The sequence below is a fragment of the Mesorhizobium sp. NPDC059025 genome, from assembly GCF_042739655.1.
Classification (GTDB): Bacteria; Pseudomonadota; Alphaproteobacteria; order Rhizobiales; family Rhizobiaceae; genus Mesorhizobium.
The window spans coordinates 1-57,126 of sequence record NZ_JBHYIM010000023.1; the positions used below are offsets into that span (position 1 = coordinate 1).

The 57,126-nt window shown below is 63.1% G+C and carries 51 protein-coding genes and 3 pseudogenes (1 of these 54 only partly in view); 33 read left to right on the forward strand and 21 right to left on the reverse strand.

Annotated elements, in window-relative coordinates; all coding sequences use genetic code 11:
• A pseudogene (locus tag ACFWYE_RS30190) lies at positions 1-183 on the forward strand (ABC transporter ATP-binding protein); the annotation flags it as partial.
• A 24-nt stretch (positions 184-207) separates the two neighbouring features.
• On the opposite strand, the gene ACFWYE_RS30195 reads toward ACFWYE_RS30190, so the two are convergent.
• Together ACFWYE_RS30195 and ACFWYE_RS30200 are read right to left on the reverse strand one after the other, a co-directional pair.
• Positions 208-1,893, reverse strand: a complete 1,686-nt coding sequence (locus tag ACFWYE_RS30195) for a hydantoinase B/oxoprolinase family protein (protein ID WP_379115704.1) — start codon at positions 1,891-1,893, stop codon at positions 208-210.
• Complete coding sequence (locus ACFWYE_RS30200) at positions 1,890-3,962, reverse strand: hydantoinase/oxoprolinase family protein (protein ID WP_379115705.1); 2,073 nt, start codon at positions 3,960-3,962, stop codon at positions 1,890-1,892. Before ACFWYE_RS30200 ends, ACFWYE_RS30195 begins: the two co-directional genes overlap by 4 nt.
• 199 nt (positions 3,963-4,161) lie before the next feature.
• Between ACFWYE_RS30200 and ACFWYE_RS30205 the strand changes: the two genes are divergently transcribed.
• On the forward strand, positions 4,162-4,989 hold the full coding sequence (locus tag ACFWYE_RS30205) for a ferredoxin--NADP reductase (protein ID WP_379115706.1): 828 nt from the start codon (positions 4,162-4,164) through the stop codon (positions 4,987-4,989).
• 65 nt (positions 4,990-5,054) lie between these two features.
• On the opposite strand, the gene ACFWYE_RS30210 is transcribed toward ACFWYE_RS30205, so the two are convergent.
• The 6 genes from ACFWYE_RS30210 to ACFWYE_RS30235 all read right to left on the reverse strand — a co-directional run bounded on the left by ACFWYE_RS30210 (position 5,055) and on the right by ACFWYE_RS30235 (position 11,608).
• Positions 5,055-6,053, reverse strand: a complete 999-nt coding sequence (locus tag ACFWYE_RS30210; RefSeq protein ID WP_379115707.1) for an ABC transporter ATP-binding protein — start codon at positions 6,051-6,053, stop codon at positions 5,055-5,057.
• Between the two features lie 20 nt (positions 6,054-6,073).
• Complete coding sequence (locus ACFWYE_RS30215) at positions 6,074-7,087, reverse strand: Gfo/Idh/MocA family protein (protein ID WP_379115744.1); 1,014 nt, start codon at positions 7,085-7,087, stop codon at positions 6,074-6,076.
• 97 nt (positions 7,088-7,184) lie between these two features.
• Positions 7,185-8,024: a carbohydrate ABC transporter permease gene (locus tag ACFWYE_RS30220; protein ID WP_379064837.1), complete on the reverse strand. Its 840-nt coding sequence runs from the start codon at positions 8,022-8,024 to the stop codon at positions 7,185-7,187.
• A 9-nt stretch (positions 8,025-8,033) separates the two neighbouring features.
• On the reverse strand, positions 8,034-8,957 hold the full coding sequence (locus tag ACFWYE_RS30225; protein WP_379064839.1) for a carbohydrate ABC transporter permease: 924 nt from the start codon (positions 8,955-8,957) through the stop codon (positions 8,034-8,036).
• Between the two features lie 429 nt (positions 8,958-9,386).
• The gene (locus ACFWYE_RS30230) at positions 9,387-10,646 is read right to left on the reverse strand and encodes an ABC transporter substrate-binding protein (protein WP_379064841.1); all 1,260 of its coding nucleotides are present in this window, start codon (positions 10,644-10,646) and stop codon (positions 9,387-9,389) included.
• Between the two features lie 53 nt (positions 10,647-10,699).
• The gene (locus ACFWYE_RS30235) at positions 10,700-11,608 is read right to left on the reverse strand and encodes an N-acetylmuramic acid 6-phosphate etherase (RefSeq protein ID WP_379115708.1); all 909 of its coding nucleotides are present in this window, start codon (positions 11,606-11,608) and stop codon (positions 10,700-10,702) included.
• 199 nt (positions 11,609-11,807) lie between these two features.
• On the opposite strand from ACFWYE_RS30235, the gene ACFWYE_RS30240 reads away from it, so the two are divergent.
• The 4 genes from ACFWYE_RS30240 to nagA are packed head-to-tail and all read left to right on the forward strand — an operon-like array spanning position 11,808 to position 15,656.
• Positions 11,808-12,689, forward strand: a complete 882-nt coding sequence (locus ACFWYE_RS30240; RefSeq protein ID WP_379115709.1) for a BadF/BadG/BcrA/BcrD ATPase family protein — start codon at positions 11,808-11,810, stop codon at positions 12,687-12,689.
• A complete protein-coding gene (locus ACFWYE_RS30245; RefSeq protein WP_379115710.1) occupies positions 12,686-13,474 on the forward strand; it encodes a GntR family transcriptional regulator in 789 nt (262 codons plus the stop codon). The genes ACFWYE_RS30240 and ACFWYE_RS30245 overlap by 4 nt, the downstream gene beginning before the upstream one ends.
• A complete protein-coding gene (locus ACFWYE_RS30250) occupies positions 13,471-14,502 on the forward strand; it encodes an SIS domain-containing protein (RefSeq protein WP_379064847.1) in 1,032 nt (343 codons plus the stop codon). Before ACFWYE_RS30245 ends, ACFWYE_RS30250 begins: the two co-directional genes overlap by 4 nt.
• Positions 14,499-15,656 carry an N-acetylglucosamine-6-phosphate deacetylase gene (gene nagA / locus ACFWYE_RS30255; protein WP_379115711.1) on the forward strand — a complete coding sequence of 386 codons (1,158 nt, stop codon included), beginning with the start codon at positions 14,499-14,501 and terminating at the stop codon, positions 15,654-15,656. The genes ACFWYE_RS30250 and nagA overlap by 4 nt, the downstream gene beginning before the upstream one ends.
• Before the next feature lie 286 nt (positions 15,657-15,942).
• On the opposite strand, the gene rpe is transcribed toward nagA, so the two are convergent.
• Positions 15,943-16,620: a ribulose-phosphate 3-epimerase gene (rpe, locus tag ACFWYE_RS30260; protein ID WP_379115712.1), complete on the reverse strand. Its 678-nt coding sequence runs from the start codon at positions 16,618-16,620 to the stop codon at positions 15,943-15,945.
• A gap of 170 nt (positions 16,621-16,790) precedes the next feature.
• Here rpe and ACFWYE_RS30265 point away from each other — a divergent pair, with 170 nt between their 5' ends.
• A complete protein-coding gene (locus ACFWYE_RS30265; RefSeq protein ID WP_379064853.1) occupies positions 16,791-18,146 on the forward strand; it encodes a glutamine synthetase family protein in 1,356 nt (451 codons plus the stop codon).
• A gap of 24 nt (positions 18,147-18,170) precedes the next feature.
• Here the strand turns inward: ACFWYE_RS30265 and ACFWYE_RS30270 are convergent, their stop codons facing one another.
• Complete coding sequence (locus ACFWYE_RS30270) at positions 18,171-19,148, reverse strand: LysR family transcriptional regulator (RefSeq protein WP_379115713.1); 978 nt, start codon at positions 19,146-19,148, stop codon at positions 18,171-18,173.
• A 97-nt stretch (positions 19,149-19,245) separates the two neighbouring features.
• Between ACFWYE_RS30270 and gstA the strand changes: the two genes are divergently transcribed.
• Positions 19,246-19,872: a glutathione transferase GstA gene (gstA, locus tag ACFWYE_RS30275; RefSeq protein WP_379115714.1), complete on the forward strand. Its 627-nt coding sequence runs from the start codon at positions 19,246-19,248 to the stop codon at positions 19,870-19,872.
• A 10-nt stretch (positions 19,873-19,882) separates the two neighbouring features.
• Positions 19,883-20,532: pseudogene (locus tag ACFWYE_RS30280) on the forward strand (glutathione S-transferase family protein).
• Positions 20,533-20,606: 74 nt separating this feature from the next.
• Here the strand turns inward: ACFWYE_RS30280 and ACFWYE_RS30285 are convergent.
• Entirely contained in the window at positions 20,607-22,991 is a 2,385-nt protein-coding gene (locus ACFWYE_RS30285; protein ID WP_379115715.1) for a heavy metal translocating P-type ATPase, read from the reverse strand.
• Between the two features lie 67 nt (positions 22,992-23,058).
• On the opposite strand from ACFWYE_RS30285, the gene ACFWYE_RS30290 reads away from it, so the two are divergent.
• Positions 23,059-23,484 carry a helix-turn-helix domain-containing protein gene (locus ACFWYE_RS30290; protein WP_379064858.1) on the forward strand — a complete coding sequence of 142 codons (426 nt, stop codon included), beginning with the start codon at positions 23,059-23,061 and terminating at the stop codon, positions 23,482-23,484.
• A gap of 35 nt (positions 23,485-23,519) precedes the next feature.
• Here the strand turns inward: ACFWYE_RS30290 and ACFWYE_RS30295 are convergent, their stop codons facing one another.
• The gene (locus ACFWYE_RS30295; protein ID WP_379115716.1) at positions 23,520-24,278 is read right to left on the reverse strand and encodes an SDR family NAD(P)-dependent oxidoreductase; all 759 of its coding nucleotides are present in this window, start codon (positions 24,276-24,278) and stop codon (positions 23,520-23,522) included.
• Between the two features lie 151 nt (positions 24,279-24,429).
• On the opposite strand from ACFWYE_RS30295, the gene ACFWYE_RS30300 reads away from it, so the two are divergent.
• The 10 genes from ACFWYE_RS30300 (at position 24,430) to ACFWYE_RS30345 (ending at position 35,447) form a co-directional block, all read left to right on the forward strand.
• A complete protein-coding gene (locus ACFWYE_RS30300) occupies positions 24,430-25,839 on the forward strand; it encodes an aldehyde dehydrogenase family protein (protein WP_379115717.1) in 1,410 nt (469 codons plus the stop codon).
• Positions 25,817-26,626, forward strand: a complete 810-nt coding sequence (locus ACFWYE_RS30305) for an N-formylglutamate amidohydrolase (protein WP_379115718.1) — start codon at positions 25,817-25,819, stop codon at positions 26,624-26,626. Before ACFWYE_RS30300 ends, ACFWYE_RS30305 begins: the two co-directional genes overlap by 23 nt.
• Positions 26,627-26,866: 240 nt before the next feature.
• Positions 26,867-27,439, forward strand: a complete 573-nt coding sequence (locus tag ACFWYE_RS30310) for a helix-turn-helix domain-containing protein (protein WP_379115719.1) — start codon at positions 26,867-26,869, stop codon at positions 27,437-27,439.
• Between the two features lie 144 nt (positions 27,440-27,583).
• The gene (locus ACFWYE_RS30315) at positions 27,584-28,309 is read left to right on the forward strand and encodes an ABC transporter ATP-binding protein (protein WP_379115720.1); all 726 of its coding nucleotides are present in this window, start codon (positions 27,584-27,586) and stop codon (positions 28,307-28,309) included.
• Positions 28,310-28,350: 41 nt separating this feature from the next.
• The gene (locus tag ACFWYE_RS30320; RefSeq protein ID WP_379115721.1) at positions 28,351-29,505 is read left to right on the forward strand and encodes an ABC transporter substrate-binding protein; all 1,155 of its coding nucleotides are present in this window, start codon (positions 28,351-28,353) and stop codon (positions 29,503-29,505) included.
• Positions 29,506-29,551: 46 nt separating this feature from the next.
• A complete protein-coding gene (locus ACFWYE_RS30325; protein ID WP_379115722.1) occupies positions 29,552-30,256 on the forward strand; it encodes an ABC transporter ATP-binding protein in 705 nt (234 codons plus the stop codon).
• Positions 30,257-30,259: 3 nt separating this feature from the next.
• On the forward strand, positions 30,260-31,159 hold the full coding sequence (locus ACFWYE_RS30330; protein ID WP_379115723.1) for a branched-chain amino acid ABC transporter permease: 900 nt from the start codon (positions 30,260-30,262) through the stop codon (positions 31,157-31,159).
• Between the two features lies 1 nt (position 31,160).
• The gene (locus ACFWYE_RS30335) at positions 31,161-32,252 is read left to right on the forward strand and encodes a branched-chain amino acid ABC transporter permease (RefSeq protein WP_379115724.1); all 1,092 of its coding nucleotides are present in this window, start codon (positions 31,161-31,163) and stop codon (positions 32,250-32,252) included.
• 34 nt (positions 32,253-32,286) lie between these two features.
• Positions 32,287-33,681 (forward strand): glutamine synthetase family protein, encoded by a 1,395-nt coding sequence (locus ACFWYE_RS30340; RefSeq protein ID WP_379115725.1) that lies wholly within the window; start codon positions 32,287-32,289, stop codon positions 33,679-33,681.
• A 476-nt stretch (positions 33,682-34,157) separates the two neighbouring features.
• Positions 34,158-35,447: an NCS2 family permease gene (locus ACFWYE_RS30345; protein WP_379115726.1), complete on the forward strand. Its 1,290-nt coding sequence runs from the start codon at positions 34,158-34,160 to the stop codon at positions 35,445-35,447.
• 86 nt (positions 35,448-35,533) lie between these two features.
• Here the strand turns inward: ACFWYE_RS30345 and ACFWYE_RS30350 are convergent, their stop codons facing one another.
• The 3 genes from ACFWYE_RS30350 to ACFWYE_RS30360 form a co-directional block, all read right to left on the reverse strand.
• Complete coding sequence (locus tag ACFWYE_RS30350; protein WP_379115727.1) at positions 35,534-36,025, reverse strand: GNAT family N-acetyltransferase; 492 nt, start codon at positions 36,023-36,025, stop codon at positions 35,534-35,536.
• A 131-nt stretch (positions 36,026-36,156) separates the two neighbouring features.
• Entirely contained in the window at positions 36,157-36,906 is a 750-nt protein-coding gene (locus ACFWYE_RS30355) for a F0F1 ATP synthase subunit A (protein WP_379064881.1), read from the reverse strand.
• Positions 36,907-37,201: 295 nt separating this feature from the next.
• Positions 37,202-39,016, reverse strand: a complete 1,815-nt coding sequence (locus ACFWYE_RS30360) for an ATP-binding protein (protein WP_379115728.1) — start codon at positions 39,014-39,016, stop codon at positions 37,202-37,204.
• A gap of 218 nt (positions 39,017-39,234) precedes the next feature.
• On the opposite strand from ACFWYE_RS30360, the gene ACFWYE_RS30365 reads away from it, so the two are divergent.
• From ACFWYE_RS30365 to mgrA, 8 genes are all read left to right on the forward strand, one after another.
• Positions 39,235-39,894 carry a response regulator gene (locus ACFWYE_RS30365; RefSeq protein ID WP_379064885.1) on the forward strand — a complete coding sequence of 220 codons (660 nt, stop codon included), beginning with the start codon at positions 39,235-39,237 and terminating at the stop codon, positions 39,892-39,894.
• Between the two features lie 197 nt (positions 39,895-40,091).
• Positions 40,092-40,706 carry a LysE family translocator gene (locus ACFWYE_RS30370; protein ID WP_379115729.1) on the forward strand — a complete coding sequence of 205 codons (615 nt, stop codon included), beginning with the start codon at positions 40,092-40,094 and terminating at the stop codon, positions 40,704-40,706.
• Positions 40,707-40,895: 189 nt separating this feature from the next.
• A complete protein-coding gene (locus ACFWYE_RS30375) occupies positions 40,896-42,098 on the forward strand; it encodes an ABC transporter substrate-binding protein (protein ID WP_379073224.1) in 1,203 nt (400 codons plus the stop codon).
• A 31-nt stretch (positions 42,099-42,129) separates the two neighbouring features.
• Positions 42,130-42,900 carry an ABC transporter ATP-binding protein gene (locus ACFWYE_RS30380; RefSeq protein ID WP_379115730.1) on the forward strand — a complete coding sequence of 257 codons (771 nt, stop codon included), beginning with the start codon at positions 42,130-42,132 and terminating at the stop codon, positions 42,898-42,900.
• Complete coding sequence (locus ACFWYE_RS30385; RefSeq protein ID WP_379115731.1) at positions 42,893-43,603, forward strand: ABC transporter ATP-binding protein; 711 nt, start codon at positions 42,893-42,895, stop codon at positions 43,601-43,603. Before ACFWYE_RS30380 ends, ACFWYE_RS30385 begins: the two co-directional genes overlap by 8 nt.
• 3 nt (positions 43,604-43,606) lie before the next feature.
• Positions 43,607-44,488 carry a branched-chain amino acid ABC transporter permease gene (locus tag ACFWYE_RS30390; protein ID WP_379064892.1) on the forward strand — a complete coding sequence of 294 codons (882 nt, stop codon included), beginning with the start codon at positions 43,607-43,609 and terminating at the stop codon, positions 44,486-44,488.
• A 55-nt stretch (positions 44,489-44,543) separates the two neighbouring features.
• Positions 44,544-45,467, forward strand: a complete 924-nt coding sequence (locus ACFWYE_RS30395) for a branched-chain amino acid ABC transporter permease (protein ID WP_379115745.1) — start codon at positions 44,544-44,546, stop codon at positions 45,465-45,467.
• Positions 45,468-45,588: 121 nt separating this feature from the next.
• Entirely contained in the window at positions 45,589-46,599 is a 1,011-nt protein-coding gene (mgrA, locus tag ACFWYE_RS30400) for an L-glyceraldehyde 3-phosphate reductase (RefSeq protein WP_379115732.1), read from the forward strand.
• 30 nt (positions 46,600-46,629) lie between these two features.
• Here mgrA and ACFWYE_RS30405 read toward each other — a convergent pair whose 3' ends face one another.
• From ACFWYE_RS30405 to ACFWYE_RS30415, 3 genes are read right to left on the reverse strand one after another with little or no spacing between them, the layout of a single operon-like run.
• Complete coding sequence (locus ACFWYE_RS30405; protein ID WP_379064898.1) at positions 46,630-47,838, reverse strand: cyanate transporter; 1,209 nt, start codon at positions 47,836-47,838, stop codon at positions 46,630-46,632.
• A 3-nt stretch (positions 47,839-47,841) separates the two neighbouring features.
• A complete protein-coding gene (locus tag ACFWYE_RS30410) occupies positions 47,842-48,309 on the reverse strand; it encodes a nucleoside deaminase (protein ID WP_379115733.1) in 468 nt (155 codons plus the stop codon).
• Positions 48,310-48,321: 12 nt separating this feature from the next.
• The gene (locus tag ACFWYE_RS30415) at positions 48,322-48,915 is read right to left on the reverse strand and encodes an ankyrin repeat domain-containing protein (RefSeq protein ID WP_379115734.1); all 594 of its coding nucleotides are present in this window, start codon (positions 48,913-48,915) and stop codon (positions 48,322-48,324) included.
• Positions 48,916-49,152: 237 nt separating this feature from the next.
• On the opposite strand from ACFWYE_RS30415, the gene ACFWYE_RS30420 reads away from it, so the two are divergent.
• Positions 49,153-50,010, forward strand: a complete 858-nt coding sequence (locus ACFWYE_RS30420) for a LysR family transcriptional regulator (protein ID WP_379115735.1) — start codon at positions 49,153-49,155, stop codon at positions 50,008-50,010.
• A gap of 96 nt (positions 50,011-50,106) precedes the next feature.
• On the opposite strand, the gene ACFWYE_RS30425 is transcribed toward ACFWYE_RS30420, so the two are convergent.
• Positions 50,107-50,835, reverse strand: a complete 729-nt coding sequence (locus ACFWYE_RS30425) for a TetR/AcrR family transcriptional regulator C-terminal domain-containing protein (RefSeq protein WP_379115736.1) — start codon at positions 50,833-50,835, stop codon at positions 50,107-50,109.
• A 148-nt stretch (positions 50,836-50,983) separates the two neighbouring features.
• Between ACFWYE_RS30425 and ACFWYE_RS30430 the strand changes: the two genes are divergently transcribed.
• The gene (locus ACFWYE_RS30430) at positions 50,984-52,321 is read left to right on the forward strand and encodes an aspartate aminotransferase family protein (protein WP_379115737.1); all 1,338 of its coding nucleotides are present in this window, start codon (positions 50,984-50,986) and stop codon (positions 52,319-52,321) included.
• Positions 52,322-52,393: 72 nt separating this feature from the next.
• Here ACFWYE_RS30430 and ACFWYE_RS30435 read toward each other — a convergent pair whose 3' ends face one another.
• A complete protein-coding gene (locus ACFWYE_RS30435; protein WP_379115738.1) occupies positions 52,394-53,548 on the reverse strand; it encodes a glycoside hydrolase family 5 protein in 1,155 nt (384 codons plus the stop codon).
• Positions 53,549-54,360: 812 nt separating this feature from the next.
• Positions 54,361-55,077: a hypothetical protein gene (locus ACFWYE_RS30440; protein WP_379115739.1), complete on the reverse strand. Its 717-nt coding sequence runs from the start codon at positions 55,075-55,077 to the stop codon at positions 54,361-54,363.
• 184 nt (positions 55,078-55,261) lie between these two features.
• On the opposite strand from ACFWYE_RS30440, the gene ACFWYE_RS30445 reads away from it, so the two are divergent.
• From ACFWYE_RS30445 to ACFWYE_RS30455, 3 genes and pseudogenes are all read left to right on the forward strand, one after another.
• Positions 55,262-55,693, forward strand: a complete 432-nt coding sequence (locus tag ACFWYE_RS30445; protein WP_379115740.1) for a hypothetical protein — start codon at positions 55,262-55,264, stop codon at positions 55,691-55,693.
• Between the two features lie 192 nt (positions 55,694-55,885).
• A complete protein-coding gene (locus ACFWYE_RS30450; RefSeq protein WP_379115741.1) occupies positions 55,886-56,104 on the forward strand; it encodes a hypothetical protein in 219 nt (72 codons plus the stop codon).
• A 227-nt stretch (positions 56,105-56,331) separates the two neighbouring features.
• Positions 56,332-57,126, forward strand: a pseudogene (locus ACFWYE_RS30455) (IS110 family transposase) (it continues 192 nt past the right edge of the window).

Here is a 57,126-nt window from a genome sequence, read left to right on the forward strand (position 1 = left end):
ACCTATCTGATGGTCAGCCACGACCTCGCCGTCATCAATCACATGTGCGAGCGCCTCATGGTCATGCAGAACGGCGAGGCTGTCGAACAGCTCGCCGCCGCCGACCTCGTCTCCCACAATGTCGCTCAGGACTACACCAGACGCCTCCTCAAGGCATCCGAGGGATTCGTCCGGGCGGAGTGACTGCACCCGTCGCCGGCTTCGAGATCACCCGAACAGCCGGTCCGCCTCCTCGGCGGTGTAATATCCCATGGCGACATCATGCCGGACGGCCTCGCTCGATCGTTCGAGCGGGTTGCCATAGCCACCGCCGCCCGGCGTGCCGACACGCACCCGGTCGCCGGCTTTCAGCGGGATGTCCTGTTCCTTGGAAAGGTGCGGCGGCACGTGTTCCTTGCCGTCGCGGATGACGGTCACGGTGTTGACGGCGCCGTCCTTGCCGCCGAGCACACCCTGCGGGCCGAAACGGCCGTGGTCCATGACGAAGGAAGCACGCGCCTCGCCACGCAGCAGTTCGACCTCATAGGCAAGGCCCAAGCCACCGCGATGGCGGCCGGCGCCGCCGGATCCCTCGCGCAGCGCATAGTGCCGGTAGAGCACCGGAAAAGCCTGCTCCATGATCTCGACCGGCGGCGACTTCGAGATGCCTATGGTCGAGCAGCCGTTGGACAGGCCGTCATGCCAGGCATTGCCGCCGTAACCGCCTCCGGAGATCTGGTACATGACGAAGTCGCGGCCACGGGCCGGGTCATGGCCGCCAAGCGCGAAATTGCCGCTAGAGCCCGCAGGCGCAGCTGTCACCTTGCCCGGCAGCGCCAACACCATGGCCGCGAAAACGGCCTCGGCGATGCGCTGCGACACTTCCGCGGCACATCCGGACACCGGCCGCGGATATCGGGCATCGAGGAACGTGCCTTCCGGGCTTTTGACGATGAGCGGCTCGAAGGCACCGGCACTGATCGGCACATCCGGGAAGATGTGACGCATGGCGAGATAGACGGAAGACAGCGTCGTCGCCAGCACGCTGTTCATCGGCCCCGCGCAGGGCTTGGAGGAGCCCGTGAAGTCGAAGGTCAGCGTGTCGCCCTCCTTCTCCACCGCGAGCGCGATGGTCAGCGGTTCGTCGACGACGCCGTCGGAATCGACAAAAGCCTTCGAGCGATAGACCCCGTCCGGAATTGCCATGATGTTGGCGCGCATCTGTTCGGCGGCGCGCTGGCGCAGTTCCCGGATCGCTGCGGAGACGGTCTGGTCGCCATAACGATCGAGGATTTCGCCGAGCCTGTCCTGGCCGACCAGCAAGGCGGCCGCCTGCGCCTTGATGTCGCCGATACGCTGGTCGGCGACACGGATGTTGGAGCAGATGATGGCGTAGATCTCGGGATCGAGCACGCCCTGCTTGAACAGCTTCACCGGCGGCAGGCGCAGCCCTTCCTGCTCGACGGCGGTGGCTGAAGCGGAAAAGCCGCCTGGCACGGCACCGCCGATATCGGGCCAATGGCCGGTGTTGGAGAGCCAGCAGAAGATGTCGCCATCGCGATAGACCGGCATGGCGAAGCGCACATCCATCAGATGCGTGCCACCGAGATAGGGGTCGTTGACGATGTAGATGTCGCCAGGCTGCGGCGGCAGGCAACGGCCAGCCACGATCATCTCGATCACCGTTTTCGTCGAGTGCTGCATGACGCCGACAAAGACCGGCAGGCCCTGCGAACCTTGGGCAATGAGCGAACCATCGACAGCGGAATAGATGCCGTCGGAACGGTCATTGGCCTCGGCGATGACCGGGGAAAAGGCGGCGCGCGAAAAGGTCAGGTCCATCTCGTCGCAGACCTGCTGCAGAGCAGCCTGGATGACGGACAGGGTGATGGCGTCCAGCATGACGTGCGTCATCGACTTCCAACCTCCACGATCAGGTTGCCGTCCGCATCGCTTGTGGCCCTGTCGCCTGGCTCCAGTACCGTGGTGGCGTCCATCTGCTCGATGATCGCCGGGCCCTTGATGACGGCTTCGAGCGGCAGTCTGTCGCGCGCATAGACCGGGGTGTCGTGCCAGGTGCCGTCATACCAGACCGGGCGGATTTCCAACCGCGCCTTCCGCAGCGTGGGAGCCCGGCCGGCCGGATCGATCAGCGCCGAAAGATCGATCTGCGGACGCACGCCGATGACGGATGTATTCAGATTGACGAGATTGGCGCGGATTTCCGGCAGCTCGACCTTGAAGCGGGTAAAATAGGCCTTCTCGAACAGATCCTGCAGCGTGGCCCGATCAACATTGGACGACGGCAGCGGCACATTGATCAGATGGGTCTGGCCGACGAACTGCATGTCCGCGGAATGGCTGATGCGGACCGTCTGCGGTTTCACCGCCTCCTTGGCGATCAGCGCCTCGCCTTCGGCGCGATGACCGTCGAGGACGCGATGGACCTGTTCTTCATCCAGGGTCGCGACCGGACGATTCAGCGTGTTGACGAAATCGTGCCTGAGGTCCGCGACCACGCAGCCGAGCGCATTGGTGATCCCGGGCCGCGCCGGCACCAGGACACGCGGCAGGCCCAGTTCGCGCGCCAGCGCACTGGCGTGCAGCGGACCGGCGCCGCCAAAGGCGAACAGGGTGAAGTCGCGCGGATCATGACCACGGCCGACCGAGACCATGCGGATCGCGCCGGCCATCTTCATGTTGGCAAGCCTCAGCACTGCGCCTGCCGCCTCGACGCCGGAGAGGTTGGTGAACAGCCCGATCCTGTCTTCGAAGACGCGGGTGACGCTTTCAACGGTAACAGGATTGGCGACGGCCAGCAGCTTGTTCGGGGAAAGCCGACCGAGCACCAGATTGGCATCGGTGATCGTCGGTTCAGTGCCGCCCCGGCCGTAACAGATCGGGCCCGGGCTGGCCCCGGCACTTTCCGGTCCGACGCGGACAAGGCCCGCGGCATCGACGCGGGCGATCGAGCCTCCGCCGGCGCCGACGGTATGCACAGCCACCATCGGCACATGGATCGGCATGGCATATTCGAGTTCGATTTCGTTGGAGACCGCAGGCTCGGCATCACGGATCAGCGCCACGTCAGTGGATGTGCCGCCCATGTCGTAGGTGACGAGATTGCGATGGCCAGAGCGTCGGCCGGTGTAGGCCGCGGCTATGACGCCCGAGGCCGGACCGGACATGACCGTCTTGGCGGCCTCTCGCGCCACGAACCGGGCCGAGATCATGCCGCCATTGCCATTCATGATCAGGAAATCGCGTTCATAGCCCTGAGCGGCGAGTTCACTGCGCAGGCGGGCGACATAGCGCTCCAGGATCGGCTGCACGGCAGCGTTGACGGAGGCCGTCACGCCCCGCTCGAACTCACGCGCTTCCGACAGCAGCGTGTGGCCGGTGGTGATATGGTCGTTCGGCCACAGCTCTTTCGCGATCGCGGCGGCGCGGCGCTCATGCGCGGGATTGGCGTAGGCGTGCAGGAAATGGATGACCAGGGATTCGCAGCCCGCCGCCAGCAGGTTCTGCACCGCGTGCCGTACAGCCGCCTCATCCAAAGGCACGCGCACCGAGCCGGATGCTTCCATGCGTTCCGCAACCTCCAGTCGCAGGTTGCGAGGTATGACCGGCACGAAGGTCCCGGTCATGCCATAGGCCTGCGGGCGGGTGCGGCGACCGAGTTCGATCACATCGCGAAAACCCGCCGTGGTGATCATGCCGGTCCTGGCCAGCCGGCGCTCCAGCACCGCATTGGTGGTGGTGGTGGTGCCGTGCACGATGAGGTCGATGGCGGAAGCGGAGAAACCGGTCGCTCCGAGGGCAGAAACGACGCCGAAGGCCTGGTTGTCGAGCGTCGTCGGTGTCTTGGCGATGCGCACCTTGCCGCCATCGCGGCCGTCGATGAGGATCAGGTCGGTGAAGGTGCCGCCGACATCGATGCCAGCCACGACATTATCCGATTGCGCCGGAACTTTCTCATCCATTGCCAAAATCCGAAATGTCCCACCTGCCAACAAGGGCCAGTTTGGAAAGGCGTTCCGCGGCTCGATCTTGACGCTAAGTTCATTTGTATACTAATAGATTTCCGATACAAGAGCCTGCCTCCTGAACAATGCCGTGGCATATCGGGGCCCGCCGAGCGGGCACGCAGGACGGCCAAAGCATCAGGAAAAGGTTGGTTCGATGAGCACCGCTTCCGCCCCCAGCACGGACGCCGCCAAGCCGCTGGAATTTCCGATTCCGGCGAATGTCTATGCCGAGAAGGTCGTTTCGGTGAAACATTACACCGACCGCCTTTTCGCCTTTCGCATCACCCGGCCGCAGTCGCTGCGGTTCCGTTCCGGCGAATTCGTGATGATCGGCCTGCCGAATGCCGAGAAGCCGGTGTTCCGGGCCTATTCCGTGGCGAGCCCGGCCTGGGACGAGGAACTCGAGTTCTTCTCTATCAAGGTGCCGGATGGCCCACTGACCCAGCACCTGCAGAAGATCCAGCCAGGTGACACCGTCCTGATGCGCCAGAAGGCGACCGGCACGCTGGTGCTGGACGCTTTGACGCCGGGCAAGCGCCTGTTCATGATCTCGACCGGCACCGGCATCGCGCCGTTCGCCAGCCTGCTGCGTGATCCCGACACCTATGAGAAGTTCGAGCACGTCTATCTCACCCACACCTGCCGCGACGTCGCCGAACTGACCTATGGGCAGGAGCTGGTGGCATCGCTGGCCGAGGATCCGCTGATCGGTGAGTTCACCAATGGCCGCGTGACGCTGTACAATTCGACGACACGCGAAACCTCCGATCGCATGGGCCGCATCACTGCGCTGGTCGGGTCTGGCAAGTTCTACACCGATCTCGGTATCAAGGCGCTGAATCCGGAAACCGACCGCATCATGATCTGCGGTTCGATGCACATGCTGAAGGACGTCAAGGAAATGGCGGAGAACCTCGGCTTCGTCGAGGGTTCGCTGAGCGCCCCGGCAAGCTTTGTGGTCGAGCGCGCCTTCGTCGGCTGATTTCCGGAGTTAACCGCATAAAAAATGGCGCCTGATGGCGCCATTCTCAATTTGGCCGTCTGGTCCTATTTCACCGTCTTGCCGTCGGCATCGAAGCGGTACGTCTTGCCCGCTTCGGGGGTTGCATAAAGCGTCGACCCCGGCTCGGCGTCATAGACGCCGAAGATGCGCGCGGTGATCAGGCCGGCCTTCTCGCAATCGAGATAGACATTGGTGTCGGCGCCGAGATGTTCGGTGTGCACCACGGTCCCCTTCCAGGTTCCCGCATTCTTGTCGACCGTCAGATGCTCGGGACGCACGCCGACCGTCTTGACGCTCTCGCCCAGTCTGGCGCCCTCGATGAAGTTCATCTTCGGCGAGCCGATGAAGCCGGCAACGAATTCATTGGCCGGCGCATGATAGAGCTCCATCGGCGCACCGATCTGTTCGATGCGGCCGGCGTTCAGCACCACGATCTTGTCGGCCAGCGTCATCGCCTCGACCTGGTCATGGGTGACATAGATCATCGTCGCCTTGAGACGGCGATGCAGCTGCGCGATCTCCAGGCGTGTGTTGACGCGAAGAGCAGCGTCGAGGTTCGACAGCGGCTCGTCGAACAGGAACAGCTTCGGCTCGCGCACCACGGCACGGCCGATGGCGACGCGCTGGCGCTGGCCGCCGGACAGTTCCGCCGGGCGGCGCTTCAGATACGGCTCCAGCGACAGCATGGTGGACGCTGCGGTGATGCGCTTGTCGATCTCTGCCGCCGGCTCACCAGCCTGCTTCAGGCCAAGCGCCATGTTGTCGCGCACGGTGAGATGCGGATAAAGCGCATAGGTCTGGAACACCATGGCGATGCCGCGCTTGGCCGGCGGCGTCGAGGTGACTTCCTGGCTGTCGATCAGCACGCGGCCGGAGGTCGCGTCCTCCAGGCCGGCGATGACGCGCAGCAGGGTCGACTTGCCGCAACCCGACGGGCCGACGAAAACGACGAATTCGCCATCCTTGACGTCAAGGTCGATGCCTTTCAGCACATCCACCGGACCGAAGGATTTCTTGACATTCTCGATCTTCAGAGAGCCCACGGCTGTTCCTCGCTCGATTGTTAGAGTTTGACGGGCTTGCCGGTGCGCACGCTTTCGTCGGCCGCGAGGCAGACTGCGAGCGAACGCACGGCATCGTCCATATGGCGGGTGAGGTCGATATCCTCGCGGATGGCCTTCAGCACGAAGGCCTGTTCGAGGTCGCACAGTTCCTGGTGGCCCGGCTCGCCTTCCATGGAAAGCAGTTCGTCCGGCTTGAGGAACTTGCCGTCTGGACCGGTCGCGGCCTGATGCAGGCGGATGGTCGAGGTCTTGGTGTGGGTGTCGATGTCGTCGGACTTCACACCTTCGGCCATGACGATCGAGACGCAGCCGTTCGGCGACATCACGTCCTTCACGAAGAAGGCGGTCTCGGAAATCATCGGACCCCAGCCGGCTTCATACCAGCCGACAGAACCATCCTCGAACAGCACTTGCAGGTGGCCGTAATTGTACATGGTCGGCGCGACCTCGTCGGACAGGCGCACACCCATCCCGCGAACTTCAACAGGCCTGGAATCGGTGATCTGCAGCATGACGTCGAGATAGTGCACGCCGCAGTCGACGATCGGCGACGTCGTCTGCATGAGCTGCTTGTGCGTCTGCCAGGTGTGGCCCGACGACTGCTGGTTGAGGTTCATGCGGAAGACGTAGGGACCGCCAAGCTTGCGACCTTCGGCGATCAGCCGCATCCATGACGGGTGGTGGCGCAGGATGTAACCGATCACCACCTTCTTGCCATTGGCCTTGGCGGCATCGACGACACGCTGTGCGTCGGCAACCGTCGTCGCCAGCGGCTTTTCGACAAAGACGTGGCAGCCGGCTTCGAAGGCCTTGACCGCATAGTCGGCATGGCTGTCCGAATAGGTAGCAATGCAGGCCAGTTCCGGCTTCTCGTCGCGCAGCGCGTCCTCGAAGGAGCGGCGGATCTCATGACCAGCGAGTCCACCCGGCAGCGGCACGTCGGAACGGTTGACGAGCGCCGCGATCTCGAAGCCCGGGTTGTTGTGATAGGCCAGAGCGTGGCTGCGGCCCATATTGCCCAGACCGGCAACGACCACGCGTATGGGTTTCGTCGAAGTCACTGAGTTGTCCCTGTCTGTTTTTCTTGGTTCTTGGTTTGAAAACGGCGTCTTACTTCACGGCACCCGAAGTGATGCCGCGGATCAGCTGACGCGAGAAGATCAGGTAGAGGACAAGCACCGGCAGGATCGCCAGCGACAGCGCCGCCAGGATGGCGTTCCAGTTGGTGACGAACTGGCCGAGGAATATCTGCGCGCCGAGCGTGACGGTCTTGGTCGCTTCCGAAGGCGCCAGGATCAGCGGGAACCACAGGTCGTTCCAGATCGGGATCATGGTGAAAACGGCGACGGTGGCCATTGCCGGACGCACCAGCGGCAACACCAGCCGGAAGAAGATCGTGTATTCGGACAGCCCGTCGATGCGGCCGGCGTTCTTGAGGTCGTCTGATACGCCCTTCATGAATTCCGACAGGATGAAGATGGCGAGCGGCAGGCCCTGCGCGGTGTAGACCAGGATGAGCGCCGTCAGTGTGTTGACCAGCCCCGAGGCCACCATCAACTGCAGGATGGCGACCGTGCCGAGGCGGATCGGGATCATGATGCCGAGCGCCAGATAGAGGCCCATCAGCGTGTTGCCGCGGAAGCGGTACTCCGACAGCGCGAACGCTGCCATGGCGCCGAACAGCAGCACGAAGAACAGCGACACGACGGTGACGATCATGCTGTTCTGGAAATAGAGGAAGAAGTCGCCCTGGCCGAACACGGTGGTGTAGCCGATCAAGTCGAAGGTCTTGGGCGTCGGCGGCGTCAGCGGCTGCTGGAAGATCGCCTGGCGCGACTTGAACGAGTTGATGACGACGACGAAGACCGGGAACAGCGCGATGATGGTGTAGGCCAAAAGGATCGCGTGTGCGCCGATGGTCCGCGGCAGGGAGGAGGTGGCCTTGCTCATCGTGACACCTCAGAACTGGTAGCGGCGCAGGCGCCGCTGCACGAGGAAAAGATAGAAGCAGACGCCGATCAGGATGATCAGGAACATCATGGTGGCGATGGTTGCACCCATGTGAGGGTCACCCACCTGCAGCTGGAAGCCGAAGAAGGCGCGATAGAGGAACGTGCCGAGAATATCGGTCGAATAGTTCGGTCCGGCCAGAGCGCCCTGCGCCGTGTAGATCAGATCGAAGGCGTTGAAGTTGCCGACAAAGGTCAGGATCGAGATGATGCCGATGGCGGGCAGGATCAGCGGCAGCTTGATCTTCCAGAACTGTGACCAGCCGGTGATGCCGTCGCATTCGGCGGCCTCGATCACCTCGTCGGGGATGGACAGCAGCGCGGCATAGATCAGCATCATCGGAATGCCGACAAACTGCCACACAGAGATCAGGCTGAGCGCGGTCAGCGCATACTGCTCCTTGCCGAGCCAGGGTGTGAACAGGCTCTTGAGGCCGACCATTCCCATGAGATCGGGGGCCACACCCCAGATCGGCGACAGGATCAGCTTCCAGGCGAAACCGACGATGACGAAAGACAGGATGGTCGGGATGAAGATCGCGGTGCGGTAGAAGGCGGTGAAACGCAGCTTCGGGCTGGACAGGAGTGCCGCCAGCATGACGCCGATCGGGTTCTGCACCACCATGTGGATGATGAAGAACCAGAGATTGTTCTTCAGCGCATTCCAGAAATTGAACGACCAGGAGGGGTCGGTGAACAAGGTGCGGAAATTGTCGAAGCCGACAAAGGTCTGTACCTGCTCGACGGAACGGAACAGCGAGAGCTGCAGTGTACCGAACAACGGCAGGATCATGATCGCCGTATAGACAAGCACCGCCGGCGCCAGGAAGACGCCGATGTGCCAACGGAACGGTTTTTTCGATGCTGCAGCCATGAGTTCGGTCCTTGCCGCCTCCAGAGCGTCGCCGTTTTCACGGAAACGCTCCAACTCTTCTCTGTTTCAACGCAATCCCGGGCGCAAAAACCGCTACGCACCTTGCTGGAATTGCTCCGGTGTCACCGTCAAATTGTCGGAATGCCGCCCCTCGGTTGCCCACCGTCTCTTCCTTCGACCTCGAGGAAGCGGTGAAACGTGAAGCCGGCGCCCCCTTCTCCAGTCTTCAACGAACAATTCCAGGAAAAGCGTTCGACGGTTTTCCGTCCGGAATCGCGTAAAAACAATCAGTTAGAGCGTCTCCGCGTTTCCGTGAAAGACGGAAACGCTCTAACGAAGAGCGTAAGGGCGAGGAACCGCGCCGACAATCGGAAATTAGTTCGGGAGAGGCCGGGCCGCGGCAAACCGCGGCCCGGTCGTTTGGCAGTCTTACTTCGCCGGCTTGTACCAGCTGTCGAGACCCTTCTGCAGCTTTTCGGCTGCAACTTGCGGAGTGTCGGTGCCGTTGATGACGTTGGCCGACTCAACCCAGGTCTCGTTTTCCAGGTTCGGTGTGCCACGCGACAGGATCTGATAGGTCGAGCGGATCGACGGCTTGCACTTCTCGCGCCAGGAAACGAATTCCTGCGCCAGCGGATCTTCCATCTTAACCGGCGACGAATTCAGGCTGAAGAAGCCCGGCAGGGCGTTGGCATAGATGGTGGCGAATTCCGGCGAGGCGACCCAGGTGAGGAAGGTCTTGGCCGCGTCGGCATTCTTGCTCTTGGCGTTCAGGCCGATGCCGATGTCGGTATGGTCTGAGATGTAGCAGGTGTCGCCGGCTTTGCCGACCGGCGGCGGGAAGGCGCCCATCTTGAACTGGGCCTGGGTATTGAACAGGCCGATTTCCCACGAGCCCGCCGGATAGATGGCAGCGCGGCCGAGCGTGAACAGGTTCTGGCTGTCCGGATAGGTCTGCGCCTCGAAGCCATCACCGAGATAAGGCTTCCACTTGGCGAGTTCGGCGTAGGGCTCGACCCAGTCCTTGTCGGTCAGCTTCTGCTCGCCCTTGATCAGCGCCAGACGACCCTCTTCGCCCTTCCAGTAGTTCGGACCGATGTTCTGGTAGCCCATGGTCGCGGCTTCCCAGAGGTCCTTGGTGCCCATGGCCATCGGGATATAGGTGCCGTCGGCCTTGATCTTGTCGAGAGCGGCGAAGAATTCGTCGCGGGTTTGCGGAACCTTGAGGCCGAGCTTCTCGAAGGCGTCCTTGTTGTAGATGAAGCCATGGATGACCGAGGCCATCGGCACGCAGAAGGTGGCCGAGCCGTCGTCGGTGGTCCAGGCAGCCTTGGCAACGCTGGAGAAGTTCTCCATGCCGGACAGCTTGGTCAGGTCGGCGAGATCGCCCTTCTTGTAGAGCTCGAGTGACTTGTCGAACGGACGGCAGGTGATCAGGTCGCCGGCCGAACCCGCGGCGAGCTTGGCACCAAGTGCCGCGTCATATTCGGTTGGAGCCGAAGGCGCGAACACCACCTTGATGCCGGGGTTCTTCGCTTCGAAGGCCGGGATCAGCTTGTCCTTCCAGATGGCGAGATCGTCACCACGCCAGCTCTCGATGTTGAGCGTGGCATCGGCGGCCGACGCCACGCCGGCAAAGCCGAGTACGCTGGAGCCTAAAAGTAGCGCCGTAAGAAGTTTCGTCTTCATGCTCAGTCTCCCTGTTGACCTTTTTCAGGTTCGGTTTTGACGAGACGGAGGCTTCACGCCCCCGGTTCTCCTCTGATGGCGGAAAGGGCCGGCCGCAGCTTCTGGCCGGTCTTCTCCAATATTCCCTCGGCCGCATCGACGCTTTCAGCACCGGCGGCGAGCAGAATGGCAGTCTTCACCGCGCCACCGCTCTGCTCGAGCGAGCGGTTGGCGACATCGCGATCGAGCCCGGTTATGGCAGTGACGATGCGCGCCGCGCGGTCGCGCAGCTTGGCGTTGTCGGCGAAGAGATTGACCATGTAGCCGTCATGGACGTGGCCAAGATGGACGGCTGCCAGGGTCGACATCATGTTGAGCGCGATCTTCTGGGCGGTGCCCGCCCCCATGCGGGTCGAGCCGGCGATGACTTCCGGCGGGGTCTTCAGCAGGATGGCGACATCGGCGGCATTGAGCAGCGGCGTGTCGCCATTGTTGGCGATCGCGATCGTCGCGGCGCCACGCTGACGCGCGTCGCGCAAGGCGCGGACCGGATAGGGGGTCGAGCCACTGGCCGAAAGAGCGATGACGCAATCGGCCGAGGTGACGCCGGCTCCGGCAATCCCGGCGGAGGCCTCTTCCTCGTCGTCCTCGGGACCGCCCGCCAGATTGTGGAAAGCCTCATTGCCCCCGGCGATGAGGATGACGATGCGATCGCGTTTGATACCGAAGGTACCGGGAAGCTCGAGCGCATCGGCGACGGCCATGAGGCCGGAACTGCCTGCGGCGGCATAGACAAGCCGCCCGCCGGCCTTGAGGTGCTCGGAGATCAATGCGGATGCGGCGGCAATGGCAGGAATGGCTTCGCGCACGGCGCTGGCGGCCTCGATCTGGGCCTCGGCCAGCGACTTCAATACAGCTTCGGGCGCCTGGATATCCAGCCCCTCGGCATCTCGATGCTGCGCTTCAGTGCGCTTCTGCGCCATTCCGGTTCCTCCACCTTCTCAGACAATACCAAAAAAATACCACTTGTCCACTGGCATTAGCGATTTCGTAACGACCCGATCTCCGCCCGCATAAAATTTCCAATAATTTCATGTAAGTAGCGATTATTGAATCGAACCATAAATTTATCCTTGGCTATTGGTATTTTATTGGTATTATCCAGCAAGAGGAGATTTCAGTGTGACTTTCGTGCTCGGCATTGACGGCGGCGGCACCAGCTGCAGGGCAGCGCTCGCAACAGCGAGCGGCAAGATCCTCGGTCGCGCGAAATCGGGCGCCGCCAACATCCGCAGTGACCTGACGGGCGCACGCACGCATATCGTGGACGCTGCCAGGCAGGCATTTCTCGCAGCTGGCGAAGACCCTGAACTGATTACGCAGACGCCGGCCATACTGGGGCTCGCCGGTGCCAATGTCGGCACCTACAAGCAGCAGCTCGAAGCCATCCTGCCGTTCAGCCGCTCCAGCGTGGAAACCGATTTCGAGATCGCGCTCGAAGGCGCGGTCGGCTCCGGTGACGGCGCCATCGCGATCCTCGGCACCGGCACGGCCTATATGGTGCGCAAGCAGGGCAAGTCGCGTTCGGTCGGCGCCTGGGGTTTCCAGGTCGGCGACCAAGGCAGTGGCGCACGCATCGGACGTGATCTTCTCGAACAGACCCTGCTTGCCTATGACGGCATCCGTGAAGCTTCGCCGCTGACCCGCGAAATGATGGGCATCTTCCGCGACAATCCGCAGGACCTGGTCGAATTCACCACCCACGCCAAGCCCGGTGATTTCGGCGGGTTTGCGCCAAAAGTGTTCGAGAATGCCGCCACGGGCGATATCGTCGCGACGTGGATCGTCGACAAGTCGGTTGGAGATGTGGAAGCTTCGCTCGGCGTGCTCGACCTGCAGGCCGGCGATCCGCTGTGCCTGCTCGGCGGGCTGGCGCCCCTCTATGCCCCGCGCCTCTCCGAGCGTTTTCGCGCATTGCTGAAAACGCCACTCGACGACGCCCTCGGCGGCTCGGTGCGGATGGCGGTGCGAAAATTCGCCGGCGCGGCGGAGACGGCACGATGAACGAGGCGGCGGACGTCATCTTTGCCTCGCTCAAACAAGCCTCGCAAAGCGGTGCGCCGCTCTATCTTCAGCTTCGCCGCAGCATCGAGGATGCGGTCAATCGCGGCCTGATCGGCCCGGGCGACGCGCTGCCTTCGGAGCGCGACATCGCCTCGATGGCCGACATCTCGCGCGTCACCGTGCGCAAGGCGGTGCAGGATCTGGTAAAGGGCGGAGTCCTGGTGCAACGCCATGGCTCGGGCACATTCGTGGCGCCACGCATGGAGCGTGTCGAACAATCGCTGTCGCGACTCACCTCCTTCACGGAAGACATGGCACGGCGCGGCAAGCAGGTGCGTTCCACCTGGCTCGACCGCGGACTTTATGCCCCATCGCCGGAAGAGATGATGGTACTGGGTCTCGCCGCCAGCGAGATGGTGGCCCGGGTGGCTCGACTGCGCATTGCCAACGATACGCCGCTGGCGATCGAACGCGCTTCGCTTTCGGTCAATGCGCTGCCCGATCCGAGCGTTGTCGGCTCTTCGCTCTATGCGGCCCTCGAAGCGACCGGCAACCGCCCGGTGCGCGCCGTCCAGCGCATCTCGGCCGTCAATCTCAACGAAGCTGATGCCCGGCTGCTCGATGCGCCCACCGGTTCGGCAAGCCTGCGCATCGAGCGTATCTCCTATCTGGCCAGCGGCAAGGTGATCGAGTTCACACGCTCGGTCTATCGCGGCGATGCCTATGATTTTGTCGCCGAGCTGAGGCTTGGCGTGACCAGCGACGACAACGGAGTGCGGCAATGACAACAACAAAATCCCATATGCTCCGCGAGGTCGAGGAGATCCCCCAGGCGACTGCCCGTCTTCTCGACGGATCGGGCAAGGTGCTGGCTGAGGCCGGACGCGGCATCCGCGAGCGCGACCCCAACTTCATCATCACCGTGGCGCGGGGCTCTTCCGACCACGCCGCCACCTTCATGAAGTATGCCGTGGAACTGACTGCCGGCCTCGCCGTCGCTTCGGTCGGCCCTTCGGTCGCCTCGATCTACGGCGCGAAACTGCGGCTGAATGGCTCGGCCTGCCTTGCCATCTCGCAATCGGGCAAGAGCCCGGACATCGTTGCCATGGCCGAAAGCGCGCGCGCGCGCGGCGCGCTGACCATCGCCCTCACCAACACGGCCGATTCGCCGCTGGCGCGCGCGGCCGACTATGCCGTCGACATCCTGGCCGGACCGGAACTCAGCGTCGCTGCCACCAAGACCTACGTCAATTCGGCTGTCGCCGGCCTGGCGTTGATGGCGCACGCCACCGGCGACGAAACGCTGATCGCCGCCCTGAAGCAGCTGCCCGAGCATTTCAGCAAGGCCGTCGCCTGCGACTGGAGCCCGCTCACCGCCGCGCTCGACGGACACAACTCGTTCTTCATCCTGGGCCGTGGACCGTCCTTCGCCATCGCCTCGGAAGCGGCGCTGAAATTCAAAGAAACCTGCGCGGTGCACGCCGAAGCCTACAGCGGTGCCGAAGTCATGCACGGCCCGATGGCGCTGGTCGGCCCGCAATTCCCGGTGCTGGCGCTTGCCGCCCGCGATGCCTCTGAGCCGTCGCTTGCCGCCGCAGCCGATACCCTTGCCGCGAAGGGTGCCGCCACCTTCATCACCTCGAAGCTGGCCAAGAGCGCAACGACACTACCACATGTCGCGACCGGGCATCCGCTGACCGATCCGCTGACGCTGATCGTATCGTTCTATGCTTTCGTGGAGTCCTTCGCCCGCCATCGCGGTCTTGATCCCGACACTCCGCCAAACCTGCGCAAGGTGACGGAGACCGTATGAGCAAGCACCTCGCACTCACCGGCGCACGCATCTTCGACGGCACCGACTGGCATGACGATGCAGCCTTGATCGTCGCCGACGGGCTCGTCGAAACGATTGCCGGGCGCAGTACCATCCCGCCGGAAGCCGAAGTCGTCGACCTCGGCGGCGGTATCCTGGCGCCGGGCTTCATCGACCTTCAGGTCAATGGCGGCGGCGGCGTGATGCTGAACGATCATCCCGACCTTGCTTCCATCGAAACGATCTGCAGGGCGCATGTGCCGTTCGGTACCACAGCGCTGCTGCCGACACTGATCACCGACACGCCGGAGATCACAGCTGCCGCTATCGCGGCAGGTGCCGAAGCTGCAAAGCGCAAGCTGCCGGGCTTCCTCGGCCTGCATCTGGAAGGGCCGCACCTGTCGCTTTCGCGCAAGGGCGCGCACGACCCCAAGCTGATCCGGCCGATGAACGCGGCCGACCAGGCGGCACTGATTGCAGCCAGGGGGAAGCTGCCGGTCCTGCAGACCACGGTCGCACCGGAATCAGTGACCGCTGCTCAGGTCGAAGCGCTGGCAAAGGCCGGCATCGTCGTCAGCCTCGGCCATTCCGACACCGATTATGCAACCGCCACGGCCTATGCCGGGGCCGGCGCCTCCATGGCCACGCATCTGTTCAACGCGATGAGCCAGATCGGCAACCGTGAACCCGGCCTGGCCGGGGCGGCCATCGACGGCGGCACCATCTTCGCCGGCCTGATCGCGGACGGCATCCATGTGCATCCGGCAACCATTGAGATCGCGCTGAAGGCCAAGCAGGGTCCGGCGCGCATCTTCCTGGTCACCGACGCAATGGCGACGATCGGCACCAACATGACCGAGTTCACGCTCAACGGCCGCACCATCTATCGCAAGGAAGGCAGCCTGCGGCTGGCCGACGGCACACTGGCCGGCGCCGATCTCGACATGATCTCGGCTGTTCGTTTCATGCACCAGGTGGTCGGCATCGATCTGGCAGAGGCACTGCGCATGGCCTCGCTCTATGCGGCTGAGGCGGTTGGCCAGTCGCACCGGCTCGGCCGCTTCGCAAAAGGCACTGCGGCCGATATCGTCGCCTTGAGCGACGACCTTGCCATGAAGGGCGTCTGGATCGGCGGCGACCGGGTCTTCGGCTGACAGCTCGGCGGCGCTGGTTACCGCGCCGCCTCGTCGCCTCTCTCCGACGGTGCGTCCTTCGAGGCTCGCCCGCCTGCCTTTTTACAATCTATCCAACGCGTTGCGGGCTCGCACCTCAGGATGAGGACCGTTTTGCCGCGCGGACGAGAATTCTGAAACGTCTCAGAACTTGGCCGTCGTTGTACAGCCGCGCTCATCCAGAGGTGCGAGCCCGCAACGCGTTGGGGTTATAGCGAAAAGCAGTGGGGGCGAGCCTCGAAGGACGCACCATCCGAAAGCATAGGGGTCAGACGGCTGCCTTGTCAGCGGCCGTCCGGATCGCCGTGATGTTGTTGCGATAGGCATCGACCGTGCCGCCCTTGAATACGGCAGCGCCGGCGACCAGCACATTGGCGCCGGCAGCGGTAACCAGCGGCGCTGTCTCCGGCGAAACGCCGCCGTCGATCTCGATGTCGATAGGCCGGGCACCGATCAGCGCCTTGACCCGCTTCACCTTCTCGACGACCGCCGGGATGAAGGCCTGCCCGCCGAAGCCGGGATTGACCGTCATCAAGAGGACGAGGTCCAGGCGGTCGAGCACATATTCGATGACGCTTTCCGGCGTGCCGGGATTGAGCGCGACACCCGCCCTCTTGCCGAGATTGCGGATGGTCTGCAGCGAACGGTCGAGATGCGGACCGGCCTCGGCATGCACGGTGATGCCGTCGCAGCCGGCCTCGGCAAAAGCCGCCAGATAAGGATCGACCGGCGCGATCATCAGATGGCAGTCGAAATAGGCCTTGGTACGATTGCGGATCGCCTTGATGATCGGCGCGCCGAAAGTGATGTTGGGTACGAAATGCCCGTCCATGACGTCGAGGTGGATCCAGTCGGCGCCGGCTTCGACGATCGCTTCGACCTCATCGCCGAGCCTGGAGAAATCCGATGACAGCACCGATGGTGCGATAAGGGTTCTTCCGGTCATGGCCGCTCCCGCAACTTGTTTGCCACCGCCTAACCGCATGAGTGCCGCTTGTCGACAGGAATCGCCACCTGCTGATCCACAACTTCGGGTCAGCTTGACCGGCGCTGGGCACAATGCCAGCTTCGCCGGGCAATGCGGCTCTCTCAACAAGAAAGGTATAGGTGCTCAAATTGAGCGAATCAGAACAGTTAAAGGCATGGATTGACAAAAACGGCCCGATCGAAAGCGTTCAGGCGGTGGTCTGCGACCTCAACGGCATCATGCGCGGCAAGCGCATCCCGGTCGAACAGGCATCCAAGGTTCTCGGCGGCGGCATTCGCATGCCGCTTTCCATCGTCGGCGTCGACGTCTGGGGCGAGGACATCATCGGCAGCACGCAGGTTTTCGCCACGGGTGACGGCGACGGCATCTGCGAGGCGACGGGACGCGGACCGCTGCCGGTCAGCTGGACCTCGCGGCCCAGTGCACTCATCCCGCTGCAATTGTCGCTGGAGGATGGCCGCCCTTTCCTGGCCGACCCGCGACAGGCCCTGGCGGCAATCGTCGCGCAATATCGCGAACTGGGCCTGCGGCCGGTCGTGGCGACGGAAATGGAATTCTACCTGATCGACCCCGAGCCTGACAGTGCCATGCCGCCGATCTCGCCTTATACAGGCAAGCGGCTCGATTCCGACGCCATCCTCTCCATCGATGAACTGGACGATTTCGGCGAGTTCTTCTCGGACGTCTACAAGGAATGCGCCAGGCAGGACGTGCCGGCCGACGCTGCGATCGCTGAAAATGGCATCGGCCAGTTCGAGATCAATTTGCTGCACACCGACGATCCGCTGAAGGCGGCGGATGACAGCGTTTTCTTCAAGCGCATCGTCAAGGGCGTGGCACGCAAGCATGGGCTGGCCGCAACCTTCATGGCCAAGCCCTACGGCACGCGTTCTGGCAACGGCATGCATGTGCATTTCAGCCTGCTCAACGAGAAAGGCGAGAACGTCTTCGACGACGGTACCGCCGAAGGCTCGCCGGTCCTGAAGAGCGCAGTCGCCGGCCTGCTGCGCGGCATGGCGGAAACGACACTGATGTTTGCGCCGCACTACAACTCCTACCGTCGCTTGCGGCCAGACACGCATGCACCGACCTCGATTTCCTGGGGTTACGAAAACCGCACGGCGGCAATCCGCATTCCGGGCGGCAATCCAAAGGCACGGCGTATCGAACACCGTGTCGCCGGGGCCGATTCCAATCCCTACCTGGTGCTGACGGCGATCCTGGGTGCGGCTCTGGTCGGCATCCGGAACAACTGGAAACCGACGGCGCCGCAGACGGGTCGAGCCTATTCGGCCAAGAAACAGCGCAAGATCCCGGCGGAATGGGGCCAGGCGGTGGACGCGTTCGAGAGCGGCCCGATCGCAGCCGAGATATTCGCGCCCGTGCTCAGGCAGATGATGGTCGCCTGCAAACGTCAGGAGATTGCCGGCTTTGCCGAGCAGGTGACGGACTACGAGTTCAGCGCCTATCTCGAAATCGTCTAGCCTCGGCTCTGCAGTGGAATGCAGTCACGGCATTCCACTGCATCCTGTTGTTCTGGGCATCCTTCCCTCGAACAGGTCGCGCTCGCGGGCCAGCCCGTCGCCTACCTGTTCGAAGAAAGCCCGCACCCGTGCCGTCCGTTTCAGATCGGCATGGGTGACGATCCAGAATTCCCCTTCCAGATCGGGCAAGGGTTCCGGCCGCACCCGTACAAGGCCGGGATCGCTGTCGCCGAGATAGCAGGGCAGCAGCGCCAGCCCGATACCTGCCTTTGCCGCCACGAACTGGTTGACCAGGCTGTTGGTGCGATAGACGAAGGCGCTGTCCGGTGCTGCCCGACCCAGCCATTCCGCTGCCTGGATACCGGCAGCCCCCTCCTCCCAGCCGATCAGATCCTGCCGGTCACCGATGTCCTCGATCGGATCATCGAGGCCCCCCGGATAGGTGGACGCCGCAAAGAAGGTCCAGGCCGCAGCACAGAGCTTGCGCCCCCACAGGTCGCCTTCCTTGGGACGCACTGGCCGCAACGCGATGTCGGCTTCGCGGCGTGACAGGCTGAGCACGCGGTTGTCGATCAGCAGTTCCACCACGATACCGGGGTTCGTCCTGCGAAACGCCGCCAGGTGGTTCGGCAGCCGGCTGTATGCCAGCGTTTCCGACGACGTCACCCGCAATCGGCCCGACAGCCGATGGTCGGACCCGGCAATGTCGCGATCGAGCGCCAGCGTTTCGTCCTCGACGCGCTCGGCGGTCGTCGCCATGCGTTCGCCGGTGGCGGTGGCCTGATAGAGACCGCCGGGCAGGCGCTCGAACAGGCGCACGCCGAGACGGGCTTCGAGGACATTCAGCCGGCGAAAGGCTGTCGAGTGATCGACGCCGAGCGCCTTGGCCGCGCCGGTCAGGCTTCCCTCGCGTTGGACCGCAAGCACCAACCGCAATTCATTCCAGTCATCCATGTCGGGTGGATAGCACAGTGTGAGCTTGCAGTCATGCAAGCACGGCAAGCAAAATCTCAATGAGCAATGCGTGGATGCCAATCCTATTCTTCAGAGCGGAAGATGTCGCCAATGACGGCGACACCAATGCCCGCAAGGATCCGCCATGAAACTCTACTACGCGACCGGCACGTGCTCGCTGTCGCCGCACATCGTCGCACTGGAAGCCGGCATCGAACTCGACCTTGAAAAGGTCAACCTCGCCAAAACTCCACATCCGACAGAAACCGGTGCCGATTTCACCACCATTAACCCGAACGGTTATGTACCCGCGCTTGAGCTCGATGATGGCTCGGTGCTGACCGAAGGCGCTGCCATCGTGCAGTATCTGGCCGATCTCAAGCCGGGATCGCAGTTGATGCAGCCGGCAGGATCGGACGAGCGCTACCGGGAGCAAAGCTGGCTCAACTTCATCGCCAGCGAACTGCACAAGATGTACAGCCCATGGCTGTTCCATCCCGAATATGGATCGCAGGCGCAGCATGCCGCGCGCAACATGCTCGCCAGGCGTCTGGCATTCGTCGAGAACCACCTGGAGAAATCAGGCCCCTATCTGGCCGGCGAGCGCTTCAGTGCCGCTGACGCCTATCTCTTCACCATCGTCGGCTGGTCGGCCTTCACCAAGGTCGATCTCACGGCGTTCCCGAAGCTGCGCGCCTTCATGGACCGTGTCGGCGCACGTCCCAAAGTGCGCGAGGCGATGCAGGCCGAAGGCATGAAGATCGCGGCCTGAGGAGGCTCCTGTGCAAAATCTGACGCTCGTCAGCCATCACCTGTGCCCCTATGTGCAGCGCGCAGCCATCGCGCTCAGCGAAAAGGGCGTGCCCTTCGAAAAGATACTCATCGACCTTGCCGACAAACCGGCATGGTTCCTCAGCCTGTCGCCGCTCGGAAAGGTACCGCTGCTGATCGTGCGGCAACCCGACCAGCCCCAGGCTGTGCTCTTCGAGAGCTCGGTGATCTGCGAATACATCGAAGAGACAAGGGCCGGCCCAAAGCTGCATCCGGCCGACCCGTTGCTGCGTATGGTTCAACCATCCTTTCCGACATCTGGGGCCTGGAGACGACGCCGGACCCCTCGATCTATGAACAGAAACGCACCGCCATCGCAAACAAGTTCGAGCGGTTGGAGGCAGTGCTCGGCAATGGACCCTATTTCGCCGGCAAGGATTTCAGCCTTGTCGACGCGGTCTTCGCGCCGGTGTTCCGCTATTTCGACCTGTTCGACACGCTTGCCGAAACGGCGGTCTTCACCAAAACGCCGCATGTCCGTGCCTGGCGGGCGGCCCTGGCGGAACGCCAGAGCGTGAGGCAAGCTGTCGGCCCGGATTATCCGGAACGCCTGCACGCCTTCCTGCGGAAACACGATGCATATCTGCTGAAGGCGGCCTGATTTCTGCGACGGGATGAAGGCGCCGCAGCCGCGGCGCCTTCCGAGCATTTTTCGTTGAACGCGGAAACGCTCGATCAGGCCGTGACCTGTTTCGCGGCGCCGAGCAGGCGCAGCGCATTCAGGGTGACCAGCACGGTCGCGCCGGTGTCCGCCAGGATCGCCGGCCACAGGCCGGTGATGCCAAGCACCGTGGTGACCAGGAACACCGCCTTCAACCCGATGGCGATGACGAGGTTCTGCTTGATGTTGGCCATCGTGCGCCTGGACAGCTCGATCATTCCGGCGATGTCGCCGACACGGCCGTGCAGCACCGCCGCATCCGCGGTCTCGAGCGCGACATCGGTACCGCCGCCCATGGCGATGCCGACATCGGCGGCGGCCAGCGCCGGCGCATCGTTGATGCCGTCACCCACCTTGGCGACGGTGAAGCCCTGCGCCTTCAGCTCGCCGACAATGCGCTGCTTGTCCTCGGGCAGCAGTTCCGAACGCACCTCTATGCCAAGCTGCTTGCCGATCGCCGTGGCGGTGCGGCTGTTGTCGCCGGTCAGCATCACCGTCTTGATACCGCGGGCGGCCAAGGCCCTCAGGCCGGCTACGGCATCGGGGCGCGGCTCATCGCGCATCGCCAGCGCCCCGGCCAGCTTGCCACCGGCGAGCAGAACCGAAACAGTCTTGCCTTCGTCATTGAGTGCCGTGATGCGGGCGGACTGTTCGGCACTGAGCGGGACGCGCTCGGCTGCGGCTTTCGGCGAAGCCAGGAAAATCTCCATCCCGTCGATGAGACCCGCAACCCCCTTGCCGCCGAGTGCCCTGGCGCCGGAAGCCTCCGGAACCGCGATACCGTCGGCCTCGGCACGGGCAAGAATGGCCTTGGCAAGCGGGTGGGAAGACCCGGTTTCCAATCCCGCAGCCAGCCGGAGCACTTCGTTCGCCGGCAGGCCAAAGCTGTCGATGTCGGTGACCTTCGGCTTGCCTTCGGTCAAGGTGCCTGTCTTGTCGAATGCGACGGCCGTCATCGTACCGAGATTCTCCAGCACGGCGCCGCCTTTCATGAGCAGGCCGCGCCGCGCCCCCGACGAGAGCGAGGCCGCGATTGCCGCCGGTGTGGAGATGACCAGTGCGCATGGGCAGCCGATCAGCAGGATGGCAAGGCCCTTGTAGATCCATTCATCCCACGCACCGCCCATGAGCAGCGGCGGGATGACCGCAACCAATGCGCCGAAGATCACGACGCCGGGCGTATAATATTTCGAGAAGCGGTCGATGAAGCGTTCGGTCGGCGCCTTCGATTCCTGCGCCTCCTCGACCAGACGGACGACGCGGGCGATGGTGTTGTCGGCGGCAGCCGCCGTCACGCGAATGCGCAGCACCGCATCACTGTTGACCGTGCCGGCAAAAACGCTTGCACCCGGTTCCTTGCGCACCGGCACGCTTTCGCCTGTGACCGGCGCCTCATCGACGGCGCTTTCACCGGAGACAACGATGCCGTCCGCCGGGATGCGGTCGCCGGGGCGCACCATGATGATGGAGCCGACGGCGAGCGTCTCCGCCTGCACTTCGCTGACCTTGCCATCACGCTCCAGCAATGCCGTCTTCGGCACCAGCGCGGTGAGCGACTGGATCGATGCGCGCGCCTTGCCGGCGGCGACGCCTTCGAGCAATTCGCCGATCAGGAACAGGAAGACGACAGCCGCGGCCTCTTCGGTGGCGCCGATGATGACCGCGCCGATGGCGGCTATGGTCATCAGCATCTCGATGGAGAAGGGCGTGCCGACAAGGGCGGCCGCAATGGCCCGACGCGCGATCGGCACGAGGCCGACCAGCATGGCGACGGTGAAAATCCAGGTCTCGTAGCCCGGAACCAGCTTGCCGATGCCGTAGGCGAGGGCCAGTGCAAGCCCCGCGGCAATTGTCAGCTTGCCCTTGCTGGATTGCCACCAGCGGCCGGTGGTCGGGCCATGATCATGGCCATGCAGGGCTGTAACAGCAGCCGGTTGCGCTGCAACGCTCGAGATCGCAGGTGCCGCGTCGCCGCGCGGGGCATGATCATGGCCGGAATGGTCGTGACCCTTGTGATCGTGCCCGGCATGGTCGTGGCCAGCGTGGTCGTGGTCTGCATGATCGTGACCCGAGTGGTCATGATCGCTGTGATCGTGCTTGTCATGAGCATAATGATCATGACCGCAGCCGCATGCGTCTTCCTTGACAACGGTCGCAGGAGCCGGCGCGGTCGACGGCACCAGCGCGAGCTTGTAGCCGAGGCCGGTGACCCGCTTCTCGATCGCCGGGGCCAACTCCGCGCTGCCATCGTGCTTGACCGTCATCGTGCCGCGCGTCACCGAGACGGAGACATCCTCGACGCCTTTCAGACGCCGGACGGCGGTGTCGATTTTCGAAGCGCAGGAAGCGCAATCCATACCGTCGACGCGGTAGCGCATCTGCTCTGATGCTCGTGCCATGATCATTCCCTTGATTATGTTCGAGCAGACGCTACATCCTCTAGCGACTAGAGGAGCAAGAGGAAAAATGAAGTCCGAATTGACGATCGGCGACGTCGCCAGGGAAAGCGGCGTGAAAGTGCCGACCATCCGCTATTATGAGCAGATCGGCCTGCTGCCCGAGCCGCCGCGCACCGACGGCAATCGGCGTTTCTATGACGAGAAGGGCTTACGCCGGCTTGCCTTCATCCGCCACGCGCGCGAACTCGGCTTCGAGGTATCCGCCATCCGCACGCTGCTCGCGTTGCAGGATGATCCGGCCCAGCCCTGCGCGACAGCCGACGCCATCGCCAAGGCCCGACTGATCGAGGTGGAGCAACGCATCGCCAGCCTGATGGCGCTGAAGGCGGAACTGGAAGTGATGGTAGAAGAATGCCGGCACGGGCGTCTCGCCGAATGCCGGGTGATCGAGGTGCTGGCCGATCACGGCAAGTGCATGCACGACCACCACTAGGAATGAAGCGCCGACCGATGCCGGCGCCGACATCATCACATGCGCATCAGCAGGCCGCCATCGACGGCAAGTTCGATGCCGGTGATGTAGCTGGCGGCATCGGACAGCAGGAACAGCGCGGCATTGGCCATGTCCTGCGGCGTGCCGATGCGGCCGAGCGGCGCGTAGTTCGCCACCGCCTGGCGCTTTTCCTCCGTGTCCCAACGCGCCTGCAGCGGCGTCAGCGCCATGCCCGGGCAGATGGCGTTGGAGCGAATCCGCTCGGCGGCCAGCTGCATTGCCAGGGACTTCGACAGTGCGCAGACACCGGCCTTCGATGCCTGATAGGCATCCTGCGGCGCGGGGTCGCCGCGATACCACTGGATTGTCGAGAAATGCACCATGGCGCCGCCACGGCCGCTCGAACGCATGAAGGGCACGACTGCACGCGCCGTATGGGCAAATGATTTCAGGTTGATGCTGAAGACCTGGTCCCAGACATCGAGGTCCATCTCCAGCACCGACTTGTCGCGGCCGAACCACAACACGCCGGCGACGTTGGCTAGATAGTCGATCCCGCCACGCGCTTTTCCGGCCGAACCAATGACCTCCAGGACAAAAGCCTCATTTGTGAGATCGCCCTGTTCATAGGTGAGCCTGTCGCCGAAAGAGGCGAGCGATGCCGGGCGCTCCTTGACGTCGATCGCCGTCACCGCCGCCCCGGATTCAAGCAATGCAAGTGCGATTGCCTCGCCCATGCCGCCGCCAGCACCCGCGACAACCGCGTGCCTGCCGCCGAAATCAAACTCGACCATCGATATCCCCTCCTCCGTTCAGCATTGCCGTTGGAGCGGACAATAGGGGCGGGCATGCAATCCATCAAGCCGGAATAGAAAAAATTTGCCAAAATGGAAAATCCGGATATCGTGCCGAAAATAACGCCAACAAGCCGTCGGACATCACACCATGAACCTGCGCACTGACATCCGGTCTTTCCCCGTCACATCTCCCATCGATGGCTCCATCTATGTGCGGCGAGACTATGCCGATGGCGCCGCGATCGATGCCGCGATGGCCAAAGCCCGCGCCGCGCTGAAACCCTGGCAGGCAACGCCGCTGGCCGAGCGGCTGGCGATCCTGCTGAGATTCGGCGAAGAGATGAAGGCACGCGCCGCCCAACTCGCCGAGATGGTCGCCTGGCAGATCGGCCGCCCGCTCTGGCAGGCCGACGAGACGCCGCGCCTGGCGCTGGTCGGCGAATTGCTGGCCGAAGCCGCCGAAGAGACGCTGGCAGACCTGCCCTATCCTTCGGACGAGAACATCCGCCGCTATGTGCGTCCGACCCCTGGCGGACTGCATCTTTCGATCTGCGCCTGGAACTATCCGACGGCGATGCTCGGCTATCTGGTTACGGCGCCGCTGGCGGCGGGCAATGTCGTCATCTTCAAGCACGCGCCGCAGACACCGCTGATCGCCGAAGTGGCGGAGGACGCCTTCCGCGCCGCCGGCGGCCCCGACGGTGTTTTCCAGAGCCTGCATCTCGACCACGCGGATGCCGAAAGGCTGATCGCCTCGGGCGCTTTCAACGCCGTCAACTTCATCGGTTCCGTCAATGGTGGCCGCCGCGTGCACGCAGCCGCGGCCGGCACCTTCACGCAGGTTCACCTCGAACTCGGCGGCAAGGATCCGACCTATGTTCGCGCCGATGCCGATCTCGATGCCACGGTAGGGCAGATCGCCGAAGGCACCTATTCCAATGCCGGCCAATCCTGCTGCTCGGTCGAACGCATCTACGTCGATCGTTCGATCCATGACCGCTTCGTCGAAGCGCTGGTGGCGGAAACGGCAAAATGGACGATCGGCCATCCTATCGAGGAAAAGCCGATGGTCGGCCCGGTGGTGCGTGCAACAGCAGCCGAGACGATCCGTGGCCTCACGGAGCAGGCCGTTCGCGCCGGCGCCAGACGATTGATGCCTGATACCGCCGCACAAAAGGCAGCTGCACTTGGTGCCGCCTATGTCGCTCCCGACGTGCTCGTGGGCGTCGATCATTCCATGCCGATCATGCGCGACGAGCTGTTCGGACCGATCGCCTGCGTGCAGGCAGTGGAGAGCGACGAACAGGCCATCACCCTGATGAACGACAGCGACTACGGCCTCAGCGCCAGCATCTGGACGCAGGACATCGACCATGGCACCGCATTGCTCGACAAGGTTGAAGCCGGCACGGTCTACCTGAACCGTTGCGATCACGCCGACCTCTATCTGCCCTGGGGCGGCATCAAGAATTCAGGCATGGGCCGCACCAACGGCCGATCAGGCCTGATCGAATCGACAGCGGCGAAGTCCTATCATGTCCGCTCCAAGATCGTCTGAGATCCGCCTCGACGCTGCCGAGGCCGCGGCACTTGCGACCGACGCCGTGGAATGCCTGCTGCCTGACGCGGCGAGCCCCTATCTGCTGATTGCCGAGCATGCCGGCAACAAGGTACCGGCACCGTGGCGCGACCTTGGCCTCGCCGCGCCTTATCTTGAGACGCATTTCGCCGTCGACCTCGGCATCGATGCCCTGACGAGAAGGCTGTCGCAGCGCCTCCAGGCACCAGCGGTGATCGCGCATTATTCGCGGCTCTTCCTCGACTATAATCGTCCCGTCGAGGAATGGGATCACATGCGCCCAGACCTCGGCGGCATTCCGGTGCCGGGAAATCTCGACGTCGGCGACAATGATCGCCAGCTGCGACGAGACATCGGCTGGGCGCCGCTGGAGCAGGCGATCGCAAACGGCGTGCCGGGACGAAAAGCCCTCGTTTCGGTCCACTCCTTCACGCCCGTCATGGCCGGCGTGCGGCGCGATGTCGAGATCGGCATCCTCTGGCGTGAACCATCGCCCTTCGTCTCGGCGATCCTGCAGACAATACAGGGCAAGGGCCATGCGGCCGGCCTGAAGGTTGGCGACAACGAGCCTTATGACTGGCGCCAGGCCGTCGGCTACACGCTGAACCGCCACGGCCTCCAGCAGGATCTGCCCTGTTTCTATCTCGAAGTCCGCAACGACCTGCTCACCGACCCCGATCGGCTGGAGAAGGTCAGCCGGATTCTCGAGGACAGTCTTTCCAAGGTGGCGAGAGCCCTTTGGCCGGAGAACGCAGTAGCCGTCTAAGGCGTTTCTTTTCGCGGAAACGCTCTGGCTCTTGCAAAAGAGCTGCGCGCTTTTGCTGGAATCCTCCAAACGCTGGACGCCGGCAGGCGGCCTCGCTACAGCTTGTCTTAGGCGATTTCGGAGAATTGTTGCATCGATTTTGAACCAAAGCGCGCGCTTGACGGACGATGGATGCAACAATTCTTCAAAATCGCCTGAATGGAAACACGACAGCCAAGGGCGCGGACGATGCAGGGCAATGTGGGATCCAAGATCCGGGATGCGCGCAAGCAGCAGAACATCACGCTGCGCGAGCTCAGCGAGCGTTCCGGCCTTTCGGTTTCACAACTGTCCAAGCTGGAGAACGGCAAGGCCCGGCTGACGGTCGACGTCGCGCTCACCATCGCCGGCGTTCTGCACGTGCCGGTGGCATCCTTCCTGTTCAGCCCTAAACCTGGGATGCAGGCCAGGCGCTCGATCACCCGGGCGGGAAGCGGCGTGCTGCACGAAGGCAACGCCATGGTCTTCGAGGTGCTCTGCAGTGATTTTCGCGACAAAACAAACATCTTCTGGCGCGTCACGCTCAATGCGAAGTCGTTCGAGGAGAATGGCGGCTGGCGCAGCCATTCGGGCGAGGAATTCATCCACGTGCAGAGCGGCAGCCTTGAGCTGCACACCATCCACTATGACCCGGTGATCCTGCAGCCGGGTGACAGCATCCTGTTCGACGGCGAGATGCAGCACGCCTATGTGTCGCTGGGCGACGAGCCGACGATCATGCTGATGTCGAATACGGTTCCGCGCGATGGCGTTCCGAATGCCATGGTAGGCTAGTGCCGCCGGCACACGCCGGATCGGAGGCAATTACTTTTTCCAAAATGGAAAAAAATGCTTGTTATGGAAAAGCAGCAGGTCTAGCATCCTGAAAACCGGCCGAAGGGAGCAAACAGCCCACGGCCGGAACGGGAGGCGAAACCGATGTTGTCGGTGGAGGCAGTCAGCAAGACATTCGGCGGAGTGCAGGCCTTGCGCCAGGCCTCGCTGTCTTGCGCCGAAGGCGAGATCCTCGGCCTGATCGGCCCCAACGGTGCCGGCAAGTCCACGCTCGTCAATGCGATTTCCGGCGTGCTCCGGCCCGATACCGGCAGCGTCAGGCTGGCGAATCGCGACCTGACGGGGCGTGGCCCCGAAGAATGTGCTCGCGCCGGCATCGCCCGAACCTTTCAGAACATACGCCTGTTCAAGGAGCTGACAGTCCGACAGAACGTCGAGGTCGCGCATATTACCTGCCGTGATGTACGGCCGGATGCTGCGCAGCGCATCGATATCGACAGCTTGCTCGCGCAGTATGAACTCGATGCGGCAGCCGATGTGCCCGCCGGAACCCTTTCCTATGGCAGTCAGCGGCGGCTGGAGATCGCGCGCGCGCTCGCACTCGGCCCTTCGCTGCTGCTGCTCGACGAGCCGGCCGCCGGCCTCAACGAAAGCGAATCCGAGACACTGGCCGAGGCGATCGAGACCATCCGCCGCGATTTCGGCTGTGCCATCATCGTCATCGACCACGACCTGCGCTTCATCAACCGCCTCTGCGACCGGCTCTGCGTCATGGACCAGGGCCAGGTCATCGCCTCGGGCGACACGGCACAGGTCTGGCGCGATCCGCGCGTCATCGAGGTCTATGTCGGCCAGGCAGAGCCGTCCTGATTGCCCGGTATCCGAATGACAAGAACAAGGGAGGGTTCGAAATGGACAAACTGACTTTGGGAGCCGCCGTCCTGACGGCCGGGCTGCTGCAGGCGGCCCATGCGGGAGCGAGCGAGCTCAAGATCGGCCTGGCCGTCGCCATGACGGGCACCTATGCGCCCTACAGCGAAGCGGAAGGCGCACGCTGTATGGCAGACAAGCTGAACAAGGCGGCAGGCGCCAGCGATCCGAAGATCGAGCTGATGATCGAGGACAATCGCTCCGATCCGCAGCTCTCCGTCTCGCTCGGCCAGAAGTTCCTCGACGCCGGCGCGCAGGTCATCACCGGCGTTCCTTTCCCGGATGCCTTGATCCCGACCGCCCAGATCGCCGAGCCTTACGGCGCAACAGTCTTCTCGGCACCCAATACCCAGCTCGAGATGCAGCAGGCCGGCCTCGACAACTTCATCGCCGGCGCAGTGCCCGATCCGATCAATGCCGCGGCGACCGCCAATGCACTGTACGGCAAGGGCGCACGCACGGTGGCGTTGCTGGTTTCGCCCGACGCAGGCTCCTATTCGGAAAAACTGCCGGGATGGTTTGGCGAGGTGTTCGAACATCTCGGCGGCAAGGTGATCTCCAAGCTAAACTATTCCTGGGGCACCACCGACTGGTCGCCGCAGATCGCCTCGATCAAGGCGCTGCCGCAGAAGCCGGACGCGATCCACATCTGCGCCGTGTTGCCGGACGTCGGCATCCTTATCCGGCAACTGCGCGCCAATGGCTATGACGGCTGGGTCGCAGGGTGCGATGCCTTCGACGACAAGTCGCTGGAGGGAACAGTCGGTGATACGGCGGCGCTCGAGAAGGTGATGTTCACCACCCACGGCGCCACCGGCATCGACGGGCCGATCGACCACTTCCTCGCCCAGTGCAGGGCCGACGGCTACAAGGTGAACGGCATCTTCGACGCGCTCGGCGCCGACATGGTGCAGGTGACCTACGAGGCGGCCAAGAAGGCGGGCACGACGGAACCGGCACCACTGCGTGAAGCGATCCGTGCTCCCGGCGGTTATCCCGGCACCACCGCGCCGACGATCTCCTTCGCCGAAAAGAAGGGTTATCCCGTCAAGGCCGTCCCGGTCATGGGTTTTGCCAATGGCAAGCGCGTGCTGATCACCGATACGCCGCCGACTTTTGTCCCGGCCCTGAAGTAACGGACAGCCTCGCGATGATGCCTCACGTGCAAATCCGGACGCCGTCGTGCTGAAGGTCGAGAACCTGTCCGTCCGCTACGGCGCGGTCGCGGCCGTGCGCGACCTGTCGCTCGAGCTGGGGCGAGGTGAACTCGTCGCCCTGCTCGGCCCGAACGGCGCCGGCAAGAGTTCTACCATCAATGCGCTGACCGGCCTGGTCACGCCGACGGCGGGGCGGATCGTCTTCGACGGCAAGGACATCTCGCGCACGCGCACCGAGGACCGGATCCGGGGCGGCCTTACCTCGACGCCGGAAGGCAGGCACATCTTCGCCAACCTGACTGTAGGAGAGAACCTGCGGCTTGGTGCGGCGACGCGCCGCGATCCGAAAGGCGTGCGCGCGGATATCGACCGTTTCCTGGCGCTGTTTCCCGTCCTGGGTGAACGCTACACCCAGGCAGCCGGCACGCTTTCGGGCGGCGAGCAGCAGATGCTGGCCATCTCGCGTTCGCTGATGTCGCGGCCGAAACTGCTGCTGCTCGACGAACCTTCGCTTGGGCTGGCGCCGCGCATTGTCACGCAGATCTTCGATTTCATCGGACAGCTGAAGGCGGAAGGGCTGACCCTGCTGGTGGTCGAGCAGAACGCCACGCAGGCACTGCGTTTTGCCGACCGCGTCTACGTCGTGAGTTCGGGCGCGTTGCGTTATGACGGGCCACCGGCAAAGCTTGCCAACGAGCATGGCCTCCTCAATCTCTATCTCGGCGGGTAGGCCATGGATTACGCCTTGCAACAGCTTCTGAACGCGCTGGCCTTCGGCGCGGAATATTCGCTGGTGGCTCTCGGCCTCGCCGTGGTCTTCTCCATCATGGGCCTGGTCAACTTCGCCCATGGCGAGATCATCGGTGTGTCGGCCTACAGCGTGTTCCTGGCGGCGGCGCTTGGCCTGACCTCACCGATCGTCGCGGTGCTGCTTGCCGTCGGTGCGGCAGCGCTTGCCGCCCTGACATTCGAACGCGTGGCATTCCGCCCCGTGCGCTATGCACCGACGACGACAGGTCTGCTGACCGCTTTCGGTGTTTCGATCGTGGTGCAGAACCTTTTCATGCTGCTGATCTCGCCGAAGCCGCAATCGGTCTCGATCCTCAATGGCCTCAACCAGATGTGGTTCTTCGGACCATTCGCGGTGTCGTCACTGCAGGTCATGGAGCTGGTGGTTTCGGGCCTTACCATCCTTGCGCTGGTGCTTTTCCTCAACCGGTCGACGCTCGGCCTCGCCATCCGCGCGGCGTCACGCGACTTTGCCACTGTCCGGCTGATGGGCATCCGCGCCAACCGTGTGATCGCGACGGCCTTTGCCATCTCCGGCGCTCTCGCCGGCATCGCCGCCGTGTTCATCCTGGCACGGCGCGGCTCGGTCTCGCCGGATCTCGGTTTCGGCCTCGTGCTCAAGGCCTTCGTGGCCTGCGTCATCGGCGGCTTCGGCTCGCTGGCCGGCGCCGCGGTCGGCGGCATGCTGCTCGGTTTCATCGAAGTCGGCCTGCTGGTGGCACTGCCGCAGGAATACGGAGGCTTCAAGGACGCTCTCACCTACGTGATCATCGTCACGCTGCTCGTCTACCGGCCGGAAGGCCTGCTCGGGCAGCGGGTCGAACTGGGCGACAGGGAGATCTGACGTGAGCGAGAGCGCAGAGATCGTCGTCGCCCGTTCATCCGCCGCCGCAACGCCGGCCGGCAATAGCAAAGTCCGCCGCTCGCTGATTGGCGGGCTGGTCACTGCGCTGCCGGTCGTCCTGATCGGCCTCGCCATCCTCGTCTTTGCACCGGCCTACTACACGCATCTGGCGCTGGCCGCCTTCGTCAACCTGATCATCGTGGTCGGCCTCCAGGTGTTCATGGGCAACAGCAACATCGCCAATCTCGGCCACAGCGCCTTCGTCGGCGTCGGCGCCTATGGCGTGGCGGTGCTGTCGACGCCGCTGGCGATGAAGAAGCTGTCCATTCCCGACGCGCCGTTCGGGCTGGCCTCCGTCGAGCTGAACCCTTTCGTCGCCGCCGTGCTGGCACTGCTGGTCGTTGCCATCCTGGCGGCGATAAGCGGGAAGATCATCAGCCGGCTCTCTGGCGTTGCCGCCACCATCGTCAGCCTGGCGCTGCTGATCATCGTGCATTCGGTGTTCCTGAACTGGACGGACCTGTTCAAGGGCAACCAGGCCTTCTTCGGCATCCCCAAGGTGATCAACCTGCCGGCGATGCTGGTCGCTTCGGTGGCGGTCATCGTCATCGCCCGCCTTTTCAAGGACAGCCGCTGGGGCCTGCAGCTTCGCGCCAGCGCCCAGAGCCCACAGGCCGCAGCCGCCTTCGGCATCGACGCCAGGCGCCTGCGGCTGATGGCATGGATAGTCTCCGCGCTGATCTGCGGGCTGGCCGGCGTGCTCTTTGCCTATTTCGCCGGCACGATCAGCCCGAAGCTGTTCTACTTCCAGCAGATCTTCATGACGCTCGCCATGCTGATCCTCGGCGGCATGGCCACTGTGACCGGTGCCGTCACCGGCGTGATCGTGCTCTCGATCGGGCTCGAATTCATCCGCAGCATCGAATCCGGCGTGACCATCGCCGGCATCCAGCTGCCGCAGCTGCTCGGCCTGTCGGGCGTGGCGCTCGGCGTCGTCATCGTGCTCTGCATGGCCTTCAGGCCGGGCGGCATCAGCGGGCGGCTCGAACTCGACGAACAGCTTTCCAGGCTATTCCGGCGCAACGCCCGCTAGGCGGCGCCGATATTTTCTCAGGGTGGAGGACAAAGTGGAGTTTCAGGACAAGGTCGCCGAATATGGGCCGAGGCTGGAGGCATTGCAGGAGAAACTGGCGCTGGATGGCGTCGAGTTCATCCAGGTGCATACGGTCGACACATCGGGCGCCTTCCGCTCGAAGATCACACCGCTGAAACTTTCGCGCTACGGTGAAGCCATCAACGCCATCCTCTATTGCGTGGCACATGGCGATGGCCAGCCGATGGGCGACGTCGCCTTCGCCTCGCCGACCGCGAATGAAGAGAACGGCTTCCCCAACATCAAGGGCATCATCGATCCGGCAACCGTCGTCCAGCACGGCTGGAAACCGGAATACGCCTCGGCGATCACCTTCTCCTACATGCTCGACGGTTCGCCCTGCCCCTACGACCCGCGCGGCGTTCTCGCCCGTGTCGAGCAGCGTGCGGCAGCACTCGGCTATGAGCCGCGCTTCGCACTCGAATACGAATTCGGCATCTTCCATGCCGATCACGACCTGATGCGGGCCGGCCGTTACCGTGAGCTGAAGCCCTGGGGCCATTCGCTAACCAACTACGATCTGGTGCGCACCGGCGAATATCAGGACTTCGCTGCCGAACTGATCCGCCGCATGAAGAGCATCGGCATCGGCATTGCCTCGCTGGTCACCGAATACGGTTTCGGCATGTATGAATACGCGCTGACGCCGAAGACAGCGCTGCAGGCGGCGGACGACGCGATGCGCGCCAAACTGCATCTGCGCGAGCTCTGCGCGGAGCGTGGGCTGGTAGCCACCTTCATGACCCGCTTCCAGCCGCCTGGCAAGGAAAGCGCCTGCGGGGCGCATCACCATGTCAGCCTCTGGAAGGACGACAAGCCGGCCTTCGCCGCCGGACCCAACAAGCTGACGCCGGTGGCCGAGAAATTCCTGGCCGGCGTGCTCAACCGCATGCAGGAAACGCATCTCCTGTTCCGGCCGACCGTCAATTCATACCGCCGTTTCGACCGTGGAGCGTGGTCCCCGGAAGATGTTGCCTGGGGTTATGAGAACCGTACGGCGGCGATCCGCGCCATCACCACGCCCAACGACGGCGCCTGCCGCTTCGAGCACCGGGCTCCGGGTGCCGATATCAATCCCTATCTCTCGGTCGCCGCGATCCTCGCAGCCGGCTGCGAAGGCATCGAGAAGGAGCTGCCCCTGGAAGCACCGGTCAGCGGCGACCTGGCCGCGCTGGGAAAACCGAAGCTGCCGCGTACACTGAACGCCTCGATCGAGGCGTTCGCGCATTCCGACTTCTGCGCCGAGGCTTTCGGCGAAGCCTTCCGTGACAACTATGCCGAAAGCCGTCGCGCCGAGCAGGCTGCCTTCGAGGCATGGCAGGCCTCGCACATCACCGATTTCGAGTGGCAGCGCTACTTCATCAACTGATGCCGCTGTGCGGACGCCGGGTGACGGCGTCCGTCTCTGTCCACCGATCGTCAAGTGTTGACATCCTGCGATCCGGTATCAACATGGTTGCGGCTGGTCCGCGTTGTTTCCCGCCCCCAGGCACATCGAAAACACAGTCTACAGCTTCAGCCGATCTCCCTCATAGCTTTCCGATATTCGCGAAAATCGCGAAACTGTTTGCGACAAAGCCGCCCGATTGGCCCCTTGCGCCGAGCAAATGAGCGGAAGTACTTCAAGATAACTTGAGCGGGCGAGTGCGCCTCATGTCTGCTTGTCGGTCACTCCTGGTGGAGAGATCGACATCATGCGCCGGCAAACCGGTGCATCCAGACTGTCAGCGTTCAACGAAGGTCAAGACCGCGTCCCGTGCCATGCACAGCGCGGCATCGTGTTGCGGATGGCAAGGGGGCCGTGCGTGACACGGTGAGGAGGAAACGGGCAGCGGAGGAAAAGCTATGCTCGAGAAGTATTTCGAACTGAAGGAACTGGGGACGTCGGTACGGATCGAAGTGATCGCCGGTCTCACCACCTTCCTGACCATGTCCTACATCATCTTCGTCAACCCGGAGATCCTGTCGACGACGGGCATGGACAAGAGCTCCGTGTTCGTTGCCACCTGTCTGGCTGCGGCACTCGGCTCGCTGATCATGGCTCTCGTGGCCAAATGGCCGATCGGCATGGCACCGGGCATGGGCCTCAACGCCTTCTTCGCCTTCGGCGTCGTCGGCGCCATGGGCTTCACCTGGCAGCAGGCGCTTGGCGCCGTCTTTATCTCGGGCGTGATCTTCCTGATCCTGACCGTGACCGGCATCCGCAGCTGGCTGATCGCTGGCATTCCGCATTCGATGCGCAGCGCCATCGCCGCCGGTATCGGCATGTTCCTGGCCATCATCGCCCTGAAAAGCTCGGGCATCGTCATCGCCAGCGAGGCCACGTTCGTGACGCTCGGCCATCTGACGACGACCGGCCCGTTGCTCGCCATCCTCGGCTTCTTCATCATCGCGTCGCTGGATGGCCTCAAGGTGCCCGGCGCCATCCTGATCGGCATCCTGGCGATCACCGTGCTGTCGTGGATACTCGGCGTCAGCCAGTTCCAGGGCATCGTCTCGATGCCGCCGTCGATCGCCCCGACCTTCCTGCAGCTCGACATCGTCGGCGCCATGCACACCGGCCTCGTCCACGTCATCCTGGTGTTCGTGCTGGTCGAGGTGTTCGATGCCACCGGCACGCTGATCGGCGTGGCCAAGCGCGCGCGCCTGATCGAGGAAGGCAAGCCGAACCGTCTCGGCCGCGCCCTGCTCGCAGACAGCAGCGCGATCGTCGCCGGCTCGCTGCTCGGCACTTCCTCGACCACCGCCTATGTCGAAAGCGCTTCCGGCGTGCAGGCCGGCGGCCGCAGCGGCCTGACCGCCCTGGTCATCGCCGTGCTGTTCCTGGCCGCGCTGTTCATTTCGCCACTCGCCGCCTCGGTTCCGGTCTATGCAACCGCGCCGGCGCTGCTCTACGTCGCCTGCCTGATGATGCGCGAGCTGATCGAAGTCGACTGGACCGAGATCACCGAAGCAGCACCGGCCGCGCTGACCGCGCTGATGATGCCGTTCACCTACTCGATCGCCAACGGTCTCGCCTTCGGCTTCATCAGCTATGCTGTGCTGAAGACGGCAACCGGCCGGTTCCGCGAAGTGCATCTGGCGACCTGGCTGGTGGCGATCCTCTTCGTCATTCGCTTCGCCTTCGTGGAATAGTCCCCCACGAAGAACGAAAAAGCCGCGGCCGGATTCACATCCGGTCGCGGCTTTTTTGTTGCTCCTAACTTGCGCGAATACGCAAGTTATTCGTCAAACTTCAGCACCGCCTCGACTTCATCATCGTACATGTCGCCGGTCTCCCTGAAGCCCAGCCGCTTGTAGAAGCCCTCGGGGCTGGCGGGCCCAAGACCATAGCTGGTGTAGAGTTCACCGACACCGCGCGCCTTCAGGTCGCGAACGACCAGACCAATCGCTTTCTCGCCAAAGCCCTTGCCCTGGAATGGGCCGCCGATCATCAGCCGCCACAGGAACACGCCCGGGCAATCGATGCCGTCATCGTGGTCTGCGCCGATGTGCAGCATGATGAAACCGACCGGCGCGTCGTCGGCATAGATGGCGCGAAACCAGGCGTTCTCGGAGAAATGCGCCTCGGCAATCGACATGCTGTTGTCGGCGACCTTGTTGCGCTGTTCTTCGCTCAACGTCTCGCTGAGGTCGCAGATATCGGACACGGTTTGAGCCGAGATGCGCCGAAGCGTCACTTCGGCACCGACAGATGGATCCTCTTCACTCATCGCAAATTCCTGACCTGCATCTCTCATTCAGTTCTGCCGATCGCGTCACCGCGCCGGCCGGAACAGGCGGTAAGGGGAAAGACGCCGGCGATCAAGCAGCAGCGCCACCCGCCACCTAGCGTCGGACATGCTCAATGTTCAGGATGCAGCGCGTCGGCCAGATACATGCAGGTCAGCATGGTGAAGATGTAAGCCTGGATGAGCGACATCAGCAATTCGAGCGCCGTCAGCGCAACCGTCATGAAGAGGGGCAGGATGGCAGTGGCGATGCCGACCGCGCCGAGGCTCGTCAGACTGACCACGAAGCCGGCAAAGACCTTCAGCGTGATGTGGCCGGCCAGCATGACGGCGAACAGGCGAACCGAATGGCTGACCGGCCGCGACAGATAGGAGACAATTTCGATCGGCACGATGAGCGGCGCCAGCGCCAGCGGAACGCCCTTCGGCAGGAACAGCCGGAAGAAGCGCAGGCCATGCGCCCACAGCCCGTAGAACGTCACCGTCAGGAACACCAGCATCGCAAGCGCAAAGGTGACGATGATGTGGCTGGTGACCGTGAAGGCAAAGGGCAACATGCCGAGCAGGTTCGCCATCAGCACGAACATGAACAGCGAGAACACCAGCGGGAAGAACCGCATGCCTGCCTCGCCGGCATTGTCGCGCAGGGTCCTGGCCACGAACTCGTAGATCAGTTCGGCGCTCGACTGGAAGCGCGACGGGACCAACTCACGCCGCAGCGTGGCGCCAAGCAGGAACAGGCCGCCCAGGACCGTGGCCGCCACCATATAGGCGGCGGAATTGGTGAAGGCGATTTCCTGTCCGGCGATCTCGCCGAAGGTCACGATCGGCTTGATCTCGAACTGCTTTAGCGGACTGGCCATATTGGCCTCCTCTTTCTGATGGCGGAAACGGTTTGAGAGAAGGCATCACGCAAGCAAAGGCGCGGCAGCGCGCTGCGTGCAGTAGCCCGGAAAAAAGAGAAGGTGGTGCCGGCCGGCGGCAGGGAGATCAGGTCTGGACAAGACGCCATCGCTCGGGTTCCCGAAACAATGGGGCCGTCCCCGATACGAATCCGAAGGCGCGGGTCGTCCAGCGCACGAGCCTGATAGCTTCTGCCGACGGGCATGGCCACCCGTCCCGGTGGCCCAGATTGTCGCATCCGGGTGCCGGCGACCCCTATCCGCCGGTCGATCGCCTGCCGCGTTTTCCGCCGGAAGTGCCGGGTTTTTGTTTTCTCGCTGCGACGTCCTTCCCCGAAAGCGCGGCGGCAATCGCTTCCCTGAGGTCGTCGCCGCTGACCGGTTTGTGCAGGATGCGGAAACCGCTGGCCGTGGCCTCCCGGATACGCGACGGCGAGGTATCGCCCGTCACGACGATGCCCGGCACCGTTCGGCCGAGATAGGCCGACAGCGACTTGATCGCCTCGACGCCGGTGGCGTTGTCCTTCAGGCGGTAGTCGGCCACGATCAGGTCGACAGGCGCCGGCCCCATCCCGGCGGCCTTGCTGTGAGCAGCCTCCACCTCCGCGGCGGATTGCCCGGCGTAGATCCTGTGCCCCTCCAGGACGAGCAGGCCCACCATGGCATCGAGCACATCCCGCTCGTCATCGACGACCATCAGGCTTGCCGCTGTCTCGATCCGTGTCGTGCTGCCGACCGGAAGGGCCGGCGCCGCGATGGGGGCGGAAGGCAGCGTCACCGAAAACAGCGAGCCCCGACCCGGCACCGAGACGAGTTTGAGCGGATGCCCCAGCAGTTCGGCGGTCCTGCGCACGATCGCCAGGCCGAGACCGAGACCCTGGGCCTTGTCGCGCGCCGGATTGTTCAGCTGAACGAACTCCTCGAAGATCGCCGCCTTCTGATCCTCGGGTATGCCGAGGCCGGTGTCGTAGACCTGGATCTCCACCGCCGCTCCGCGTCGGCGGCAGCCGAGCAGCACGCTGCCGCTGTTGGTGTAGCGGAAAGCATTGGTGAGAAGATTGTCGAGGATCCGCTTCAGCATCATCGGATCGGTATCGACACGGACAGACGTATCCACCACGCGCCAGCTCAGGCCCTTTGACCGCGCGGACGCGGAAAACTCGTCGCGCAGGCTGCGGAAGAGTTCGCCAAGATCGACATTTTCCCTGGCCACGGCAACAACGCCGGCATCGAGCTTTGAAATGTCGAGAAGTGCATTGAGCAGGCCGCTCAGATTGCCGACGATCGCCTTGGCCGAACTGGCCAGGCTGCGCGCCTCGCCGGATGGCACGTCGCCGCGGCGACCGAGAACCGACAGGGTCGAGATCAGCAGCCCCAGCGCGTGGATCGGTTGGCGCAGGTCGTGCGAAGCGGCCGCAAGGAAGCGCGTCTTGGCGCGGTCGGCGGTCTGCGCGCGATCCCGCTCCTCCTGGAGGTGTCCGATCAGCCCGACATTTTCCAGACGCAGCCGGATCATCTCGTGCAGCATGCGATAGGCGATGCGCCCATAATAGATGTTGATGGCGATCAGGCAGGCGAGCAGGAAGAGATAGGCATCGCCGACAGCACCCGGCATTGTCGTGAAGCGGGCGGCAACCGGCAGCGTTGTCGCCAGGATCGAACCGATCAGCGCCGGTGGGAAGGCCGACATGGACGGAATGGTGCCGCTGACCAGCCCGGCAAGAATCGCGACAATGAAGGCAAACAGATGCGGCTGGTCGGGAACGTAGCCGATCCAGGTGAGCGAGCCCCAAAGCAGACCCGAAACCCATGAAAAGCCGGCAGCCGTCCAGGCCCATCCGCGCAACGAAGCCGGCGTCCTGGGATGTTTCCAGAAACGTCGTGCCGCCAGGACACGCGCTGCGATCAGCGCATAGACCGCGACAGCCCAGGGCACGAGCCAGTCTGTCGGCACGGAACCGTAAAGCACATAGATAATGCCCAGCGAGATGGTGACATTCGAAATCACCACTCCATAGGCATTGCGATAGAGGTGCTCGATCAGGGCTTCCTGGATCTTGTCTTCCTGCATCGAATTCCTTGAACCGTCGGAGCAACTCCAGGAAAGGCGCGTAGCGGTTTCCGGAATTGCGTGAAAATAAAGGGCTGGAGTGTTTCCGTTAAGAGCGGGAACACTCCAGCCGGGTTGGTCCGGCCCTTTCCCCGGCTTGCTGCTTGATCTATCGCCTGCTTGTTTCCCATACGTTAGCAATCGCAGATCTAAGCTGCCGCCCCCAGGACAGAGACATCATGCATCGCCCGCTGACCGCCATCCTCGCTGACGACCACGCCATCATGCGCGAAGGCGTCAAGCTGCTCATCGGCGCGATGGAGAACGTGTCGGTGGTGGCGGAAGCGGCGGAAGGCGAGACGCTGCTCAAACGCGTGCGCGACACCAGGGCCGACCTGCTCGTTCTCGATCTCGGCATGCCTGGCGTTTCGGGCGTGCCGTTCATCGCCGAAATCAGGCAGCTGGCGCCGCGGCTGAAGATTGTCGTGCTGACCGCCAACATCGAACCTCGAACGGTACGGCTGGCACTGGAATTCGGAGCGGACGCCTACCTCACCAAGGACGGTGATCCTGAGGAACTCGGCGCGGCGATCGAGGCGCTGCGACAAGGCGAAACCTATCTTGCGCAAACGGTGCGTTTCGCGGTCAGCGAGCCGGACAGGAGAAGCCCGGCACCCGATGCCCAGGAGATCATTTCGCCTGTGCCTTTGACGCAGCGGGAACGCCAGATCCTGCTTCTGGTGGCGCAAGGCATGACCGCACGCGAAACGGCCGAACGGCTTGGCATCAGCCAGGCCACCGCCCGCAAGCATCGCGAAAACCTGATGCGCAAGCTCGATCTCCATAACGTTGCCGAACTCACCGCTTATGCTGTGCGGCTGGGCCTGCCCACCGGTTGAGACTGCTGCACCGGTCGCCATGTCCCTGGTAACACCTGCTTAACCAAGATCATCGTAGCGGCGACGGGCGCGTGCCGAAATACGGCATCTGCCGTATGTCTCCATTCTCGCTGTCCTCCTACCCCTTTCCGCGACGGCAACTGGGTGCCGGATGGTTCGCACGTCGCAGATGCGCTGTGGAACGGAGGGAGGATCGCATGTTGCTGGAGCCGTGGATCCCGTTCGTTCTCGCAACGGCGGCCTTTGCCTTCGTGCCCGGGCCGGCGATCCTCTACATGACCGCGCAGACGGTGGCCCATGGCCGCCAAGCCGGATTGATGGCAGCACTTGGCATCCATCTCGGCTGCTATTTTCACATCGCCGCCGCCACGATCGGCCTGGCGTCGCTGATCGAAAGTGCTCCGACGGTCTACACGGCAGTCCGGTTTGCCGGTGCGACCTATCTGGTGTGGCTTGGCGTCACCATGTTCCTGGGATGGAACCACGGTGCTGAAAACTGCGAAGTGCAGCGACCGAACACGCTGCGCGACAGCATCGTCGTGGAAGTGCTCAACCCGAAGACCGCGCTGTTCTTCCTGACCTTCCTGCCTCAATTCGTGGACAGCGGCGCGGCTGTCCCACTGTGGCTGCAGTTTCTGGTCCTCGGCGTGGTGGTCAACCTGGTGTTCTCGGCCGCCGATGTCGGCGCCGTCGGCCTTGCCTCGGTCACGCTCGGACGATTGTCATCGGACGCATCGAGCTGGGTGGTGCCCAAGGCCTGCGGTTCGATCCTGATCGGGCTGGGCGTCACGCTCGTCACGCATCAGGTATAGCTGGAACCCCGGCAGGACATTGCCTGACGTCCAGCCGTCACGCTCTACACACATCGTCGTACTAGGATTCCCCGACATGGCCATGCCATGCTGACTTTTCGCACGCGTCCTTGCTAGACTGCAAAAAGGGTGAGGGTTCGCATGCGGCGGCTGGAGGGCCGCAGTCCATTCGGGAGGAACCATATGGCGATGATCTCACGCGCGCTCGCGGTCGCGCTTCTGGCAAGCGTTTCGTTACCTGCAGCCGCACAGCAGTTTTCAGACAACAAGGTCAAGATCGGCATCCTGAACGACCAGTCCGGCGTCTATGCCGACTTCGGCGGCAAATGGTCTTATGAGGCGGCCAAGATGGCGGTCGAGGACTTCGGCGGCAAGGTGAAGGGCGTACCGATCGAAGTGGTCACCGCCGACCACCAGAACAAGGCCGACATTGCTTCCAACATCGCACGCCAGTGGTACGACACCGAGCAGGTCGACGCGATCATGGAGCTGACGACGTCCTCGGTCGCGCTCGCCGTGCAGGGCATTTCGAAGGAAAAGAAGAAGATCGACATCGTCACCGGCGCGGCCACGTCCGAACTCACCGGCAAGTCCTGCTCGCCCTACGGCTTCCATTGGGCCTACGACACCCATGCGCTGGCCGTCGGCACCGGCGGCGCGCTGGTGCAGCAAGGCGGCGACACCTGGTTCTTCCTGACGGCCGACTATGCCTTCGGCTATTCGCTGGAGGAGCAGACCTCGAAATTCGTCACCTCGAAGGGCGGCAAGGTGGTAGGCGCGGTGCGCCACCCGCTCGCCACCACCGACTATTCTTCCTTCCTGCTGCAGGCGCAGTCCTCGGGAGCCAAGGTCATCGGCCTCGCCAATGCCGGTCTCGACACCGCCAACGCGATCAAGCAGGCGGCGGAGTTCGGCATCGTCTCGGGCGGCCAGCGCATGGCGGCACTGCTCTTCACCCTTGCCGAGGTGCATGGCCTCGGCCTGGAAGCCGCGCAGGGGCTGACGCTGACCGAGGGTTTCTACTGGGATCGCGACGATGAATCCCGTGCCTGGTCGAAGAAGTTCATGGACCGCACCGGCCGCATGCCGAACATGATCCAGGCTGGCACCTATTCGGCGGTGCTGCAATACCTCAAGGCCATCGACAAGGCCGGTACCGATGAAACCGAAGCGGTCTCCAAGAACCTGCACGAAATGCCGGTCGAAGACGTCTTCGCCCGCGGCGGCAAGGTCGGCCCCAACGGCCGCATGATCTACAACATGTATCTGATGGAAGTGAAGAAGCCGTCGGAGAGCAAAGGCCCGTGGGACTACTACAAGGTGCTCGCGACCATTCCGGGCGACGAAGCCTACACCAAGCCCGCGGAGTCCGGATGCCCGCTGGTGCAGTAGGGCGCAGCCACGAGCAGGGGCGGGTGTATCGTTGAGCACCGAATCCCAACCGAACCCGCCCGTCCTGTCCGCGCGTGGCCTGCGGCGCGACTTTGCCGGTTTCGTTGCCGTGAAGGATGTCGACCTCGACGTCCATCACGGCAAGATCCACGCCCTGATCGGCCCGAACGGGGCCGGCAAGACCACCGTGTTCAATCTTCTGACCAAGTTCCTGCAGCCGACCGCAGGCACCATCACCCTGGCCGGCCAGGACATCACCAGGACGGCGCCGGCCAAGGTGGCACGGTTGGGCGTCGTGCGTTCGTTCCAGATATCGGCGACCTTTCCGCACCTGACCGTGCTCGACAATGTGCGGGTGGCACTGCAGCGTCCAAATGGTCTCGCAACCCAGTTCTGGCGGTCGCTTTCCACGCTCGACCAACTGACGCCAAAGGCCATGGACCTTTTGCAGGCCGTCGGCCTGGACAATGCCAGGAACAGGCTGGCGTCGGATCTCTCCTATGGCCGCAAGCGTGTGCTGGAGATCGCCACCACGCTCGCCCTCGACCCCAAGGTCCTGCTACTCGACGAGCCGATGGCAGGCATGGGACATGAGGATGTCGGCGCCATCTCGAAACTGGTCCACACCATTGCCCGCGACCGTGCCGTGCTGATGGTGGAGCACAATCTTTCCGTCGTCGCCGATATCGCCGACTGGGTGACGGTGCTGCAGCGTGGCCAGATACTGGCCGCCGGCGACTATGACACGGTGAGCAGGGACGAACGCGTGCGGGTCGCCTATATGGGGACCGAACATGAGTAGCCCGTCTCCTCTGCTCTCGGTCCGCGGCCTGAACGCCTGGTACGGCGAAAGCCATGCGCTGCATGGCGTCGATCTCGATATCCACGAAGGCGAGACCGTCACGCTGCTTGGCCGCAACGGTGTCGGCAAGACGACGACATTGCGGGCGATCATGGGGCTGATCCGCAAGCGGACCGGCCAGGTGACGTTTGCCGGCAAGGACCTGATCCGGATGCCGTTGCATCATACGGCCCGCGCGGGCATCGGCTATGTGCCGGAAGAGCGCGGTATCTTCGCCACGCTGACGGTCGACGAGAACCTGATGCTGCCGCCGGTGGTGGCCAGTGGCGGCATGAGCGTCAACGAGATTTTCGAGCTGTTCCCGAATCTCAAGGAACGGCGCAACAGCCAGGGCACCAAGCTCTCCGGCGGCGAGCAGCAGATGCTGGCGATCGCACGCATTCTGCGCACCGGCGCCAGGACGATCCTGCTCGACGAACCGACGGAAGGGCTGGCGCCGGTGATCGTGCAGCGCATCGGCGAATTGCTGGCGGAACTGAAGCGTCGCGGCATGACGATCCTGCTGGTCGAGCAGAATTTCCGCTTCGCCAGTCGGGTCGCGGACCGTTTCTACCTGATGGAGCACGGCAAGGTGCTGTCCGAGTTTCCGGTCGGCGAACTCGAGAACAGGATGGATGAACTGCATGAAGTGCTGGGGGTCTGACCAATGATTTTCGGCATCCCGATCCAGGCCTTCGCCGGACAGCTGCTGGTCGGGCTAATCAACGGCTCGTTCTATGCCATGCTGTCGCTTGGCCTTGCCATCATCTTCGGCCTGCTGCGAGTCATCAACTTCGCGCATGGCGCGCAATACATGCTCGGCGCCTTCATCGGTTATCTCGTCCTCGCCAAGCTCGGCATCGGCTACTGGCCGGCGTTGATCCTGGTGCCGGTCGTGGTCGGCTTGTTCGGCATCGTCGTCGAGCGCCTGGCGCTGTCGCGACTCTATGAGGTGGACCCGCTTTACGGCCTGCTCTTCACCTTCGGCCTCGCCCTGGTTCTGGAAGGCGTATTCCGCTATGTCTACGGCGTTTCAGGCAACCCCTATCCGGTGCCGCCCGCTCTCGCCGGCGGCGTCAACCTCGGCTTCATGTTCCTGCCGATCTATCGCGGCTGGATCGTCGTCGCGTCGCTCATCGTCTGCCTAGGTGCCTGGCTGCTGGTCGAAAAGACCAAGTTCGGTTCATACCTGCGCGCCGCGACCGAAAACCCCAAGCTGGTGCAGGCCTTCGGCGTCAACGTGCCGATGCTGCTGACGCTGACCTACGGGCTCGGTGCCGGCCTTGCCGGGCTCGCCGGCATCATGGCGGCGCCGGTCTACCAGGTCAGCCCACTGATGGGTTCCAACATGATCATCATCGTGTTTGCCGTGGTGGTGGTCGGCGGCATGGGCTCGATCCTGGGAGCCATCCTGACCGGCTACATGCTCGGCCTCGCCGAGGGCCTGACCAAGGTTTTCTACCCCGAGGCCTCCAGCATCGTCATCTTCGTGATCATGGCCATCGTCCTTCTGATCCGCCCTGCCGGCCTGTTCGGGAAGGATGCCTGACATGGCAGACGCAACCGTACACGCCAGCAAAGCGGGAACCGCGAACCGCGTCGAGATGGTCCTGATCGGGCTCGGTATGGTGGCGCTGCTGGCGCTGCCCTTCTTCGTCTACCCGATCTTCCTCATGAAGATGATGTGCTTTGCGCTGTTTGCCTGCGCCTTCAATCTTCTGCTCGGTTATACGGGCCTGCTGTCCTTCGGACATGCCGCCTTCTTCGGCGGAGCCGCTTACTTCACCGCGCATGCCGTCAAGGTCTGGGGGGTTTCGCCGGAGATCGGCATTCTCATCGGCGTCGCGGGTGCCGCCCTGCTCGGCCTCGTCATCGGCTTCGTCGCCATTCGCCGCCAGGGCATCTATTTCGCCATGATCACGCTGGCGCTTTCGCAGATGTTCTTCTTCTTCTGCGTGCAGGCCAGTTTCACCGGCGGCGAGGACGGCATCCAGGGCGTGCCGCGCGGGATATTCCTCGGCGTGTTCGACCTGCATGACGAACACACGATGTATTATTTCGTCGCCGCCAATTTCCTGCTCGGCCTGTTTATCGTCTGGCGCATCGTCAATTCTCCCTTCGGCCTCATCCTGCGATCGATCCGCGAGAACGAAAGCCGCGCCATCTCGCTCGGCTATTCCGTGCAGAACTACAAGCTCGCCGCCTTCGTGATGTCGGCGGCGCTTGCCGGACTTGCCGGTGCGATCAAGGCGCTGGTCTTCCAGTTCGCGACGCTGACCGACGTCGCCTGGCAGATGTCGGGCGAGGTCATCCTGATGACGCTGCTCGGCGGCATCGGCACGATGGCCGGCCCGATCTTCGGCGCCGGCTTCGTCGTCGCGCTGCAGAACCTGCTTGCCACCTCCGACTTTCCCGTCACCATCGCCACCGGCCTGATCTTCATGATCTGCGTGCTGATCTTCCGGCGCGGCATTGTCGGCGAGATCTACGCATGGCTGGAGCGCCGGCGCGCGGAGAAGCCGGAGTAATGTGCGACTGCACGGCCTGGCCTTGATCGTTCAGGGTAGGCTTTTCAGATAAGCCAAACCGCATGCATTGCCGACAGCCGCCGCGATTTGCCGGCAGGCCCGATAACACCTGGAGAAACACATGACCTATTCACCATCCCCGGCGCGCTATGAAAGCATGCTGTACCGACGCGCGGGCAGAAGCGGGTTGAAGCTGCCGGCGATCTCGCTTGGGCTCTGGCATAATTTCGGCCACGATATCCAGCCCGATCGCTCGCGAAAGATCCTGCACGAGGCATTCGACCTCGGCATCACCCATTTCGATCTCGCCAACAACTATGGCCCGCCACCCGGCTCTGCCGAGGAATTCTTCGGCACGATCATCTCCACGGATTTCAAGGCTTATCGCGACGAGATGATCATCTCGTCCAAGGCCGGCTGGGACATGTGGCCCGGACCCTATGGCGATGGCGGCAGCCGGAAATACCTTGTCTCCAGTCTGGATCAAAGCCTGAAGCGCATGAAGCTCGACTATGTCGATGTCTTCTATTCGCATCGCTTCGATCCCGAGACGCCGCTGGAGGAGACGATGGGTGCACTGGATACGATCGTGCGCCAGGGCAAGGCGCTCTATGTCGGAATTTCCTCCTACACGAACGAGCAGACCGCGCAGGCCGCCAATATCCTGCGCGACCTCGGAACCCCAGCCCTGATCCATCAGCCGAGCTATTCGATGTTCGATCGCTGGATCGAACAGGACGGTCTGCTCGACAGGCTGGAAACCGAAGGCATGGGATGCATCGTGTTTTCGCCGCTGGCGCAGGGCGTGCTCACCGACCGCTATATCAACGGAATCCCCTCTGACAGCCGCGCTGCCGGAGGACGTTTCCTCAAAGCCGGTTCCATCACCGAAACGAACATCGCCAGGGTCCGTGCGTTGCAGGCTATCGCGCATCGACGCGGCCAGACGCTGGCCCAGATGGCGCTCGCCTGGGTTCTGCGCGATCCCAGGATGACCTCGGCCATCATCGGCGCGAGCCGACCCGAGCAGGTGCGCGAGGGGGTAGGTTCACTTGCCAATCTCGCCTTCACTGAGGAAGAGATCTCCGACATCGAGCCGCATGCCGTGGACGGGGCCCTGGAAATCTCGTGAGACGGTGACCTGGCCGCACGGGGTCTTGCTTCATCCTCCCGCCGCAAGCGGTATCGGCGCGCTCATGGCCCCGGCATAACTTGCCGGCGAAACCCGCCAGTACAGTGCGGCGACGACGAGGACCGCGCCCAGATGCAACAGCCAGCCGGCAACGAAGCTGCCGGTGGCGTCATGCAGCGCGGCGACGATCCAGGGCGGAAATGCCGTGATCAGGAAGCCGCCTCCCTGCATCAGGGCCGATAGCGCCCCGGCTTCGGCCGGATCGGGCAGATGGTCGAGCGCGACGATCATCGACAGCGCGAAACAGCCGCCCAGCCCGCTGCCGAGCAGCATCGCCGAGGCGTAAGGGGCGGCTTCAGGCCGAAACGCCAGCGCGACGAAGCCGACGGCCTGCATGGCAAGTGTCAGCCACAGCCACGGCCGCAGGTCCTTGCCCCGGGCGAGCATCGGCAACAACAGGGCTGCCAATCCCTGGAACACAGCCATGATCGCCAGCAGGCTGCCGCTGGCGGCGGCGCTCCATCCGTGCTCGCGATAGAAAGGCGCCAGCCATGCCACGACGGTCGAGTAGCCGCCATTGACCAGACCGAAGCAGGCCATCAGCAGCCAAAGGCGAGGCCGCCCGAGCATGGCCATCGCATTGATGCCACCTCGTGGCCCTGTGCGGTCGCGCGGCAAGGTATAGGCCGCAAGCAGAAGCGCCAGCACCGCCGGGATCGCCATCCAGGCCAAACCGAAATGCCAGTCGCCGGTGGCCGATGCGATCAACGGTGCGGTCTGCGCGCCCAGAGCGCCTCCACCGACCAAAGTGGCGGAATAAAGTCCCATGACGACGCCGACATGGTTCGGGAACTGCTTCTTGACGATGCCGGGAAACACCGCCTGGATGACCGCCACGCCCAGACCAAGCAGGGCTGCGGTCCCGACCATCTGCCAGCCGGTCGTCGCAAACAGGCGTAGCAGGGAGCCGGCGGCAAGCACGAAAAGCGAGGCGATGACCGAGCGTCGTGCACCGACGCGGGCCTGCAGGAACGGCCCGGCAAAGGCCACGACGCCCATCAGGGCCATCGGAACCAGGGTCAGCAGCGAAATGCCCTTGAGGGACAGGCCGGTCTGCGCGCCGATGTCGTCCACCAATGGCCCGATGCCGGTGATGAACGGCCTGAGATTGAGGCCGACCAGAGCGACGGCCGCCAGCAGCAACACGCGCGCGGCATGCGAAGGGCCTTCGACGGCCATGGTCTATTGCCGCCTGTTCCGCGCCTCGGCCCACTCGGCATAGAGCGCGCCTTGGGGTTGTACCGGCACGTGGCGGATCGTCATCGACTGTTCGGCGAACGGCTTGGCAAGATCCTCGTAGATCGCAGCGGTGGAAAGCCCGAACGGGGCAGCATCGTCGTTGGAACAGGCGTAGAAGACGCTGCCGATGCCGGCCAGCCGCATCGCGGCCATGCACATGGGACAGGGATGGCCGCTGGCATAGACGGCACTGCCCTTGAGATCAGGGGTACCGAGCCTGCGGCTGGCAGCGCGGATGGCATTCATCTCCGCATGCGAGGTGGGATCGTTGCTGATGTGGATCTCGTTCACCGCCGTTGCGACGACCTCACCGTCCTGCACCAGCACCGCACCGAAAGGCCGCCCGCCGTTGCCGATGTTGGCGCGGGCAAGGGCGATGGCCTGGCCGAGATAATGGTTTTCGTCGGTCATCATGATCCCCGCTCAATGCGCGCCGGCAGCCAGCAGCGTCGCCTCGATCTTCCTGTAGCCGCCCGAGCGGGCGTGCTGGAGCGGGGTGACGCCATTGCCGTCGGCAAGATTGACATCGGCCCCGGCCTTGACCAGCAACGCGACGATCTGCTGGTGGCGTTCGCCGCCATCGCCGAGCATGATCGCCTCCAGCAGCGCGGTCCAGCCGAGCTTGTTGACATGATCGACATCCACACCGGCCGCGATCAGCGTGCGCACTGTCTCGACATGGCCGCGCTCGGAAGCCGGGATGAGGGCCGTGCCACCATAGCGGTTGATACTCTTGAGATCCGCACCGTGCGCGAGCGTCATCCTGAGGATTTCAAGATGGCCGCGGGCGCCGGCGTAGAGATACGGGCTGTCCTCGATATTGTCCTTGGCGTTGACGTCGGCTCCCGCGTCGATCAGTACCTTGGCGACCTCGACCTGGTTGGCGTGGGTGGCCACCAGCAGCGCGGTCGCACCGCTGCCGTCCCGCGCATCGATCTTCGTGCCCTCGGCAATGCGTTTTTTGACAGACACGACATCGCCGCTTGTTGCGGCAGCATGCAAAGTGGGTTCGCTCATGGTTTCCCCTGACGCAGAAAGAGGGGCCGTGGCCAGCAGCAGGCACGCGACACCCAGGAGAACGGATCGACGAAGCATCTGCAATCCTCCTACGGCTTGTCCAAACCGGCTGGCGACCTCCAGGCCGCTGGCCACAGCATCCAGATAAGGACGAGATCGAGCATTTGGAAATTAAATGTCTGGATCGAATATATTGCGTTTATAAATGCAAACTCGCAGCACACCCGGGCATACGCCATGCTTGATCCACGCCTTCTTCGCGCTTTCTCCGCCATCGTCGATGCCGGCAGCTTCACGCTTGCAGCAGACCGGCTTCACATGACGCAGTCCACCATCAGCCAGCAGCTCGCCCGGCTCGAGGAAACGGTCGGGTCGATGCTGGTCGACCGCGCCGCGCGGCCGGTCGAGCCGACATTGGCCGGCGAACGGCTTCTCGGCTACGCCCGGCGCATCCTGGCTTTGCAGCAGGAGGCGGAAGCCGCTTTGCGCGATCCGGCGGGCACGACATCGATCCGCATCGGCGTCCCCGAGGACATCGTCAGCGCCGCGATGGCAAAGACGTTCAACGACTTTGCCCGGCGCCATCGCGGCATCCAGCTGGACGTCACCGCCGGGTTGAGCCGAGACCTGATCCGGCGCTATCGCGCCGGCGACTTCGACATCGCGATCGTCAAGGAACCCGAGGCCGGATCCGATTGCCGCGCGACGTTCCCGGAAGTCATGGCCTGGTTCGAAAGCGCGGACGTGTCGGCCGGGTGGCCGAACCCGATCCCGCTGGTCACATTCCCTCCCGGGGGCCTCTACCGCGAGACGATGTTCGAACGCATCGAAGGCGAGGAGCTTCGCTGGTACATCGCCTTCTCGGGCAGCAGCCTTCACAACGTCCTGGTGGCCGTGGAGGCGGGTCTCGGCCTGTCCCTTCTGCCGCGAAGCGCGACGGCGGGCTATCGCGTCCGGCAATACGCGCCTTTCGGCATGGGTCCAGCGATGGCCGTCTCCATCTATTCCTGGGAAAATGCCGGGCCCGTATCGGAACTGGTCGAGCGGATGGGAGCGGTGCTCGCCGCCAGTCGCGCGACGATGCAGGTGGAGTGAAGAGGGCCGACGCCGGATTCGGACACGAGGCTATCTCAGGCATATTCGAGCTGATGCGGCGAAAGAGCGGGAAGTGAGGTCGCCTGGCTGGGGCGCCTAGCTGCGCTCGCCGGCAGCAAGCTGCAGCTTCCGCTCGAGGCCGAGCACGAACGCCTCGACGAACATCTCGAATCCACCGACGAGCGGATTGGTGTCGCCGCTTTCCCATCTCAGCACAAAGGCGCGGTTGGCCAGCAGTTGAAAATTCTGCTGGAGGTGCGGATAGCGCCCCTCGGGCAACGCCTCGAGCGCCTGCTGAAACTCCTTCGCCCAACGGTCCGGTTCGTCGGACGGCGACGGTGCGAATTCGAGCGTGACATAACCGAGCATCGCGGCCAGCGTGGCATTGTAGGCGTCGACGAGCGCGGCGCCGTGAAACCCTGCGCCATGCAGCGCCGCGAGAATCCGTTCGACCAGTTCGGGGTTGACGCCTGCGTTCGAGACCAGCTGTGCGCCGAGCAGTGGCGCCACATTGGGATGGCGGCTGAGCGCCTTGCGGTAGCGGTGGAAAAGCTCGCGCAGCCAGTCCTTCCAATCGTCGCCAGCGCCGGGTTCAGGTGCGACGTGTTCCAGCGCGCGTGCCGCGACCGCCGCAAGCATCTCGTTGCGGCCGCCTTTGACGTGCCAATAGAGCGCGGTTGGGAAAACGCCCAGGGCGCGCGCCAGTTCGCGTACGCTGAACCCATCGAGGCCTCGCTCGTCGATCAGGCTCAGCGCTGTTTCGACGACATGATCGCGCGTCAACAGATCCGATCCGGCTCGCCGCTTGCCCTGCACTTTTGTCACCAAGATCGTTCCGTTCCCCGTCTTTGCGATTCACATCCTCACCCTAAACCGCTTCCGCCTCTTCTGCTACCTGTACACTGGACAAGAATTCTTGTTCGGTGTACAGGAGACTGAAATCGAGAGAGCGGTCGACGCGTCGGGAGGATGCATGAACGAGCCGATTGGAGAACCCGGCAGGTCGCCGGCCAGCGATACGGCAGAGAAAGCGCAGGCAATTGCAGCGGCACGCAACACGTTCGCTCGTGACAATCCCGTCAGCGCCGGCCATCACGAACGCGCACGGCGCTCGATGCCAGGGGGCAACACGCGCAGCATCCTGTTCCACCGACCATTCCCGCTGGTCATCGCGCAAGGGACAGGTTCGCGCTTCCAGGACGTCGACGGCCATGCCTATGTCAATTTCCTGGGGGAGTACACGGCGGGCCTGTTTGGACATTCCCATCCCGTCATTCGCGCCGCGGTCGAACGCGCGCTCGCCATCGGCCTCAATCTCTCGACGCAGACGGAAAACGAGGCGCTTTTCGCGGAGGCGGTGTGCGACCGCTTTCCTTCGATCGACCTGGTGCGCTTCACCAATTCCGGGACCGAAGCCAACCTGATGGCGCTGGCGACGGCGACCGCGATCACCGGCCGAAAGACGATCCTGGCGTTCGATGGCGGCTACCATGGCGGCCTGCTGAATTTCGCCAGCGGACACGCACCGACAAACGCGCCTTACAACGTCGTGCTTGGCAACTATAACGACGTCGAGGGAACGGCCGACCTGTTGAAACGCCACGGACACGACTGCGCCGCGATCCTGGTCGAGCCGATGCTGGGTGCCGGCGGATGCGTGCCGGCGGAACGCGCCTTTCTCGATCTTCTGCGTGCCGAGGCAAGTCGCTGCGGCGCGCTGCTGATTTTCGACGAAGTGATGACCTCACGCCTGTCAGGTGGCGGTGCACAGGAGATGCTCGGCATATCCGCCGATCTGACGACGCTCGGGAAGTACATCGGCGGCGGCATGTCGTTCGGTGCGTTCGGCGGCCGGCGCGATCTGATGGAACGGTTCGATCCGGCGCGCGACGGCGCCTTCGCGCACGCCGGCACATTCAACAACAACATCCTGACGATGAGTGCCGGCCACGCCGCGTTGACGCAGATCTACACGCGCCAGGCCGCCTCCGATCTGTCCGCGTCCGGCGACCGGTTCCGCGCCAATCTCAATCGCATCGCAACCGAGAACCAGGCGCCGCTCCAGTTCACCGGGCTCGGGTCGCTCGGAACCATTCACTTCAGTCGCGCGCCCATCCGCTCGGCGGGCGACGTGCGCGCGGCCGACCAGCAACTCAAGGAGCTGTTTTTCTTTCACATGCTGCGCAAGGGTATCTATCTCGCGCCGCGCGGCATGTACGCGCTGAGCCTGGAGATTGCGGCTGCCGACCGCGACGCATTCGCCGAAGCATTGACCGATTTCATCGCCGATCGGCGCGCCTTGCTGATGTGATAGCGGAACGGCAGCAGGAACTCGACACCTGACATATGATCTCGAATGTCGGCGGAGTTTCGGGACCATGCCTCAGGATTTTCCCGACATCCTCTGCTCCAGCAATCGCATCAGTTCGCCATTGCGGGGCAGCTTGTCGGTTTTCTTCTGCTCGCTGAGCCAATAGAACTGGCCCGGCTTAAGACTGGCGGGCAGTTCATAATCCATCCCGTCCCAGACGTCCTCGCGGAATGAATAGAATGCCCAGTGGCCGCCGCGCGCGTCGACGGCGTCCATGACATCCTTGAGGTAGGTCCCGCAATCCGCCCAAAGGCGCATGCAGCCGAACTCCGCCGCCACGATGCGTGTCGGCTTCAGACCCTGCGCCTGCGCCCAGTCGAATGCCGTGTCGATATGAGCGCCGACCGCATCGCGGTCCCAGGCGATCGTACCGCCCGCATAGTCCGTTTTCGCGCCCGGATAGCGAAGCGGGGTCTTGCGCTTCATGTTCGGCACGCTGGTCGCCTGATAGGGCTCGTACATGTGGAAAGCGTACAGCACCCGATCGTCGGAAAGCGGTTTTGGCCAGGCAGCAAGCGAACGCGGATTGGCATAATAACCACTGTCGACCATGACCGGCGTAACCGGATCGACGGCCCGGATTGCGGTGACGATCCGTTCGTAGAGCTTGGTCAGGTCGCGCGGGCCACCCGCCTGTTTTGCCTGCCATGCCGCGAGATCGCGCGACGAGCCGTTCTCGGCAAGGCCGGTCGTCTTCTCGGGCGCGGGTTCGTTGACGATGTTGTAGGCCGCAATGGCTGGATGATCCTTGAGCGCGGCGGCAAGGTCGGACCAGAAGCGAACCGCATGGTCGGCGAAGGCAGGATCAGACCAGAGCCGGTCGTCGAATTTGCCGCCGTTCTGCTGCGCCCAGCGCGCGCCCGGCAGACTGAGCGGAACCACCACGACCTTCAGCTTTGCAGCCTGCGCCGCGTCGAGCACCTTGCGCAGCCTTGCAAGATCATTGGCCTTCAGACCCTCGTAACGATCCGCGTCTCCGATCAGGAAATCCCGTCCCTCGCCCTTCCATTTGCTGAAGGTGAGGCGCACCCAGGTCGCGCCCGTTGCTGCAAGCGCCTTGAAATACTCTTCGCCGGGAGGCGCCTCGTTGAAGCTGTTTCCGCCTCGCTCGCGTTGATCCCAGAAACCCATGAGATCCGCAGCGGCGGCATGGTTCATGCCCTGCATGCCCAACAAGGCTCCCAAGACAGTCGCAAGGCACCAACGTTTCATCACCACGCCTCTCCAGATCAGGATGAGGGGCGCAGTGCTTGCGTTTGGTGGCGGTTTTGTGTCGTCCTGGGGAACACGGAAGAGAAACCCGCGTGCAGCGCGCAGCACGTTTTCCACTCAAAACATGAAAATTCTGGAAGTTAGATGGCGCGCCGCACCGGGCGAAGATGAGAACTATGTCTACGCCATAGCCCTCCTTTGAATTCCCCCCATCCGAGGGTCTGTTAGATACGCCCATTGCTCGATGGGGGACGTCGCTTCTCAGTAAGCGCGTAACGCTTGAAGGTCTGAAATGGGGCCGGGACCGGACCGACGGCTTACGGCTTCCCGATCTTGAGAAGCAGCCCTTTGCTTACCCGACAGGATTTGAACTTTCTCCTGACTCTTGAGAGAACTGAGTGGCAGTGCGGCCGCTTTTGGGAGTCCTCAGCTTAGGTTTGAATAACCGAAACGAGGGCGCATAGCGGTCGTTTAATGCCCCATAACCTACGTCTGCGCAGGGTCAAAACCGACCAATCGATCGGAAGCGATTCGAACTTTCACCGCCAAACACCGCCGTTTCTACGCTTTTTCGCGCAAAGACCGTCTCACGCTCTTTGCGTGGGCGTAGTTTCGGCGGTTATCGGCGGCAATAGAGGGCAATCGGCGGAATTTGGCGCGCCGTGCCGGGCGATGATGAGAATTATGTCTACGCTATAGCTCTCTAGAGAGCTGTCTGCTTCTGGCCCTGAGCGGCCATCGCACCCTGGATAGCTGCCTGTCGGTTATCAACCGTCCTCCGGATTCTTCCTGGCCTGGACGGCTTTTGCAGCTCTGCGCTCCAGAGCGCTTTTTATAGCGTGATCGAGGAAGGCTAAGTCGTCGAAAACTAAGCTGTCTTCCTCAGGCACCGTCTTACGAATGCTCGTAACCGCTTCCCCCGCGCGAAGGCGTCGAGCGATTTCAATACCTCGCACTGCACGCTTTTGCTCCGATGCCCGCCAAAAGGCGGTATTCTCGGGATTGTGAAACTCACCCGATTTCCTTCCAGCGCCCGAGAGGACTGCTTCTGAAAAGTGAGTAAATTTCTCATCGCTAGCCACAATTGCCCAGAAAATCGTACGCGCTCTCACATAAAGGTCGAGGTCCAGGAGGCAAGTCGCAAGTCGATCTGCAATGGCGTCGCCGTAGAGTCCGGAGTTTGTCACATAGACCAAAAACCCCGATCGGCAACTGCTCATCGAGTCATGGGCCAGGTTGAGGACGACGTCAGCCATAAGCTCCGCAGGTGGGTCCGCTTCATCAAGAAACCAGACTCCTCGCGCACGCTCGCCGGATTTTTCAGATTGAAGAAGTTCAATAAGTGGCTCTAGGTCAATTCCCTCGCGCCATCGCGCAAACACGGCCCAGAGTGCCTTGTAGGAAACGTCATTCTCTTGGTCCGCCCCCGCATATGACAAGCGAAGGAGATCAATGGTGGTGTAAGCAGAAAAATCGGAAGACATTGGAAAAGCGGTGGTCGTGCCACGCGCATCTAGTGATGTTGCGCCGCATTAGCGCAGCAGCATCCGTCGGCGTCAATAGACCTTATACAGACCGCTATCCCGCGCCGAAAGTGGACCCCTTTGCCAAGGCCAAGGGCGGTGCATAATCTTTGTCGTTCGCTACCAGCACTAGGAGAAGGAAATCATGACTGTCCCCAAAGGTCGGCCTTCTCCGGACAGTACGATTGTCCTTGAGACCGTGCCCCGGGTCGAGATGACGCAGAACGCGATGTTCTTCGCGAAGCGTATCCTTCATGAAATTGAACAGGAATTAGGGGAGCCCGCATACGTCATTCTCGCAAGGGTCGAGATGTGGGAATTCTCGGAGCATGACCAATTGCGCCCCAGTCGATACTTGGGCTGGAACGTAAGCATGGGTGGGAACCAACTGAGTGCGATCAGCGAAACACACCAAAAGCGGCTGATTGTGCGTGATGAAATACCCTTCGTTGTGCTAGTTGAAACGCTCTTGCACGACCAATTCACTGATGGGACCATTATCGATCTCGACGAAAAGATAAATCGGCTAATTCAACTCCCTCTGAGCCGTGCTGAGACGACGAGCCAGGTCGGATAGGTAAGGTGCCATTTGGAGCAGATGTGATGTTGAAGTCCCCTATCGAAATCTCCGCCGCCGCGCGGGCCCGGCTAGTCATAGACATCGCGCAATTACGGACTGAGGCTGGAGTGGATCTGATCCCAGCATTTCTTTGGGAAAACTCTGAAGTTTCGATCGGAGCGTTTAGAGCGACCGATCGGCAAGAAATGCATGCAAGAATACGAAACGCTGACGGATACGAGTACGTTTGGTGTGGCGCGGATGATGATGCTGAGGGAAAGACCCTCGATTACCGAGACGGGAAATACGTTCTCGATTAATTGGCTATTGGGGCTGCGATTTGCACGCAACACCCTTCGGACCATAGAAACAGGGCCAGTTCGGGTCGGCAAGGTGTTCGCCGGTCTGACGGCCATGCAATGCCCATGACGACAGCGGCCAGGACGATCAAGATGAAAACGGCGCCAGGGAGATCCCGCCGTCGCATCGCCAGCCAGCCTGCAACGCGGGCTGGCTAGTCAGCTAGCTGCAGTCCGCTTAACTTTGAGCTGACAGCAAAACGAAACTGAGGCCGGACCGCGGGCTTCTCGGCAATTCCCTAGCTGCTTCCAGATATCCAAGATTCGTGACGAGCAGTAATTTGTCCGACTGGACGCTTGTCAGGCCTCGACGTGTCGATCGACGAAACAGCGATCTGCGTTGTTGACGAGACGGGTGACGTGGCGTTGCAGACGTCGGTTGCGACCGATCCGACATTGATCGCCAAGGCGATTGCACCGTATGCGGCGCTGATACGCCGTGTCGGCCATGAGGCTGGATCGCTGTCCCCTTGCTGCATCCCGAACTGATTGCCTTGGGCCTTCCCGCGGTGTGTCTGGAGACACGGCACGTGCGCGCCGCAATGGGCGCACAGCGCAACAAGACCGACGCTGCCGATGCGCTCGGCATTGCGCATCTGATGCGCACCGGCGACCTTGAGAACGCCATCCGGCATTCGCTCAAAGCGTTCGGAATCCGACTTGGCAAAGTCGGTCGCGGCGGCTTTGCAAAGGCTGTTGTGGAACTGTCAGCGACGACGCAATGACACTTGGATTGATGCAGGCGATGCTGCGGGCGCGCGCCGCGTTGTGGGCAGAGTATCTGGTTCTGCACAAGCTGATGACGCAGATCGCCATGCGCGACGAGCTGTGCCGTCGCTTCATGATGATCCCCGGTGTCGGTCCCATCACCGCGCTCTCCTTCAGCACCGCAATCGAAGATCCGGCGCGCTTCCGTCGTTCACGCGACGTCGCCGCCTACTTCGGACTGACGTCCAAGCGATGGCAGTCGGGGACATCGATCGACGTCAAGGGCCGCATCAGCAAGGCTGGCGATCCTGATGTGCGACGAGCGCTCTATGAAGCGGCATCGGCAATGCTCACCCGCTTCAGGGGAATCGACCTCATCAAGGC

Excerpts from the sequence above, each read along its gene's own strand:
- ACFWYE_RS30195 (WP_379115704.1), bottom strand. The coding sequence starts at position 1,893 with ATGACGCACGTCATGCTGGACGCCATCACCCTGTCCGTCATCCAGGCT.
- ACFWYE_RS30200 (WP_379115705.1), bottom strand. The coding sequence starts at position 3,962 with ATGGATGAGAAAGTTCCGGCGCAATCGGATAATGTCGTGGCTGGCATC.
- ACFWYE_RS30205 (WP_379115706.1), top strand. The coding sequence starts at position 4,162 with ATGAGCACCGCTTCCGCCCCCAGCACGGACGCCGCCAAGCCGCTGGAA.
- ACFWYE_RS30215 (WP_379115744.1), bottom strand. The coding sequence starts at position 7,087 with ATGGGCCGCAGCCACGCTCTGGCCTATCACAACAACCCGGGCTTCGAG.
- ACFWYE_RS30220 (WP_379064837.1), bottom strand. The coding sequence starts at position 8,024 with ATGAGCAAGGCCACCTCCTCCCTGCCGCGGACCATCGGCGCACACGCG.
- ACFWYE_RS30225 (WP_379064839.1), bottom strand. The coding sequence starts at position 8,957 with ATGGCTGCAGCATCGAAAAAACCGTTCCGTTGGCACATCGGCGTCTTC.
- ACFWYE_RS30230 (WP_379064841.1), bottom strand. The coding sequence starts at position 10,646 with ATGAAGACGAAACTTCTTACGGCGCTACTTTTAGGCTCCAGCGTACTC.
- ACFWYE_RS30235 (WP_379115708.1), bottom strand. The coding sequence starts at position 11,608 with ATGGCGCAGAAGCGCACTGAAGCGCAGCATCGAGATGCCGAGGGGCTG.
- ACFWYE_RS30245 (WP_379115710.1), top strand. The coding sequence starts at position 12,686 with ATGAACGAGGCGGCGGACGTCATCTTTGCCTCGCTCAAACAAGCCTCG.
- ACFWYE_RS30250 (WP_379064847.1), top strand. The coding sequence starts at position 13,471 with ATGACAACAACAAAATCCCATATGCTCCGCGAGGTCGAGGAGATCCCC.
- nagA (WP_379115711.1), top strand. The coding sequence starts at position 14,499 with ATGAGCAAGCACCTCGCACTCACCGGCGCACGCATCTTCGACGGCACC.
- rpe (WP_379115712.1), bottom strand. The coding sequence starts at position 16,620 with ATGACCGGAAGAACCCTTATCGCACCATCGGTGCTGTCATCGGATTTC.
- gstA (WP_379115714.1), top strand. The coding sequence starts at position 19,246 with ATGAAACTCTACTACGCGACCGGCACGTGCTCGCTGTCGCCGCACATC.
- ACFWYE_RS30285 (WP_379115715.1), bottom strand. The coding sequence starts at position 22,991 with ATGGCACGAGCATCAGAGCAGATGCGCTACCGCGTCGACGGTATGGAT.
- ACFWYE_RS30290 (WP_379064858.1), top strand. The coding sequence starts at position 23,059 with ATGAAGTCCGAATTGACGATCGGCGACGTCGCCAGGGAAAGCGGCGTG.
- ACFWYE_RS30295 (WP_379115716.1), bottom strand. The coding sequence starts at position 24,278 with ATGGTCGAGTTTGATTTCGGCGGCAGGCACGCGGTTGTCGCGGGTGCT.
- ACFWYE_RS30300 (WP_379115717.1), top strand. The coding sequence starts at position 24,430 with ATGAACCTGCGCACTGACATCCGGTCTTTCCCCGTCACATCTCCCATC.
- ACFWYE_RS30305 (WP_379115718.1), top strand. The coding sequence starts at position 25,817 with ATGTCCGCTCCAAGATCGTCTGAGATCCGCCTCGACGCTGCCGAGGCC.
- ACFWYE_RS30315 (WP_379115720.1), top strand. The coding sequence starts at position 27,584 with ATGTTGTCGGTGGAGGCAGTCAGCAAGACATTCGGCGGAGTGCAGGCC.
- ACFWYE_RS30320 (WP_379115721.1), top strand. The coding sequence starts at position 28,351 with ATGGACAAACTGACTTTGGGAGCCGCCGTCCTGACGGCCGGGCTGCTG.
- ACFWYE_RS30330 (WP_379115723.1), top strand. The coding sequence starts at position 30,260 with ATGGATTACGCCTTGCAACAGCTTCTGAACGCGCTGGCCTTCGGCGCG.
- ACFWYE_RS30345 (WP_379115726.1), top strand. The coding sequence starts at position 34,158 with ATGCTCGAGAAGTATTTCGAACTGAAGGAACTGGGGACGTCGGTACGG.
- ACFWYE_RS30350 (WP_379115727.1), bottom strand. The coding sequence starts at position 36,025 with ATGAGTGAAGAGGATCCATCTGTCGGTGCCGAAGTGACGCTTCGGCGC.
- ACFWYE_RS30355 (WP_379064881.1), bottom strand. The coding sequence starts at position 36,906 with ATGGCCAGTCCGCTAAAGCAGTTCGAGATCAAGCCGATCGTGACCTTC.
- ACFWYE_RS30360 (WP_379115728.1), bottom strand. The coding sequence starts at position 39,016 with ATGCAGGAAGACAAGATCCAGGAAGCCCTGATCGAGCACCTCTATCGC.
- ACFWYE_RS30365 (WP_379064885.1), top strand. The coding sequence starts at position 39,235 with ATGCATCGCCCGCTGACCGCCATCCTCGCTGACGACCACGCCATCATG.
- ACFWYE_RS30370 (WP_379115729.1), top strand. The coding sequence starts at position 40,092 with ATGTTGCTGGAGCCGTGGATCCCGTTCGTTCTCGCAACGGCGGCCTTT.
- ACFWYE_RS30375 (WP_379073224.1), top strand. The coding sequence starts at position 40,896 with ATGATCTCACGCGCGCTCGCGGTCGCGCTTCTGGCAAGCGTTTCGTTA.
- ACFWYE_RS30385 (WP_379115731.1), top strand. The coding sequence starts at position 42,893 with ATGAGTAGCCCGTCTCCTCTGCTCTCGGTCCGCGGCCTGAACGCCTGG.
- ACFWYE_RS30390 (WP_379064892.1), top strand. The coding sequence starts at position 43,607 with ATGATTTTCGGCATCCCGATCCAGGCCTTCGCCGGACAGCTGCTGGTC.
- ACFWYE_RS30395 (WP_379115745.1), top strand. The coding sequence starts at position 44,544 with ATGGTCCTGATCGGGCTCGGTATGGTGGCGCTGCTGGCGCTGCCCTTC.
- mgrA (WP_379115732.1), top strand. The coding sequence starts at position 45,589 with ATGACCTATTCACCATCCCCGGCGCGCTATGAAAGCATGCTGTACCGA.
- ACFWYE_RS30405 (WP_379064898.1), bottom strand. The coding sequence starts at position 47,838 with ATGGCCGTCGAAGGCCCTTCGCATGCCGCGCGCGTGTTGCTGCTGGCG.
- ACFWYE_RS30410 (WP_379115733.1), bottom strand. The coding sequence starts at position 48,309 with ATGACCGACGAAAACCATTATCTCGGCCAGGCCATCGCCCTTGCCCGC.
- ACFWYE_RS30415 (WP_379115734.1), bottom strand. The coding sequence starts at position 48,915 with ATGAGCGAACCCACTTTGCATGCTGCCGCAACAAGCGGCGATGTCGTG.
- ACFWYE_RS30420 (WP_379115735.1), top strand. The coding sequence starts at position 49,153 with ATGCTTGATCCACGCCTTCTTCGCGCTTTCTCCGCCATCGTCGATGCC.
- ACFWYE_RS30430 (WP_379115737.1), top strand. The coding sequence starts at position 50,984 with ATGAACGAGCCGATTGGAGAACCCGGCAGGTCGCCGGCCAGCGATACG.
- ACFWYE_RS30435 (WP_379115738.1), bottom strand. The coding sequence starts at position 53,548 with ATGCAGGGCATGAACCATGCCGCCGCTGCGGATCTCATGGGTTTCTGG.
- ACFWYE_RS30440 (WP_379115739.1), bottom strand. The coding sequence starts at position 55,077 with ATGTCTTCCGATTTTTCTGCTTACACCACCATTGATCTCCTTCGCTTG.
- ACFWYE_RS30445 (WP_379115740.1), top strand. The coding sequence starts at position 55,262 with ATGACTGTCCCCAAAGGTCGGCCTTCTCCGGACAGTACGATTGTCCTT.
- ACFWYE_RS30450 (WP_379115741.1), top strand. The coding sequence starts at position 55,886 with ATGCAAGAATACGAAACGCTGACGGATACGAGTACGTTTGGTGTGGCG.